Here is a 57,671-nt window from a genome sequence, read left to right as displayed (position 1 = left end):
GGCGGCCTGGATCGCCGCGGCGTCGCCGGGGGCGTCGGAGCAGGCGGCCTCCACCCTGGCGGCCGAGGCGGGCGCGGCCGGCGTCAGCACGGCGACGCCGGCCAGGCCCGCGGCGAGCGCGGCCGAGCCCGCGAGAAGGCGCGTTCGTAACGCAGTCATGAGAGTCCCCTCGTGAAGATGGTCATGACGGGGACACAGCCTCCCCAGGCCGTCGCGTGCCCCCGCGTTGTCGATCATCTTCACAGACCGGAGAACAATCCGTGTGATTTTCGGTCGAACGTGGATCAGTTTGTGGTCATGCCCTCGGCCAGGTCGGCCGCCCGCGCCGCCGGGGAGCGGCGCTCGGCCGGGCCGTAGCCGCCGCCTCCGCCGGACTCGCAGCGCAGCACGTCACCGGCCGACACCGGCAGGGCGTTGACCTTGAGCATCCGGCGCTCGCCCGCCGTGCCCGGGTTGAGCGTGACCCGCGGGGGAGCGCCCGCCGCGCCGCCGGCCAGGCCCCACGCCGGGGTGACCGAGCGCTCGAACCACAACGACAACGAGGTGTCGCCGCAGAACTCGTACTCCCGTACCACGCCGTCGCCGCCGCGCCACCGGCCGGCGCCGCCGGTGTCCGGGCGCACCTCGTACCGGCGCACCCGGACCGGGAACAGCGTCTCCAGCACCTCGATCGGCATGTCCCGCAGCGAGCCGTTGACGTTGTTGATCAGGCAGGACTCGCCGTCGCCGCCCTCCCACGCCCCCCAGCCGCCGACCGTGGCCTCCTGGGAGACGTACAGCTTGCCGGTACGCGGGTCCGTCCCGGTGAACTGCACGATCATCGAGTCCCCGTACGAGGCCGCCGCCGCCTTGCCCGGCAGCGCCGGGGCCAGCGCCTTGACCACCAGGTCGATGAGCAGCCCGAGGTGGGAGTAGTAGTACTGGCAGGCGGCCGGCGACCGCGCGGCCAGCATCGAGCCCGGCCGGGTCTCGACGCTCAGCGGGCGGAAGGAGCCGCCGTTGAGCGGCACGTCCCCCGACACCAGCAGCTTGTACCCCACCCGCACCGCCGCCACGGCCTGCGCGGCGCCGCAGTTGACCGGCCCGCGGGCCTGGTCGGCGCAGTCGGTCAGGTCCACGTGCATCGACTCGCCCGACACCGTGACGCGCACGTTCACCGGCAGCGGCGTGGCCAGGTCGATGCCGTCGTTGTCGAGGAACCCGGACGCCTCGTAAACGCCGTCGGGGATCGCGGCGATGGCCTGGCGTTCCAGGCGCTCGGTCTGGGCGAAGATCTCGTCCCGGGCGGCCATGACCGTCTCCAGGCCCCAGCGCGAGACGATCTCCTGCAGCCGCCGCTGGCCGGTCATCGCGCAGCTCACCTGGGCCCGCATGTCGCCGAGCGTGGCGTGCGGGAAGCGCACGTTGCGGGCGATCACCTCGTGCAGGTCGCGGCACGGCCGCCCGCCGGCGTACACCTTCACCGGGCCGAGGCGCAGGCCCTCCTGGAAGATCGAGGTGGAGTCCATCGAGCCGCCCGGGTCCTTGGAGCCGACGTCCAGCCAGTGGGCGCGCGAGGCGGCGAACCCGGCCAGCTCGCCGCCGGCGAAGATCGGGCCGTAGACGGTGACGTCGTTGAGGTGGGTGCCGCCGACGTAGGAGTCGTTCAGCACCCACACGTCGCCCTCCTGCCACACCTCGCGGCCGTACATGCGCTCGGTCTCGCGGGTGCACACCTCCAGGTTGCCCAGGAAGATCGGCAGGCCGGACGACTGCCCCAGCACGTTGTGGTCGCGGTCGAGCAGCGCCACCGCGCAGTCCTTGGCCTCGTAGATCACCGGCGTGTACGAGCTGCGGACCAGCGTCGTGTTCATGTCCTCGGCCGCCTGGAGGAGCGCGCACCGGATGATCTCGGTCGTCACGGGGTCGATCACTGGACGTCCACCTTCACGATGAGGAAGCCGTTGTCGTCTATGGTCGCCAGGCAGCCCGGCGGGATGACCGTGGTCGCGGTCTCCTCGACCACGATCGCGGGCCCGGCGAACGAGCCGGTCAGGCCCGCCCGCCGCAACACGGGCGTGCGGTGCACCGCCCCGTCGAAGATCACGTCCCGGACGTCCCCGGACGTCTCCTCGCGCGGCTCGGCGGCCCCGGCGGCGGCGCGCGGGAACGAGCCGAACCCGGTGCTGCGCAGCATGACGAACTCCACCGGCGCCTCGGGGGTGGCGTGGCCGTACCGGCTGGTGTGGGCCTCGGCGTAGCGGGCCGCGACCGCGGCGAGGAAGCCCGGCTCACCCGGCTCGGCGGCGTCGCGCAGCGGGACGGTGAGCGTGTAGTCCTGGCCCTCGTAGCGCATGTCCACGGCGTGCTCGACCCGGCGCCGCTCCTCCGGGACGCCCTGCCCGGCCAGCGCCGCCAGCGCCTCCCGCTCCAATGTCGTCAGATGCCGGGACATGTCGTGGCCGTCGAGGGTGTCCTGCGGCCGGAAGTACGGGTGCGTCAGGTCCCGCCGCACGTCCGCCTCCAGCATGCCCCAGGCAGAGAACGCCCCCGGGAAGCGCGGCACGACCACCTCGGAGATGCCCAGCTCGCGGGCGATGAAGACGGCGTGCATCGCGCCCGCGCCGCCGAAGGCGACCAGCGCGAACTCCCGCGGCTCCACCCCGTGCTCGACCGTCAGCGTGCGGATCGCCTGGGCCATCTTGGCGTTGGCCACGTCGCACACGCCCTCGGCCAGCCGCAGCGGGTCCAGGTCCAGCTCCCGCGCCAGCGTGACCACGGCCGCGCCCGCCGCCTCCTCGTCCAGCGTCATCAGCCCGCCCGCGAACCAGGCCGGGTCCACCCGGCCGAGCACCACGTTCGCGTCGGTCACGGTGGGCCGGGTGCCGCCCCGGCCGTAGCAGGCCGGGCCCGGCACGGCCCCGGCCGACTCCGGGCCGACGCGCAGCGCGCCCGCCTCGGCGTAGGCGATCGAGCCGCCGCCCGCGCCGATGGTGTGCAGGTTCACGATGGGCATGAGCACCGGGTAGCCCTCGATGCGGGCCTCGGCGCTGACGTCGGGCCGCCCGTTCACCACGAGCGAGACGTCGAAGGAGGTGCCGCCCATGTCCACGCAGATCGCGTTCTCCCGGCCCAGCATGCGGGCCGCGGCCACGCCGCCCATCGTGCCGCCGACCGGCCCCGACAGCAGGGTCTGCAACGGCCGCCGCATCGCGTACGAGGCGTTGACCAGCCCGCCCGAGGACTGCATCACGTGCACCGGCACCGGCAGGCCGCGCTCGGCGAAGCGCCGCTCGATCCTGGCCAGGTACCTGCGCACGACCGGCCCGGTGTAGGCCTCCAGCACCGCCGAGGAGGTGCGCTCGTACTCGCGCCACTCCCGCGCGACCTCGTGCGAGAGCACCACGAGCACGTCCTCGCCCAGCTCGGCCCGCAGGATCTCGCCCGCGCGCAGCTCGTGCGCGGGGTCGGCGAAGGAGAACAGCAGGCACACGGCGACGGCGTCGAAGCCCTCCTCGCGGGCGCGCCGCGCGGCCCGCCGCACCGCCTCCTCGTCGAGGGGTTCCAGCTCGCGGCCCCGGTGGTCGAGGCGGCCGCCGGCCTCCATGACGTCCTGGCGCGGCACGAGCGGCGACGGCTTGCGGTAGCGCAGGTCGAACATGCGGTCGCGGTTGCCGCGGGCGATCCGGTAGACGTCCCCGGCGCCCCGGCTCGCCAGCAGCAGCACCCGCGCGCCCTTGCGCTCCAGCAGCGCGTTCAGGCCCTGCGTGGTGCCGTGCACGAAGAAGGAGATGGCCGCGGGGTCGTCCACGACCCGGCCGAGCGCGGCGAACACGCCCTCGGCCAGGTCCCCCGGAGTGGTGGGCGCCTTCGAGGCGGTGACGGCCCCCGTGCGCTCGTCGTAGCAGACGACGTCGGTGAAGGTGCCGCCGATGTCCATGGCGACGCGATAGGTCATGCGCCGCACCGTACGCGCGGGACGGCGGCGCGATCATGGGCGTCCTGCACAGGGAGGGGCGGCCTGCCGTGCATCGCGCTCAACCCGGTCCACCCGCCCGGAAATCTACAACGTAAAGGCGGTAGCCTGGCGGACGTGTCCCAGTCGTACCTCACCCTCGCGACCGGCGTCGAGCACGAGACCGAGGTGCGCCGCTCCCGGTTCGTCTGCGCGCTGGCCCCCGCCCGTACCGTCGAGGAGGCCGCCGCCTTCATCGCCGCCCGCCGCCGCGAGCACGCCGGCGCCACCCACAACTGCACCGCGTACGTGATCGGCGGGCGCCTGCAGAAGGGCGACGACGACGGCGAGCCCGGCGGCACGGCGGGCACGCCGATGGTCCAGGCGCTGGTCGGCCGGGGGTTCAACGACGTGGTCGCGGTGGTCACGCGCTACTTCGGCGGCGTCCTGCTGGGCGCGGGCGGGCTGGTGCGCGCCTACGGGGGAGCGGTGACCGAGACGCTCGACCTGGTGGAGCCGGTGCGGATGGTCCCGGCCAGGCTGGTGAGCGTCTCGGTGGCCCACGACCAGGCCGGCCGCGTGGAGAACGACCTGCGCGCCTCCCGCTACGCGCTGCGCGAGGTGACCTACGCGGCCGGGGTGACGTTCTCGGTGGCGGTGGGGGAGGACGAGGTGGCGGCGTTCGGCGAGTGGGTGGCCGCGCTGACGGCCGGCCGGGCCCGCGTCGAGGTGGGCGAGGGCGTGCACGTGCCCGGCTGAGGCCGCTCAGCCCTCCAGGGCGTACTGCATGACGCGGAACTTGGCCTGGGCCTCGGCCAGCTCGGCGGCCGGGTCGGAGTTGCCCATGATGCCGCCGCCGGCGAACAGCCGGGCGCGGTTGCCCTCGATCAGCCCGGAACGCAGGGCGATGCCCCATTCGCCGTCGCCGTGGGCGTCGATCCAGCCGACCGGGCCCGCGTAGCCGGCGCGGTCCATGCCCTCCAGCTCGCGGATGACCTTGATGGCGGTGTCGGTGGGGGTGCCGCCGACGGCGGCGGTGGGGTGCATGGCGGCCACCACGTCGAGCACGGACGCGCCGTCGGCCAGCCGCCCGGTGACGTGGCTGGCCAGGTGCTGGACGTTGGGCAGCACGAGGAGTTCGGGCTCGTCGGGGGTGTGCAGCGAGGAGCAAAGGGGGGCGAGGGTCTGGCGCACGGAGGCGATGGCGCACTCGTGCTCGTGGCGGTCCTTCTGGGAGGCGAACAGCGCGGCGCCGCGGGCGACGTCGTCGGCCGCGCCGGTGCCGCGGGCGGTGGTGCCGGCCAGGACGAGGGATTCGATCTCCTGCCCGGTGCGGCGGATGAGCAGCTCGGGGGTGGCGCCGACGAGGCCGGCCACGGAGAAGGTGTAGCACTCGGGGTAGCGCCGGGCCAGCCGGGTCAGCAGCAGGCGCACGTCGATGGGGTGTTCGGCGGTGGCGAGCAGGTCGCGGGCGAGCACGACCTTCTCCAGTTCGCCGTCGCGGATGCGGCGGGCGGCGCGGGCGACGACGTGCTCCCATTCGGGGGCGGTGAGGCTGCCGTCGCCGTAGCTGATGCGGCCGGGCTCGCGGATGGGGCTGAACGTCTCCAGCGGGGCCTCGCCGACGGTGGTGAGCCAGGCGCGGCCGCCGCGGCGGGCGAGCACGGCCCGGGGGACGACGAGCACGGACCCGGGGGCGTCCTCGTCGAAGGTGAAGCTGCCGAAGGCGACGGGGCCGGAGCCGGAGCCGGGGGCGCGCCCGGCGTCGTCGGCGGGCGCGTCGCCGAGGACGGTGCGCAGCCACTCGCGGGCCCAGGCGAAGCGGCCGGGGCCCGGCGGCACGGCGACGCGGGCGGCCTGGCCCCATCCCACCAGGCCCTCGCCGTTCCTGATCCAGGCGTAGGGCGCCGTCTTCGGGAGGGATGCCAGCAGGTCACCGGGGTCGCCGACAGAAGTGGTGCGAACCGGTAGCGGGCGGGTTGTTCCGAGCGCGACACTCACTCAAGACACTCTATGCGGGAACTGAACACGTTCGACTCGGACCCCCGTTAATGCGGTGTTACTGCCCACGAGCCAGGAAATAACCGGATCTTGACGTTTATTGAGGGCGCCCAGCTCGCGGAGGCACTGTCAAGCGGTGATAGGAAGACGGTCCTGAAATGGCAGACCTCGCCTGAAGGTCATGGTGCGACCTTGATCCACTCCCTACCTTTGGGGCCATGCTCGGTCGTCTGTCCCCTGTCGTCACCGCCGTCCTCGTCCTGGCCGCTTCGGGCCCTGCGCAGGCCGTCGCCGCAGCTCAGCCCGTCCCTGAGACGATGGCGGCGCTGGGCGACTCGATCTCCACCGGCTTCAACTCCTGCGGCTGGTACGTCTCCTGCGCGGCCCGTTCGTGGGCGGCCGGCGACAACGCGCAGGTGGACAGCCACTACCTGCGGCTGCGGGGGCTGGCTGGAACGCTCCACCGGGAGAACTTCGCGGTGCCCGGCTCGACGAGCGCCGACCTGCTCGGCCAGGTCAACCAGGCGATCGCGGCGAAGGCCGATTATGTGACGATCCTCATAGGCGCCCAGGACGCGTGCAAGCGCACCGAGCGGGAGATGACGCCGGTCGCGCTCTACCGCCGGCGCATGGACGCCGCGCTGTCGGCCCTGCGCGCCGGCGTGCCGCAGGCCAGGGTGTTCATCGCCAGCGTCCCCGATCTGCGGCGGTTGTGGCAGGTCGGCAAGGGCAACCCGCTGGCCCGTACGTTCTGGACCGTCGGGAGGATCTGCCAGACCATGCTGGCCGACCCGGCCTCGGTGAAGAAGGCCGACGTCGAGCGGCGGGCCCGGGTGCGGGCGCGGGTGATGGCCTACAACCGGGAGGCGGCGCTGGCGTGCGCGGCGATGGGGCCCTCCTGCGACACCGACGAGGGCGCGATCTTCTCGTTCCCGTTCACCCTCGACCACGTCAGCAAGTGGGACTTCTTCCACCCCAACCTCGCCGGGCAGAAGGCGCTGGCCGAGCAGACGTTCGAGCACGGCTTCGTCTGGGAGGACCCGCGCTAGCCCGGCCCCGGTGAGTGGCCGCCTTCCGGCGCGCGGGAAGAAAAGCCGCGTGCGCCGCGAAGGATGGGTGAAAGTAATGATCACCCACCGGAAGGCACACTCATGACGGAGACGGGCACATGACCGCCGACGTGGGCGAGCAGGTGACCGACGCCGACCTCGTCGCCGGGTACCGGCGGAACCCCGAGCTGTTCACCGCCGTGTATGACCGGTATTTCCATGACGTCTACCGGTACGTGGCGGGACGCCTGGGCGCCCAAGTGGCCGAGGACATCGCGGCCGAGACGTTTCTGCTGGCGTTCGACCGGCGTGACCGTTTCGCGCTGGAAAAAGGTGCTCTGCGGCCCTGGCTGCTCGGCATCGCCACGAACCTGGTGGCCCGGCACCGCCACAAGGAGGCCCGCCGGTACCGGACGCTGGCCCGGCTCGATCCCGTGCCGGTCGTGGAGGGGCACGAGAACCGGGTCGTCACCGCCGCGACCGCGCAGCCGTACCTGGCCATGGCGCTCGCCGCGCTGAACGGCGGCGAGCGTGACGTGCTGCTGCTCCTGGCGCTGGGCCAGCTCAGCTACCTCGAGATCGCCCAGGCGCTCGGCATCTCCCTCGGCACGGTGGGCTCTCACGGCTCAGCCGGGCCCGCGCCAAGATCCACGCCCTCACCGGCAAGGAGACCCCTCATGCATGACGTGGAAGAGATCGCCGCCTTGCTGGACGAGCCTGAGCCGTCCGCCGGGGCGGTCGCGCGCGGCAGGGAGCGCCTGGAGCGCAGGGTGATGGCGGGCCGGGCGCGCCGGCGCGTCGGCTGGTTCGTCCCGGGAGTGGCCCTGGCCGCCGCCGGTGCCGTCGCCGCGGTCGTGTTCGCCACGGGGGCGCCCACGAACGACGGCGCCCCGGTCACGGGCAAGGAGGTCCTGCTCATGGCCGCCGTCCGCGCGGAACGTACGCCCCAGGGCTCCGGGACGTACTGGCACGTCACGCGCCGGTGGCTCTCGTCGGACGCCCCGCCGATAGAGAGCTGGACCAGGCGCGACGGCAAGCGCTGGACCAGGGCCGTGCCGGGGGATCCCGCCGGCGCCGTCATCCCGGCGCCGGCGGGGAAGACGCTCAGGCTCAAGGGCGCCAAGGTGAGCTTCGAGGAGCTTGAAGGGCTGCCGACGGACCCCGAGGCGCTGAAGGCGTCGCTCGTCGCGCGCAAGGGCCAGGAGAGGGACATGTCCGGGTCCGAGATGCGCGGCGATCCCACCCTCACCCTGCTGGCGCTGATCACGGACCTGCCGGCGCCTGGGGAGGTCCGCTCGGCGGCGTTCCGCGCGCTCGCCGCGACACCGGGGGTGGAGAACGCGGGCGCGGTCGAGGGCGGTCAGCATCTGCGCATTCCCGACCCTGATGGTGACACGGACATCGAACTGGTCATCGATCCCGAGGAGGCCCGGGTGGTCCGCGCCAACCTCGTCCTCGTCGACGACGGCGACCTGGCGTTCAGCGCCCAGTTCATCTCCGTGACCACCGAGTGGACGGACCAGCTTCCCCGGTGAAGAGCTGAGGCGGGATGCCGTGAGCCCCGCGGGTGATCCCGACCGCTGACGGTCCTCCTCTCCCGCACGCGTCCGCCCCCCGGGCCTTCCAGCCCGGGGGCGGACGCGTCGTGATTCAGCCTTCCGGCCGTACGGGTCAGCCCACGGCGTAGGCGCGGGTCACGGTCTGGGTGACGCCGTTGCCCGCCTTGTCGATGACGGTCGCGCGCAGCGAGACGTACCCCGCGGTGGCGGGGTTGTCCAGCCGCGCCGTCCAGCCCGCTCGGCTCGCCCGGACGTGCACCGGCCGCCACGTCCTGCCGTCGTCGGCGGACGCCTCCAGCTTGATCGAGGAGACCGCCGCCCTGGCGGCGCCGGGAGCGCGTTCGACCTGGATCGGGACGGTGGTCCGTGATCCCGGCCTGGCGCGGTTGGCGTCATCGAGGCCCTGGGGCGCGTAGCGCACGGCCATCAGCGGCAGAGGCTCGGGCTTGGCCGTACGGGCCGAGCGGAAGGTCCAGACGGCGTCGACGCCCGTGGACAGCTCGGCCTGCGATCGCCGGGTGGAGGCGGTCAGGGTGTAGGCGGTGTCGGCCTGCGGCAACGTGGCGGTGAGCGTGCACTCCTGGCCGGGGTAGGGCAGGCAGCCGGTGATGCCGGTCGTGGCGATCTGCTTGCCGTTCCCGGTCAGGGTGAGGGTGCCGGTCGCGGTCGCGTCCATGCCGGTGCGTCCGGCGGCTCCGCTGCTGTACAGCCCGTGGGCGGGGAAGGCCAGGGTGTCGCCGGCCCGGCTGCCGCCCGAGGCGGCGAACGAGGGGCCGGTCACCGCGGCGTTCCAGACCTGGGTGAAGTTCCTGTCGCGCACCGGGCCGGTGCCGAGCTCGGTCAGGCCGCCCGTGATGAACTCGTCGTTCCACGCGAATCCCGGGGTGAGGTACCTTGTCACGCTGCTCGGCAGCGGGATGCCGTTCCAGACGCCCATTCCTGGCGAGAGGGCGTCGCCGGGCGGCACCGGCGCCGTGATCAGGGTGCCGGTGGCGCCCGGGACGGTCGAGCGGTAGGTCTCGGTCGCCTTGACCAGGTCCCGGGTCCGCGCGGCGTACCCGGGGGCGTCGGGGAAGCCGTCCGTCCTGTGGTCGACGAGGTCGTAGCGGTACGGGCTGGGCGTCGTGTCCTTCTTGGTCCACGTGGTCTGGGCCAGGTAGGTGAGCCCCGGCTGCCGCACCGGGACGAGGTAGAAGCCGCCGGAGTAGCCGAACGCGCTCATCGCGGTCCGCCAGGGCCCGTTGGCCACGGAGAGGGCGAATCCGGAAGCGGGGACGGCGGTGGGGTCGTCCACCGTGAACGTGATCCGCTTCGCCTGGCGGCCGTCGACCGTCAGCGACACGTCGGCGTCGCCGACCTCGAACGGCCGGTGCGCGAGCGTCAAGCTGTGCTCCGCCCTCCCGAGGATCTCGGTGTAGAGGTTCCAGCGTCCCTTCGGCAGCCTGATCCTGGCCGTGCCGCCGTGGAAGACGAGGTTGCGCGGCGCGCCGGTCGCCTGGTCGTAGACGACGCCCTGCGCATACTCGGTGGCGGCCCCGTCCCTGTCCTGGACGGTCACCGTGACGTCATGGGACTCCGGCTCCACATAGGCCCCGGCCGGGGTGCGGACCACCGTGTCACCGGCCGTGGCGGTGACGATGCCCGGATGGTCGCCGGGGGCCTTGCCCTCGGCGTTGATCGTCACCGTGACCGACGCCTGCCCGCCCGCGGGCACCTCCAGCCGTCGCGGCGACAGCGTGAGCACGTCGGAGCCGGCGGCGAGGTCCAGGGTGACGGGCGTGGCCCCGGTGTTGCTGTAGGTGATCTTCCCGGTCGCCCGCCGCTCGCCCGGCTGGTCCCAGGGGAAGGCGGCCCACACGCCGGTGGGAGTGGCGATCACCTCCTGGGCCAGCGAGCGGAGCACGTCCACCCGCCCGGTGCCCTGCTGGTACGGCGTGGCGCCGTCGGTCGGCCGGGCACTGCCGACGAGCGCCGCCTTGAGCTGCTGCCCGCTCCAGCCGGGATGGCGCTGGGCGAGGATGGCCGCCGCTCCCGCCACGTGCGGACTGGCCATCGACGTGCCGCTCATCGCCACGTGGGTTCCGTCTGCGGTGCCCGCCGCGGCGGCGGCCATGATGTCCACGCCGGGGGCGGTGATGTCCGGCTTGACGGCATGGTCGCCGATACGCGGGCCCGTGCTGGAGAAGTCGGCCACCTGGTCGGAGCGGTCCACCGCGCCGACGGTCAGCGCGGCGTCCGCGCTGCCGGGGCTGTTCACGCTGCCCACGCTCTGCTCGCCCTCGTTGCCCGCGGCCGCCACGAACAGGGTGCCCGTGGCCTGCGACAGGGTGTTCACCGCCTGCTCGATCGGGTCGAGGCCGGCTTCGTCGGGGCCGCCGAAGCTCATATTGACGATCTTGGCCTTGACCTCCGTGGCGGCCCACTCCATCCCGGCCAGGATCGCGGAGTCGCTGATCTGCGTGCCCAGCTTGCCGAAGGCGATGCGGGCTCCCGGCGCCACGCCGCGGTACTTCTCGCCGGCGCCGGCGATGATCGAGGTGACGTGCGTGCCGTGCCCGAGTCGATCAGTCATGTCAGGCTCGTCGGAGAAGTTCCGCGACTGGGTGACCACGTCCTTCAGGTCGGGATGCGTGGGATCGTACCCGCTGTCGAGCACGGCGACCGTGACGCCCTGTCCGGTGAGACCACGCTGCCACGCCTCGGTCGCGCCGATCTGCCTGGTGCTGCGGTCCAGGGTGTACGAACGCCGGCCGTCGAGCCAGATCCTGCCCTTGCCCGCGGCCAGCGTGGACGCCCCGCCGAGCAGGCTCCGCCACGTCTCGCCCGCGCTCTTCTTGGCCACCCGCTGGGCCGTCATGTCGAGGGCGGCCAGCCGCCGGGTGGTGGCCGCGCCGCGCAGCGCGGGGGCGCTTGCCTGCGGCGACTGGGTGATCAGCGGGATGTCGGGCGTGTCCGCGTCGCCGTAGCGCCAGGCGAGCAACTGGGTGACGTCGAACAGCCGCTCGTCCAGCACCCCCTGGGCGACCAGGGGCGCGGCGTCGGACGGGACGACGTACAGGTGCCCGTCGCGGTAGCCGGAGGAGAAGTGCACCTCCCGGGCCGCGCCCGGCTCCACCCGGAAGCTCCTGCCCGTGACCACGACACGGTCGCCGGTGAGCAGCGTCACGCTGCCCGCCGGGCCGGAGCGCGGCTGTCCGGGACGCGCCTGGCCCGCGTCGGCCGTGCCGGTTCCCGTTGTCGCGCCCATACCCAGCGTGCCTGCCAGGACCGCTGCCAGCAGTCCCTTGCCTAACGTCATTGATCCTCGCAAGAAGAGAAAACGATCGCTTTCCTCTCCTCTTCCGCGTAAGGCGGATTCTTCTTCCCTGGGCCCCTGAGGCGGGGGACGAGCTAGCGGCACTGCGCGAGCATGGCGTTCTTGTCGGCCCTGGTCACGGGCAGGTCGTACTTGAGCGCGACCTGGGCGAAGCGGGTGACGTACGCGCAGCGGACGCGGCGCTGGGGAGGCAGCCATCCGGCCGGGCCGGAGGCGTCCTTCTCCTCGTTGGCGCGGCCGTCGACGGGTAACAGGTTGAGCGGGTCGTTGGCGAAGTCGAGGCGTTTGGACATCGGCCAGCGCGGCGCGCCCATGCGCCAGCCGTAGTTGAGCGGCACGACGTGGTCCACCTGCACCTCGTCGGCCTGGGCCTTGTGCCAGGAGATGAGCCGGCCGGTGTAGGGGTCGGTCAGCTCCATGGCGACGACCTCGCAGCTCGACCCGGGCCGGTACTCGACGCCGGTGCCGTCGCGGGCGAGCAGGTCGTCGCGGGTGCGGCAGCCGTTGCGGGCGTAGGGGACGCCGGTGGCGGTGTCGGCCCAGTTCTCGCCGTACCGGCTGCGGGCGTAGCCGGTGTTGGGGCCGCGGCCCTTGACGCGTAAGCGGCCGATGAGGGCGCGCGCCCTGGCCTTGTCGCCGTCGGACAGGACGGGGGCCAGGCCGGGCAGCGTCCCGCTGGCGTTGCTGAGGGGGCTGGCGGCGGTGGCGGCGGGACTCTTGGCGCTGCCGACGAAGGAAGCGACGATGACGGCTGCGGCCAGGATCGCGATGGCGTCCTTCGTGCTCAAGCGGCTCTCCGTGGTTCCCGCGGGCGAAGTTGTCTAGAGAATTCCCGCCATCGCCGGATTTGACACGGGAAGGCTTCCGTCACTGATCACTCCACGCCGCCCTCACCGCTCGCTTCTTCGCACCCTTCGCCGAGCCGGCGGACGTCCGGCTCGGCGGGTGCCGGGGCCCGTCCCGCTAGGCCCGGGGGCCGGCGGGCTCGGTGGCCTCGGCCGGCGCGGGGGTCGCGTCGGGTTCGGGGGTCGCGTCGGGTTCGGGGCGGGGCGGGCGGACGTACGTGCCGTTGCGGCGGGCCACCAGTTCGGCCAGCAGCTCGTCCCACTTCTGGCCCACCGCGTCCACGTCGTACGTGCGCGCCGTCTCCAGCGCCGCCGCCGCCAGCGACCGGCGCAGCGGCTCGTCCTCGATGACCCGCATGATGGCGGCCGCCAGGTTGGCGTTGGTGCGCGGCTTGACCAGCAGCCCGTCCACCTCGTCGGTGATCATCTCCTTGGGCCCGTGCGGGCTGTTGAAGCTGACGATGGCCAGCCCCTTGGCCATGGCCTCCAGGATCGTCATCGGGAAGCCCTCGTGCCGCGAGCTGAGCACGAAGATCGACGCCTTCTCCAGCTCGGCCCCCACGTCGCTGGTCGGCCCCGGCAGCTCCACCTTGCCCTCAAGCCCGGCCTCGACGATCTGCGCCGCCAGGTTGTCCTCCTGCGGCCCGGCGCCGAAGATGCGCAGCTTCCAGTCGGGATGCGCGGCGGCGACGGTCTCCCACGCGGTGATCAGCCGGTGGAAGCCCTTGAGCCGGGTCATCCGGCCCACGGCGACGACGACCTTGGAGTCCAGCCTGGACACCTCGCCGCTCATCGGCGGGACGGCGTTGGGGATGCGCGCCAGCTTCTTCGGCTTCTTCGGCAGCGTGCTGCGGTAGTCGCGCAGGTCGGCCTTGGTGAGGGTGACCAGGGCGTCCATCCGCCGGTACCGCCACTTGATCAGCTTCTGCATCGGCTCGGCCTGGGTGCGCAGGGCCACGTGCTCCTGCCCGATGGTGATCACGCCCGGCTGCGCTAACTGCGCCATGGCCAGGTTGAGCCCGGGACGGGTGGCCATGAGCACGCCGCTGTCGAGCGAGCGGATGTAGCGGGCCAGCTTGTAGTCGGTCCACAGGGTGAAGCGGTGGTAGGCGGTCTCCTCCGGCGGGATCAGCTTGCTGGGGAACTTCGACAGCATCGCCCGCAGCGGATCGGGGCTGGGCTTGAGCCGGTCGTCGAGGAAGCGGAAGCGCACCCGCGGGTCGATCGGGAAGAACGGCTCCTCGGCCTCCTTCAGGATGCTGACGATCTCGACGTCGTGCTTCTCGGCCAGGTAGCCGGCCAGGTTGAACACCGTCCTGATCGTGCCGCCCATGCCGTTGGCGTGCAGGAGCAGGATTCTGATGCGGTCGGTCGACGGCGGCGGCGCGTTGCGTGCCTTGCGGCGGTTGTACCCCCGGTACAACCGGACCATCGCCGACTTCCCCCTGCGTGCCAGTGCGCGCACCTGGACGATCCCCCTTGTGCTCGGTTGCCTTCGCAATGCGCGCGGAGCCGATAGTCAGGCCGCGCGCGAGCGGAGTGCACATGTCATCCCCTGTGCGCTTTCCCCGCCTATGATCTTTAGACGCCCAAGAGGTTCCTAAGGTTGCATACCTGGCCGATGCGACGGATCCGGCGTATGCGGCGAATGCTCGGCAAGCAGGCCGAGGGCGACGTCGATGGCCCGCTCCAGCTGCGTGTCCACGCCTTTGGCGTAGTCCTGCGGGGTGATGTCCACCTCGATGTCGGGATCCGTGCCGTAGTTCTCCACCTGCCAGCCGACGTCGTCGAAGGCGAAGGAGAACTCCGGCTGCGTGGTCACGGTCCCGTCGGCGAGCCGGTGGCGCGGCCAGATGCCGACCACCCCGCCCCAGGTGCGCTTGCCGACCAGCGGGCCCAGCTTGAGCAGCTTGAAGGTGTGGCTGAAGATGTCGCCGTCCGAGCCCGCCCACTCGTTGGTGATGGCCACCAGCGGCCCGCGCGGCGACTCCGGCGGGTACGGCTCCGGGTCCCCCCACCGCGGGTAGTCGTAGCCGAGCCGCCGCCTGGCCAGCTTCTCCAGCAGCAGCGCCGAGACGTGCCCGCCGCCGTTGAAGCGCACGTCCACGATGAGGGCGTGCCGGTCGTACTCGGCCAGGAAGCCCCGGTGGAACTCGCCGAACCCCTCGGTGCCCATGTCGGGGACGTGCAGGTAGCCGATGCGCCCGCCGGAACGCTCGTGGCACTCGGCGCGGTTGAGGTTCACCCAGTCGCGGTAGCGGGCCGGCTGCTCGTCGGCCAGCGCGCGCACGGTCACCGTGAACACCCGCTCCTCGCGCCGCAGGGTCAGCTCCACCTCCTCGCCGGCCTGGTTGACCAGCCGCTCGTTCGGCGTGGCCGCGCGGCCGATGGGCGCGCCGTTGATGGCCAGCACCGCGTCGCCCGGCCGCACGTCGAGCCCCAGCCGGTTCAGCGGCGAGGTGGCCTCGGGGTCCCACGGGTCGCCGGTGACGATCGCGCGCACGTGGTAGACGCCGTCGCGGTAGTCCCAGTCGACGCCCAGCTTGCCCTGGCTGTAGTCCGGCCCTGGACGGTACTCCCCGCCGCTCTCGTAGGCGTGGCTGGTGCCCAGCTCGCCGTGCAGCTCCCACAGCAGGTCGGAGAACTCGCCCCGGGTGGTGACCCGGTCCACCAGCGGCTCGTAGCGCCGGTACACGCCGGGCCAGTCGACGCCGGCCATGTCCTCGGTCCAGAAGTTCTCCCGCTGCAACCGCCACGCCTCGCGGAACATCTGCCGCCACTCCGACTCCGGCGCCACCGACACCTTGATGCGCGACAGGTCGATCCAGCCGCTCTCGCGTCCCGGCGGGTCGTCGTCGTGCTCGGGCACCTCGCCCGCCTTGACCACGCGCAGCCGGCTCCCGGCCCGGTACAGCAACGTCTTGTGGTCGCGGCCCAGCTCGAACGCGGTGACCCCGTCGGCGAACGTCTCGTTCCTGCCCTTGGCGAAGTCGTACAGGTGCAGGGTGTTCTCGCCCTCCAGCGGGCTGGTCAGCAGCAGCGCCCTGCCCTTGAGCCCGGCCACCCCCTCGTAGCGGCCCTCCGGCAGCGGGAAGGCGGTGACGCGGGCGGCCAGCCCGTCCAGGTCCACCCGGACGGGCTCGGCCGGCTCGTCGTCCTCCTCGTCCTTGCCGTTGAGCGGACGCCGTCCGGGCACGAACGGGTCGGGCGCGTCGGCCCGCAGCGCGATCGCGTACGGCCGGGTGCCCAGCGGGAAGCCCAGGTCGAACTGCAACTGGTCGTAGACGGGCGAGAAGACCCGCTGGCCGATGAAGTACAGGTAGCGGCCCTGAGGGTCGAAGGCCGGCATCGAGTCCTTGAGCACCGGCTCGGAGGCGGCCACCGTCCGGCCCGTCTCCGGGTGATGCAGCTTGATCGCGGTCGTCTGGGCGTTGAGCGGCCCGGCGTAGGCCAGCCACTGGCCGTCGTGCGACCAGGCCGGGTCCTCGGGGGGCCCGTGCGGGTTGCGTTCCACCAGCGTGGCCGCGCCCGTGGCCAGGTCCAGCAGGTACAGCTCGTGGCGGTGGTTGACCACGGCCACGCGGTCGTGCGCGGGGTCGGGGACCAGCTCGTTGATCCTGCCCAGCCGGGCCACCTCGACGCCGCAGCCGCCCTCGTGGCCCTCCAGGATGACCAGCGTCTCCTCGTCGGACTCGCCGCTGGCCGCGGCGATCAGCCGCACGCCGTCGTTCAGCCAGGTCAGGAAGCGGTAGCGGACGCCGTCCGGCTCGCCGTGCTGGCTCACCGGGCCCTCCCAGTCGGCCATCGCGTACGCCTTGCCGCGCGAGGTGATCGCCAGCGCGCTGCCGTCCGGGCTGAGGGTCGCGCTGTCGAGGAAGTCCTCGGCGTCGACGAACCGGCGGTTGCGCTGCGTCCTGGAGCTGGCCAGCCGCACCTCCAGCCGCCTGGGCTGCTCCTCCGGCTGCTCGTCCGGCTCCAGCAGGTACAGGTCGGCGCCGGCGTGGTAGACCAGCCGGTGGCCGTCGCCGGACAGGTTGCGCGCGTAGTAGTCCTCGTGGTGGGTGTGCTTGCGCAGGTCACTTCCGTCCGGAAGGCAGGAGTAGACGTTCCCGACGCCCTCGTGGTCGGACAGGAAGCAGACCCGCCGGCCGCTCCAGCACGGCGAGGCCAGGTTCCCCGGCAGCCGGATCAGCCGCCTGAACTCGCCGTCGGCGTCGGTGTCGATCCACAGGTCGCCGACCGTGCCGCCCCGGTAGCGCTTCCAGCGCGCGGGGTCGGCGGTGTTGCGGCCGAGCACGATCATGCCGTCGGGGCCGTGGGCGATCGAGTTCGCCGGTCCGTACGGCAGCCGCTGCGGCACCCCGCCCGGCGCCACGCGGTGCAGCCATTTGCGCCCGGCGAACGGCTGGGACTGGTCGCTGGCGTACAGGATGCGGCCCTCGTGGTCCCACCCGGTGACGGTGCAGCGGGCGCCGTGGAAGGTGACCCGGCGCGCGGCGCCGCCGACGGCCGGCATCACGTAGACCTCCTCCGGGCCCTCCTCCCGGCCGACGAAGGCGATCTGGTCGCCGCGCGGGGAGATGCGCGGGTAGCCGGCCTCGGCCGCGCCGGCGGTCAGGCGGAACGCGCGGCCGCCCTGGGCCGAGACCATCCACAGGTCGTCCTCGGCGGCGAAGACCACCACGTCCTGAAAGACAGTGGGAAAGCGGAGATAGGCCGACATGTGCGCAGCTCCTCTTCCACCGGACAGCCGGGGGCCGCCGGCCCCCGGCTGCGCGATTCACCTCACGGGGTCATCCCTCGTCGGTCCTTCGGGTTTCCTTCTTGGTCTCCTTGGCCTGCCGGTTCGTCTTGATGGCCTGCTTCTTGGCCTTGCCCGACTTGGTGGCCGGTTTCTTCTTCGTGTCAGCCATCGTTTTCCCCCTGAAACGGTTGCGCCCGATTGGCACACTATGGCGGATTAATACCCATCTATCCCTGATATCCGACATACCGCCTATCGCGTACGAATCGGGCGATCTCCGGACGGACGTGACCACCACACGCCCTCGCCGCGCGACAGGCCCGGCAGCCGCCGCTCGGCCTCGTGCACGGCCGCCGCCGGGATCTCCCCTTCGAGCACCCACGTCTCGGCCCGCCTGCTCGTGCCGTCCAGGACCGCGCCCAGCCCGGCCAGCCGGGACGACACGGCGGCGAAGGCGTCGGCGGGCACCTCCGCCTCGAACCGGTGACACGGCTCGTACACCCTGGTCCCGGCCCTGCGCAGCGCCTCGGCCAGCACCACCCGCGCCTGCCCGCGGAAGTCGCCGGCGGTCGTGACCGGGGAGGCGTAACCCGTCGCCGTCAGCGTGACCAGCACGTCGGTGACCGGCCACCCGCGCGGCCCCGCCCCCAGGCTCTGCCGCACGCTCTCCTCGATCGCCCGGTGGAAGGCCAGCGGCAGCGAGCCCAGATCGACCTCCAGCCGGTAGAGCACGCCCGAGCCCGGCGCGGCCGGCTCGACCCGCAGGCCCACGGTCGCCATGAACGCGTCCCCGGCGTGGCGCATCTCCCGCCTGGCCGCGCCGGTGCCCGCCGGGCGCTCGAAGTGCACCGGACGGCTCGGCTCGAACTCCGCCTCCACGCCGAAGTCCCTGGCCAGGGTCTCGCCGATGACCTCCTTCTGGACCTCGCCGTACAGCAGGACCGACGTCCGGCCGCCGGGCAGCGTACGGGTGCCGATCAGGGGGTCCTGCTCGGCCAGCGCGACCAGCGCGGCGTGCAGGCGCGACTCCTGGCCGGGGACCCGGGGTCGTACGACGGTCTCCAGGCTGGGCGGCGTGAAGTGGGCCTGCTCCGCCGGGCCTGGCTCGCCCAGCCGGTCGCCGACCCGGATCTCGGGCACGCCCCGGACCGTGGCGATGTCACCCGCCACCGCCACCCGCGCCCCCGACCCGACGACGGCCACCCCGCTCGGCCGCCCCTCGTACGCGTGCACACCCCCACCCGCCTCCCGCCGCAGGAACGTCACCCGCTCCCGCCCCCGCAACTCCCCGCCATACATCCGCAGGTACGCCACCTTCTCCCCACCCCGCCCCCGCTCCACCCCGAACACCACACCCACCGCCCCCGCTCTCGTCGCTGTCGCCGTCGCGGGTGTCGCCCTTCCGGGCGTGGTCGTCGCCGGCTCAATGGGCCCGCCTTCGGCTGTCGCCGTCGTGCGATCGGCGCTTGCATCCGCGCCGACCGGCGGCTGGGGAACAGCGGGCAACAGCCGGACAGCCCCGAGCAACTCGGCCACCCCCTGGCCCGTGATCGCCGACCCGAACACCACCGGATGCGCATCGCCCGCCGCGCACTGCGCCGCAAGCGCCTCCCGCACCCGCCCCGCCCCCGGAACCACGTCATCGACGAGCAACTCCAACAGCCCGTCATCCCCCTCGGCCAACACCTCAGCCGCCACCATCCCCGCGGCCTCCAGCCCGCCCTCCACGTCTGCCTCGGCATCGACCCCCAAGCTGAGCCCAGTGCCAGCCCCTGCATCGGCTGCGAGATCAGCCCTCGCGTCGGCCCCTGCGTTGGGCCTCGCGCCGTCCTTCACCTGGGGCACCGCGCCGGGCCTTGCATCGGCCTTCGCGTCGGCCTCCGTCCTGGCGGGCTCGACCTCGACGGGCCCAGTGGCCCGCACCACCTCCTCCGGGCCGCCGCCCGCCACCCCAGCGCGGGGAGCACCCCCAGAGGCCGGGGGAGCCAAGACGGGGGAGCGGGTGGCGACGGCCGGGTCGTCGGCAGCCGCACCGGAAGTCGAGCGAGTGAAGGTGCGGGGTCCGGAGGCGGGGGACGTGGAGGGGAGGGGGTGTGAAGGTGGGGGGCTTGGGGTGGTGTGGAAGCGGGGTGGGGCGAAGGTGAAGGGGTGGGTGGTGGCGGACGGGCCGCCGATGTCGCTCACCGTGTTGAGCGGGACGACCCGCGGCGACAACCACCGCCGGATCTCGGCGAGCACCCCCGCCTCCCGTGCCCCCATCCGGTCGATCTTGTTCACGAAGATCAGCGTGGGCAGCCGCAACCGCCGCAGCGTCTTCATCAGGACCCGCGTGTGCGGCTGGACGCCCTCCACGGCCGACAATACGAGGACGGCGCCGTCGAGCACGCCGAGCGCGCGTTCGACCTCGGCCACGAAGTCGGCGTGGCCCGGCGTGTCCACGAGGTTGACCCGCAGGTCGCCCATGGTGAACGAGGCCACCGCCGAGCGGATGGTGATGCCGCGGCGGCGTTCGATCTCGCCGCTGTCGGTCTGCGTGCTGCCGTCGTCGACGCTGCCGAGGCGCGCGATGACCCCGGTCTCGAACAGCAGCCGCTCAGTGAGGCTGGTCTTGCCCGCGTCCACGTGCGCGAGGATGCCGATGTTCAGGATGTGCATGAGTGGTGGAGCCCTCGAGAACTCTCGTGCCAATGGGGCGCTGGAAGATCTCTGGGCGGCGCCGCATCTCGTGCTCCTGAACGTCGTCCGGCTGGTGCCCGGTCATCCTGTCACCGGGCCGGGCCGTCGGGCCACCGATTTAAACCGGGTCACAACACCCGAACCGGGTCACAACAGGCGGAGCTGCTCCGGCTCGGCGACGGCCGCGGCGGGCGTCCGGCGGGGCGGCACGCGGCGGGCCATGGCAGGCGTGGCTCTGCCGACCCCGTGGCGCCGGGCCAGCTCCTTGACCTGGGCGACGACGCGGTCCTGGTAGGAGGCGGGGGCGTAGGCGCCGCGGCCGTACAGCTCCAGATAGCGCGGCACCAGGCGCGGGTGCTCGCGCCCGAGCCAGCTCAGCCACCACTCGCGCGCCCCCGGCCGCAGGTGCAGGACGATCGGGGCGATGTGGGTGGCGCCGGCCTCGGCGATCTCCTTGACCGTGCGTTCGAGCTGGGCGGGGGAGTCGGTCAGGTACGGCAGGATCGGCGCCATCAGCACCCCGCACGCCACGCCGTTGTCGTTGAGCGTGGCGCACGCCTCCAGCCGCCGGCGCGGGTTGGGCGTGCCGGGCTCGACCTCGCGCCACACCGCCTCGTCGACGAAGCCGACCGACACGCTCGTGCTGACGTCGGTGACCTCGGCCGCCTCGGTGAGCAGATCGAGGTCGCGCAGGATCAGCGTGCCCTTGGTGAGCACCGAGAACGGGTTCGCGGCGTCGCGCAGCGCGGCCAGGATGCCCCGCATGAGCCGGTAGCGGCCCTCGGCCCGCTGGTAGCAGTCGACGTTGGTGCCCATGGCCACGTGGTGGCCGCCCCAGCGGGCCGCGGCCAGCTCCTTGCGGGCCAGCTCGGCCGCGTTGACCTTGACGACGATCTTCGAGTCGAAGTCGGCCCCGGCGTCGAGGTCGAGGTATTCGTGCGTCTTGCGGGCGAAGCAGTAGACGCAGCGATGCCCGCACCCGCGGTAGGGGTTGATCGTGTACTCGAACGGCACCCGGCTGGCCCCCGGCACCCGGTTGATGACGGACCGGGCCTGGACCTCGTAGAAGGTCATCCCCCTGAACTCGGGCGTGTCGAAGGTACGGGTGACCGCGCCGCGGGCGAACAACGGCACGGCAGGATCGGCCTGACCGGGCCCGGCCAGGCGCAGGTTGTCCCAGCGCATCCCATGATTAGAACAAAAGTTCGATCGTGATCGCAAACCGAAAAGAGGCGGTAATTAGGGGGTCACGGCAAGGCTAATGATCTTCATGGTTGGGGAGGAACACGCCACAGTGCTTGCGTTCCGGAGGTGCGTCTATGGCCTGGTCGCAGGACGAGGAGCGAATGCTGGCCCAGATCGAGCAGCACCTCGTCGACGACGATCCGCGGCTCGTCGCCCGGCTTGAGTCGTTCAACGAGCGGGCCCGTCGCAGCGAGGCGAGGGCGAAGGGGCAGCCGGGCCACAGGCGGCCACGCCGGTCGACGGTCATCATCGTGATCAGCTGGGTGCTCATCGCGACGCTGGTGGCCACCCTGCTGATCATGGTGCTCCAGCACGAGGCCGCCACCGCCGTGGCCCTGGCCGCCTCGCGCTGACCGCTCCTCGACCGCCCCCGGGCCGCTTCCCGGCCGTTCGCGCCTTCCGGCCTGCCTTCAGGCTGTGCGGACGGTCGGCTCGTGGCGTACCGGGAAGTTGACCGAGGCGGCGATGAAGCACGCCTTGTGGGCGTCCTCGTGCAGGCGGGCGGCGGTCTCGGCCATCTCCGGCGAGGCCACGGTCACCTCGGGGCGGAGCACGACCTCGGTGAAGTGGCCGCCGGCGCCGCTCTCGGCCATGGTGCCCGACGCGTGGTCGGCGTACGCGGTGACCACGACGCCCGCCTCGGCGCACAGGTGCAGATACCACAACATGTGGCACTGGGAGAGTGAGCCGACCAGCAGCTGCTCGGGGTTCCAGCGGGCGGGGTCGCCGCGGAAGGCGGGGTCGGAGCTGCCCGCGATGACCTGCCGGCCCTCGGCGGACAAGTCGTGGTCGCGGTCGTAGTCGCGGTAGCCGGTGGTGCCGGCGCCCCGGTTGCCGGTCCAGGTCACGGTGGTGGTGTACGTGTGGTGGCGGGTCATGCGGGTTCGTCCTTGCTGTGAGTGACGGCGCGGGTGTCGAGGACGTGCGCGCGGGCGATGGCCGCGGCGTCCTGCGGCCGGGCCTCGATGATCGCGGCGAGAAGCTGTTCGTGCTGGCCGGAGACGTGCGCGGGACGGGACGGCGGCGCCAGCGAGCGCAACGTGGACACCTGGATCTGGTCCCACACCCGCTCCAGGGTGTGCAGCGCGATGGCGTTGGCCGCCAGCTCGGCGATCCGCCGGTGGAAGCGCCGGTTGAGCCCGACGGCCTCGCCGAGCCGGCCCTGCGCGGTGGCGGCCGCCGTGGCGTCGGCGACCTGCCGCAGCGAGGCCAGGTCGGCGGGGGCGATGCGGCCCTCGCCCTGACGGGTGGCCGCCAGCTCGGCCGTGAGCGCCTCCAGGGCCGCCCGCACCTGGTAGGCGTCCTCCAGCGCGGACGCCTCCAGGGCCACGACGACCACCCCGCGCCCGGCCGGGCGCACCAGGCCGTCGGCGGTCAGCGCCCGCAGCGCCTCGCGCACCGGGGTGCGGCTCATCTCCAGGCTCGCCGCGACCTCCGTCTCGGTCAGCCGCGCCCCCGGCGGGTACGTCCCGTCGAGGATCAGCTCCCGCAACCGGCCCCAGGCCACATCGCTCTGCACGGACGGGACTCTAGCGCTTTGCATACACTGCATGCAACGGTGCGTGGCCTGAGAGCCCGCACCCGCAGGCAAGAGGACTCAGAGGCCCTTGAGGAAGGTCGCCGCCACCGGGGCCGCGACCTTGCCGCCCGTGCCGCCCCCCTCCACGACCACCGCGAAGGCCACGTCGCCCTTGAACCCCATGAACCAGGCGTGGGTGTCGAGCTTGTCGCCGGTGCCGAACTCGGCCGTGCCGGTCTTGCCGTGGGTGCCGGCGGGCAGGCCGCTGCCCCTGGCGGTGCCCTTGGAGACGACGGCCGCCATCATGCTGTGCAGCTGCTCCTTGACCCCCTTGGGCAGCGCCTGCTCGCCGGCCTTCTGCTTGATCGACGGCACCAGCGTGGGCGGCCGCCACGTGCCGTCGGCGATGGCGGCGGCGACCGAGGCCATCGACAGCGGGCTCGCGGTGATCCTGGCCTGGCCGAAGGACTCGGCGGCCAGCTCGGCGTCGGACTGGGCCCGCGGGAAGCTGGCCTTCGTGGCCGGCACGCCGATGTTGAGCGGCTGGTTGAAGCCGACGCCTTCCGCCGTCTTGAGCAGCTTGTCGGCGCCGAGCCGCTGTTCGGCCAGCGGCGCGAAGGTGGTGTTGCACGAGTGGGCGAAGGAGTCGAGGAACGACAGCGAGCCGAACTCCTCCTTCTCCGAGTTGCGGATCTTCAGCCCGCCGACGGTGGCGTACATCGGGCAGGTGACCTTGTCGGCGGGCGACAGGCCGGCCGACAGCAGGCCGATCGCGGTGACCGCCTTGAACGTGGAGCCGGGCGGGTAGCGGCCGTCGAGGGCCCGGTTGAAACCGCCCTGGTTGTTGACCACGGCCAGGATCTCGCCCGTGGAGGGCCGGATGGCGACCATGGAGGTGGGCTTGGGGACGTCTTTGACCGCGGTCACGGCCGCCGCCTGGGCCCGCGGGTCGAGCGAGGTCTCGACGGGCTTGCCGTCGGTGCCCTCGATGATGCCGAGGGTCTTGCCGCCGAGCTGGATCTGCGTGGTGGGGGTGCCGGCCAGCCGCTTCTGGAACGTCTCCTGCAGGCCGCCGCGCCCGATCGCCTGCCCCACCTTGTAGGAGGCGCCGAGCTTGGCGACGTCCTTCTTGGTGGCCTTGTCGAGGTAGCCGACGAGCTGCTGCACCGAGCCGCCGGACGTGCCGGTGTCGATGCGGCCGCCGTCGGCGTCGGTGATCTTCGCGCGCTGCGGCCAGCTCGTCTTGACGGCGAAGGCCGCGCCCGGGGTCAGCTGCGGGTGCAGCGTGGCGGGCCGCCAGTCGATCTTCCACATGCGGTCGGCCACCACGAGGTCGAGCTGCCCGTCGTAGGACCAGGAGCCGATGTTCTTCAGCGCCAGGGTCGCGGTGTAGGGGACCTTGGCCCGGCCGTCGCCCTCGACGACCCGCCCCAGCTTGACCGTGGCCGACTCGACGCCGAGGGCGGCGCGCTGCTGGTCGTAGGCGGTGAGCTGCTGCTGGGTGGCCAGCTCGGCGGTCATGGCGGCCTTGTCGCCGGCCTGCCAGGCGGCGGCGAAGCGCTGCGCCGTCTCGCCCGGCGTGCCCTTGGTGCGCAGCAGGTAGTAGGCGCCCCCGCCCGCGGCGCCCGCCACGAGCACGGCGGACACCGAAACGATCGCGATGGTACGGCCCCGCGCCACTGGTCAGCCCCCCGGTCCTCGACGTCAGGTGTCAGAGCCTAGCGGTCACGTCGTTCCGTTGGCGGACTTGAAGCTGGAGGCGTAAGCGGGCACGTACTCCTGCCCGGACAGCTTCTGGACGGCCTCCATGACCTCGTCGGTGACCCGGCGCCGGTCGCGCGCCTTGGTGTGGTCGCCCTCGAAACGCATGGGCCGGCCGATGGAGATGCCGATCTTGGCGGGCCTGGGCACCTTGGCCCCGACCGGCAGCACCTTCTCGGTGCCCTTGAGCGCCACCGGCAGCACGGGCGCGCCCGTCTTGAGCGCCAGCCAGGCCACGCCGACCTTGCCGCGGTAGAGGCGGCCGTCGGGGGAGCGGGTGCCCTCGGGGTGGATGCCGAACAGCTCGCCGCGCTCCAGCAGCTCGGCGGCGGCGTCGAGCATGGCCTGGGCGGCGTGGGCGCTCTCGCGGTCGATCGGCAGGCTGCCGCCCAGGCGCATGAAGAAGCCGGAGACGGGGTTGCCGTCGAAGTATTCGTTCTTGGCGGTGAACGTGACGTGCCGGGGGAGCAGCGCCGGCAGCAGGAAGGAGTCGAGCACGGAGAGGTGGTTGGCCGCCAGGATGGCCGGGCCGACCCTCGGCACGTTCGCGGCGCCGGTGATGTGCGGCCGGCACATCGCGTGGGCGAGCGGCGCGGCGGCGAACTTGACCACTTCGTACAGCAACGGGCTCTCCTGGATCATGGGCAGTCAACCTTGCCACCCTAAGGCAGCCGGGCGCCCGGAAAGCTTAAAGGCCGATGTGGTGGTCGCCTCCTCGGCGAGGTGCACAACACGGTTCCAGCCGAACGGTATTCCGTGAAGGCGGTAATTTGCGGCCCGGGGGACACAGCCACATCGGCATTTCCGAGTTAAGCACAGCCTCTGGCGTTGGAGGTAATCGTGCCCGCCGCATGGTCCGCGCGTGACCTGCGCGCCGGAGCTCAGGGGCCGGTGGCGCCGTCCATGAGCAGGGCGTAGGCGTGTCCGGCGGCGCGCACCGCGTCGGCCTCGGTCTCGGCCAGGGGGCGGCCCGCGGCGAGCTGCGCCCAGGCACGGCGGGCCAGCACCTGCTGCACGGCCAGCGCCTGGGCCGCCAGCAGCGCGGCGGTCAGCTCGTCCATGCTCTCGGCCAGCGCCTCGGCCAGCTCGGCCTCGTCCTGGGCCATGTGGTGGAACAGGCGGACGGCCAGGCTCGGCGTGTCGAACACCATGCGGTGGAAGGCCAGCACCTCGGGGTGGTCGTTGAGCCCGGTGACCGGGTCGTGGGCGGCCAGGCGGGCGAGGTGGTGGCGGCGCAGCGCCGCGACCGGGTGCTCGCCGGGCGCCCGCCCGCGCACCACGCGGGCGGCCTCGCCCTTGTGGTCGGCGAACCGGTGCAGGACGAGGTCCTCCTTGGTCGGGAAGTACTTGAACAGTGTCGGCTTGGACACCCCGGCCGCCGCCGCGATCTCGGTCACCGGCACCTCGTCGAAGCCGCGTTCCAGGAAGAGCGCGATCGCCGCCGTCGAGATGGCCTCGTGCACCCGCTGCCGCTGCAGCTCCCGCAGTCCCGTCATGGCCCCACTCTAGCAAAGTGTTAACCTGGTCAATGTCTTAACCGAGTTAACGCTTTGGGGGTGGGCATGGGAACGCTCGACGACGAACGGCGTCACGTCGAACGATGCAGGGCGGGGCTGCGCAGGATGCTGGAGGGCGCGCGGGAGAACGTGATCGTCGGCGAGACCGTCGCCGGCGACCGCTACAGCGCCGAGCGGCTCGGCCGCCATCTCAAGAGCCTGGCCAAGGAGCTCAGCGAGGAGCCCGACGGGCCGCCGTTCTTCGGCCGGCTCGACTTCGGCCAGGACTCGGCCGAGCACCGCGGCCGGGCGTACCACATCGGCCGGCGGCACATCACCGGCGAGCACGGCGGGCCGCCGGTGGTGATCGACTGGCGCGCGCCCGTGGCGCGCGCCTTCTACCGCGCCGGCGCCCGCGACCCCCAGGGCGTCGAGGTACGCCGCCGTTTCGGCTGGTCGGGCAGCACGCTGACGGGCTACGAGGACGAGCGTCTCGGCGCGGGGGAGGAGGGCGGCGGCGCGCTCCTGGCCGCCGAGATCGAACGCCCCCGCGTCGGCCCGATGCGCGACATCGTCGCCACGATCCAGCCCGAGCAGGACGACCTCGTCCGCGCCGACCTGGACACCACCATCTGCGTCCAGGGCGCCCCCGGCACCGGCAAGACCGCCGTCGGCCTGCACCGGGCCGCCTACCTGCTGTACGCGCACCGCCGGCGCCTCGAACGCTCCGGCGTCCTGGTACTCGGGCCGAACCGGACCTTCCTCGGCTACATCTCGGCCGTGCTGCCCGCGCTCGGCGAGGTGGACGTCGAGCAGACCACCCTGGAAGGGCTGCTCGGCGCCTACCCGGTGCGGGCCGTCGACTCCCCGGCGGCCGCGGCGGTCAAGCACGACGTCCGGATGGCCGAGGTGCTGCGCCGCGCGCTGTACGGCCGCATCCGCAGGCCCGCCGAGCCCGCCGTGGTGGCCGACGGCTCCTACCGCTGGCGCGTCGGCGAGGACGAGCTGCGCCGCATCGTCGAGGACGCCAGGCGGGCCGCGCTCCCGTACGGCGTCGGCCGCGAACGCGTCAGGGCCAGGACGGTGGCGGCGATGCGGCGGCAGGCCGAGGCCCGCGGCCAGACCTGCAACGCCGCCTGGGAACGCCGGATCGGCCGGGCGCTCACTCCGGCGCTCGACGCGACCTGGCCCGCCGCCCGCCCCGAGGACGTGCTGCACGAGGTCCTCAGCGCCCCGCCCGAGGGCCTGCTGACCGACGCCGAACGCGCCGCGCTCGCCCGGCCCGGCCCGCCGCGCGGCGTCAAGAGCGCCCGATGGACCGAGGCCGACCTGGTGCTGCTGGACGAGCTGGCCTGCCTGCTCGAACGCCCCCGCGGCTACGGCCACGTCATCGTGGACGAGGCCCAGGACCTGTCGCCCATGCAGTGCCGGGCCGTGGCCAGGCGCAGCGAGCACGGCTCGCTCACCGTGCTCGGCGACCTGGCCCAGGGCACCACGCCGTGGGCGGCCAGGTCGTGGCCGGAGCACCTGGAGCTGCTCGGCAGCCCCGGCGGCCGGATCGTCGAGCTGACCACCGGCTTCCGCGTGCCCGGCGTGGTCGTGGAGCTGGCCAACACGCTGCTGGCCGCGCTCGACGCCGACGTGCCCCCCACCCGCTCCTACCGCTCCGACGGCAGGCTGCGCGTCATCGCGACGGCCGAGCTGGAGAAGGGGGTCGTGGCGGCCGTGCGGGAGGCGGCCGGGTTCGAGGGGTCGATCGGGGTGATCGCGGCCGACGCCCAGGTCGAGGCGATCACCTGCGCGCTCTGGAACGAGGGGCTGGACCTCGGCGAGCGGCTGAGCGTCGTGCCCGCCTCGATGTCCAAGGGGCTGGAGTACGACCACGTGGTGCTCGCCGAGCCGGCCGCCGTCGTCGCGGCCGAACCGCGCGGGCTCAACCGCCTGTACGTCGCCCTCACCCGCGCGGTCTCCCGGCTCGACGTCGTCCACGCCGAACCCCTTCCCCCTCAGTTTTCCCGCCCGTCAAAAGCCTTCTGAAATGGGCAGATGTCTGGACTCGGCGGCTCGACAGGTCTCCGGCTCTGGTGTGTGATGTGATTCACTTCACGAGGGAGCCGGAGAATGACCGCTTCGCAAGACCCGCCCCCGGGCGACGACGAGCACACGCGTGAAGGGCGCCGGCCGCAGCCGCCGCCCTACACCCGGCCGCCGCAGCGGCAGGGCGCCCAGGTCCTGTCGATCATCGGGTTCGTCAGCGCCGCGGTGGCCATCCTGTTCATACCGATCCTGTTCGGCCTGGCCGGCATCGTGCTGGGCATCGTCGGCCACACCCGCGGCGAGTCCCTGGGCAAGTGGGCCGCCATCGCCGCCGCGGCCTGCATGGTCGTCGGCATGGTCCTCGGCGCGCTGGCCACGCGCGCGCTGGGCTCCTGACCCGCTGTGCCCGCGTGAGCTCCGCCGTCGCGCGGGCACAGGGCCGCGTCCCGGAATGAAGCGCGCCTGCCGGGTGCTGTCAGGGACGCAGTCGCTCATGGAAGAAGGCGTTGATCATGTCCCCGCAGGCGGACGCGGCCCATCTGATCGTGCGAGCCCTGGAGGCGGAAGGCGTCGAGTACGTCTTCGGCATCCCCGGCGAGGAGAACATCCACTTCGTCGACGCGCTCAACGACTCCTCCATCCGCTACATCCTCGTCCGGCACGAGCAGGGCGCGGCGTTCATGGCCGAGATCTACGGCAGGCTCACCGGCAAGGCGGGGGTGGCGTCGGCCACGCTCGGCCCCGGCGCCATCAACCTGCAGCTCGGCGTGGCCGACGCCACCACCAACAGCACCCCCGTCGTGGCGATCACCGCCCAGGTCGGCCTCGACCGCATCTACAAGGAGTCGCACCAGGTGGTCGACCTGGTGTCGCTGTTCCGGCCGATCACCAAATGGGCCGACCTCGCCCCCACGGCCCTGGCGCTGCCCGAGATGATCCGCAAGGCGTTCAAGACCGCCCAGACCGAGCGGCCCGGCGCCGTCTACCTGGCCATCCCCGAAGACGTCGAGTCGGCCCCCGTGCCGGCCGGCCTCGGCCCGCTGCCGGTCAACGTCGTACGCCCCCAAGACCCCTCGGCCGCCCAGATCGCCCGCGCGGCCGAGGTGCTGGCCCGCGCGCGCAGGCCGATCGTGCTGGCCGGGCACGGCGCCGTCCGGGCCGGGGCGGCCGCCGCGCTGGTGCGCTTCTCCGAGCGGCTCGGGCTGCCGGTGGCCACCACGTTCAACGGCAAGGGCGTCTTCCCCGACGACCACCCGCACGCGCTGGGCGCGGTCGGCTTCATGCGGCACGACTACGTCAACTTCGGCTTCGACGAGGCGGACGTGCTGATCAGCGTCGGCTACGAGCTGCAGGAGTTCGACCCCGTCAAGATCAACCCCAACCGCGACAAGGAGATCGTCCACCTCCACCGGTTCCCCGCCGAGGTCGACGACCACTACCCGGTGGCCGTCGGCGTGCACGGCGACATCTCCCGGTCCCTGGACGCGCTCGCCGACGCCGTCCCGCGCCGCTTCGAGCTCAACGGCACCGGCGAGAAGATCCGCCGCCTGATGCGCGAGGAGCTGGAGCAGGGGCGCTCGGAGGACGGCTTCCCGCTGTCGCCGCGGCGCGTGGTCGCCGACATCCGGGAGGCCATGGGGCGCGAGGACATCGTGCTGGCCGACACCGGCGCGGTGAAGATGTGGATGGCCCGCATGTACCCGACGTACGAGCCCAACACGATGCTGGTCTCCAACGGGCTGTCCTCGATGGGGTTCGCGGTGCCCGGGGCGCTGGCCGCCAAGCTGGCCTACCCCGAGCGCAAGGTGCTGGCCGCCACCGGCGACGGGGCGTTCCTGATGAACTCCCAGGAGCTGGAGACGGCCGTCCGCGAGCGCGTCCCGATCACGGTCGTGGTGTGGGTCGACGACGCGTACGGGCTGATCGAGTGGAAGATGGACCTGGAGCTCGGCCGCCACTCGGGCATCCGCTTCGGCAACCCCGACTTCGTCGCCTACGCCGAGAGCTTCGGCGCCCGCGGCTACTGGGTCACCAGCGCCGGGGAACTGCTGCCCACGCTGCGCAAGGCGCTGGCCGAGGAGACGGTGTCGGTGATCGCGGTGCCCGTCGACTACGCGGCCAACCTGGAGCTGACCGGCAAGCTCGGCGAACTCACCGGCCCCTTCTGACCGGCCGGCCCCGGGGCGGGCGGGTCAGGTTCTCGTCCAGTGGGGCTGCGCGACGTCGAACACCCGCTGTTCGCGCCCGCGCAGCGCCACCTCGGCGAACTGCCACAGGATCGCCCCGGTCGGCGCGTGGATCACGATGTCCGGCCCGAGCGGCATCTGCAGCAGCTCGCCCTGCCAGCGCGGCACGCCGGGCGCGAGGAAGCGCTCCAGCGGCACCGCGTGCACCGAGGCCACCTCATGGGCGTCGCCCACCGGCTCCTGACGGCCGCCGAACGCCACCACCGGGGTGATCACGAACCCGGAGTCGGCGACGAAGTCGTCGAGCAGCCCGGCCACCGCCACGCCGGTCACCCCGACCTCCTCGGCCAGCTCGCGCAGCGCCGCCTCCACCGGCAGCTCGCCGTCGTCGAGCCGCCCGCCCGGCAGCGCCCACTGCCCCGGGTTGCGCCCCCGCGCCGCCCTGCGGATCAGCACCGTGTACGGGACGCGCTCGGCGTCCTCCAGCACGCACACCGTCACGGCCGCCCGGCGCACCCCCGGGACGGGCGGCGCCTCCCGGCGGTCGAAGGCGGCGAGATGCGCGGTGACCTGCTCGCGCAGCACGTCGATCGGGGGCAGCATCCCCTCAGGATCTCACGCCCCGCCCGTACGGGCCGAGGGCCCGTCAGGAGAGCCCGGCCACCCCCTCCAGGAGGCGGTCGACGTCCGAGCGGTCGTTGTAGTGGACCAGGCCCGCGCGGACGGCGCCGCCCGAGTCGCGCACGCCGAGCGCACCGGTCAGCTCCCAGGCGTAGTTGTGGCCGTTCCAGACGTTCACCCCCAGCCCGGCCAGATGCTCGGCGACCTGGCGCGGGGTGTGCCCGGCGACGGTGAAGTACGCGGTCGCGGTGCGCCTGGCGGGCTTGCCGAGCAGGGTGACGTGCGGCATCGTCTCCAGGCCGGAGAGCAGTCCGGCGAACAGCTCCAGCTCGTGCTCCTCGGCGGCGGCCATCGAGGCGAGGAGGCGTTCGCGGCGGGTGCCGGCGCCGGGGACCATGGCGGCCAGGTGGTCGACGGCCGCGGTGACCCCGGCCAGGTCGGCGAACGCGGACGTGCCCGTCTCGAACCTCTCCGGCACGGTGTCGGGGGAGGGCCGCAACTTGGCCGGGCGGACCGTCTCCAGCAGCGCCGGGTCGGCGACGACGGCCCCCACGTGCGGCCCCGACCACTTGTAGGCGCTGGTGGCGTAGAAGTCGGCGCCCAGCGCCCGCATGTCCACCGGGCCGTGCGGGGTGGCGTGCACGCCGTCCACGTACAGCAGGGCGCCCGCGCGATGGGCCAGCTCGGCGATGGCGGCCACGTCGGGACGGGTGCCGAGGATGTTGCTGGCCGCCGTCACCGCGACGACCTTGGTCCGCTCGCCGATCAGGTCGGCGTACTGGTCGACCGGGAGCTCGCCGGTCACCGCGTCCACCTCGGCCCAGCGGACGGCGGCGCCCGTCTGGGTCCAGGGACGCACGTTCGCGTCGTGGTCCAGCCTGGAGACCACCACCTCGTCGCCGGGCCCGGTCAGCGCCCTGGCCAGCCGGTACGTCAGCGTCGTCATGTTCGGGCCGAGGATCACGCCGTCGGGCTGCCCGCCGACCAGGTCCGCGACGGCGGCACGGCAGGCGGCGACGATCTCGTCCGCCCGGCGGCTGGCGGGGAACGCCCCGCCCACGTTGCCGAGCCCGGCGCGGTAGGCGGCGGAGATGGCGTCGATCACCGGCTGCGGTGTCTGGGTGCCGGCCGCGCCGTCGAGGTAGGCGTAACCATCGGAAAGCGCGGGATAGGAGGAACGTACGGACTCCAGGGGGAAAGGCATGATAAGTAGATGCTCACCCTCAGAGACCTCAACCGCGCCACCTTGGCCAGGCAGCACCTCCTCGCCCGGCACGAGGGCCGCCCGGCCGACGTCGTGCACCGGCTGGCCGGGCTCCAGGCCCAGGAGCCGCGGCCGCCCTACCTGGGGGTGTGGACGCGGCTGGCCGGGTTCCGGCGCGACGACCTGCACGCCTCGCTGCACGCCGGCGACCTGGTGCGGGCGACGATGATGCGGGCCACGCTGCACCTGGTGACGGCGGAGGACTTCGCGTCCCTCCGTCCGCTGCTGCGTCCCATGCTGGCCGCCGCGGCGCGCCGGTTCGAGGGCGTCGACTTCGAGGTCGTCGCCGCGGTAGCCGACCGGCTGCTCGCCGACGGGCCGCTCACCTTCAACGAGCTGCGTCCCCTGCTGCTGAAGGAGTTCCCCGGCGCCGACGAGCGGGTGCTCGGTTACGCCGTGCGCATGATGACGCCGCTGGTCATGGTGCCGACGCAGGACCGGTGGAGCTTCCCGCGCGAGTCCGCCTTCGGGCTGCCCGGCGTCGACCTGGACCCGGCGTCCAGCATGGAACGCCTGGTCGAGCGGTACCTCGCCGCGTTCGGCCCGGCCACGCCCGCCGACGTCCAGACCTGGTCGGGGCTGGGCGGGATGCGGGCCGTCATGAAGGGGATGGAGCTGGACCGGCTCGCCGACGAGACGGGACGCGAGCTGTTCGACCTGCCCGGCGCGCCGCGGCCGGGCGGCGACGTGCCCGCCCCGGTGCGCTTCCTGCCCGACTTCGACAACCTCGTCCTGGGGCACGCCGACCGTACGCGGGTGCTGGCGGACGAGTTCAGGCCGCTGGTCGCGACCAAGAACCTGCGGATCAAGGCCACGTACCTGGTGGACGGGTTCGCGGCGGGCACGTGGCAGATCAAGCGGTCCGGCAAGAAGGCCAAGCTCCTCATCAGCCCCTTCGCCGCACCGACGCCACTGGACGTCCTGGAGGAGGAGGGGCTCGCCCTCCTCACCTTCGCCGAACCCGACGCGACCACCCACACCCTCGAACACACCGCACCCAACTGACGTCATGGCCGAGCTCTCGCGCCACCTGAGCGACATCGGCCCGACCGAACGCACTCAACGGCACCGACCACGTCGCCGAAGAGCGAAGCCAGACAATGATCGATATGCCACCTGAGAGCAAGCGAACAGTTCAAGAGCTTCATCGCTACCTCCTGAACCAGCTGAACGCCGTCTTACGCCGGCCGGGGATGTTCGGCGGCGAGATGGCGCTGAGGCTCTACCTGGATGCGATGGCCTTCGCCGACGACCGTGAAGCCCTCTGGCGAGAAGAAATGGAGCAACTCCGGATACGAGAGTGCTTCCTGTCCACGGGGGTGCGCGGAGCGTTCCGGCTGCTCTGGGAAGACGATCACGAGGGTGCGGTGTCGTCGGTCTATGCCGAGATCGCCCACCGGCGGGGCTGGCTGGAACTGGATCGGACGCTTTCCTCAGCCGAGTACGACGAGATACTTCGCACCAGCACGTCGTGGTGCGGGCAAGATCGGTTCCTCAGCGAGGTCCACACGACGTTCGGGCCTCCGTCGGTCCTGTTCGGAGGCGCCAACCCCAACTTTCCCAAGACGCTGGCCTACTGCACGAACCGTCCCGAAGACCCGCTGATCTGCTTCCATCTCTGGAACGGCTTCGCGTCCCCGCTCGACGGCAGATCACCTCCCGTCCACGCCGAACCTGCGCTCCTGGCGATACGCAGCGGTGGCGCACGGTTCATCGACGGCTTCACTTTCACCCCGGAGGGAACCTCCCGCCGTCGGTCGGTCGGGCGCGCACGTAGTAAGGGGTCTTCGTAGCTGGGTGTCCCAGTTGCGTGGGTGGCGGCGGGGTGAAATTGGGGTGCCGGAGCCGGGGGTGCGTCCCTACTCTCGGCGCATGGGCCACGAATTCGCTCTGTTGAACGTCATCGACGTGGAAGCCACCTGCTGGGACGGACAGCCGCCGCCCGGGGCCGTCAACGAGATCATCGAGATCGGCCTGACCGTCGTGGACGTGCCGGCGCGGCGCCGGGTGTCCCGTCACCGCATCCTGGTCCGTCCCACCCGATCGGCCGTGAGTGACTTCTGTACCGAACTGACCGGCCTGACGCAGGCCGAGGTGGAACAGGGTGTCACCTTCGCCGAGGCGTGCCGGATCCTTGCCGAGGAGTACGACGCCGGGGAGCGTCCCTGGGCGAGCTGGGGCGAGTACGACCGCCGGCAGTTCGCTCGGCAGAGTCAGGCCGACGGGGTGGCCTACCCGTTCGGCCATCCGACGGAACGCACCCACACCAACGCCAAGGCCGTGTTCGCAACGGCGTACGGGCTGCGCAGGAAGCCCGGCATGGATCACGCTCTGCAGATCGCCGGACTGCCGCTGGAGGGACGCCATCACCGCGGCGAGGACGACGCCTGGAACATCGCGGCACTCGTCCTCGACCTGGTGGGCCGCGGGGCATGGCCGCCCGACCACGGTGTCTGTGGGCCGGCGCGTCAGTGATCATGTTGGGGTCGGGAGGGGGCAGGGTGACGGGGGCGGTTTCGAGGTCGGCGACGCCGGACGAGGTCCGGCGGGCGCGGGCCGAGACGGCGATGAGCCTTCCGGCTCCGCTGCCGGCGCTGTGGAGCGCGCGGGACGGCCTGCACACCGAGTCCGGTGTCGTGGTGTACCCGGCGGGGGACATCGGTGAACGCAACGCCACCTACGAGGTCGCGCGGTATGCGCCAGGATTCCTCCTCGTCGGCGACGACAGCGGTGGCCGCGGATTCCTCGTGCGTGCCGACGACCAGGCCTCGGCCGTGTACTCCTCCGACCTGGGCGATCTGGACCCTGCGTACTTCGACGTCGTGGCCGCGGACTTCGCGTCCTGGATCGAAGCACTCGGGTGAGGGGCACGACGCGTCAGCGAGCCGCTTCGGCCGGGGTGAAAAGGCTTCGCGATGTGGGTGCGCCGGATGGCAGGGTGCAGCGCATGGCACCCCAGTACCAGGTTCGCGCCGACTACGACGCCGACACGATCGTCGTCTACCAGGCATACGCACCCGCCATAGCCGAGCCGGCGCTGCGCGCGGGCCGTTTCGTTGCGCCGTTCTCGTTCCACCGGATGACCTGGATCAAGCCCTCGTTCCTGTGGCTCATGCACCGCAGCAACTGGGCCCGCAAACCCGGTCAGGAGCGCGTTCTCGCAGTGCGGATGACCCGGCAGGGCTGGGAGGAGGCACTGTCCCAGGCCGTGCTCACGACGGCGGATCCGGCAGCGGTGGCCCAGGCGGCCGTACACGTCCAGTGGGACCCGGAACGGTCGTCGCGCGGAGCGGCGCTGAACCACTACAGCATCCAGGTCGGCATCGGCCGCGACCTGATCCGCACCCTCACCGACGACTGGATCGTCAGCCTCACCGACCTCACCCCGCAGGTCCGCAAGGCCACGGTATTGATACAAACCGGGCACGCCGCCAAGGCTCAGCGGCTGTTCCCCGCCGAGCGGGTGTATCCACTGCCGCGAACGCTGGAACGCCTCCTCTCCTCGGGGAGATGACAGGGCGGGAGGACGAGCACACCCTGTTCACCGGGATCGTCACCCTCCTGCGCGAGGAGAGCGGCCGCGTCAAGGTCCCGCGCGGGTGCTCGACGTGGAGCCGTTGTCCGCGGGGTGATGCCGTCGGGCAGGTCGGACAACGTCCACCACCGACTGCCCCAACGGCGGCCCGGTCAGGCGAGGCCGAGGTCGCGGCGCACGCGGGCGTAGTGGCGGCCCGGCAGCAGGCTGCCGACCGCCCACGGCTGGTTCTCCGGCATGCGCCTGCCCGCGCCCTCCAGCAGGCGCTGCGCGCTGGTGAGGTGGCCGCCGTGGTAGAGCGCCGCGCCGAACAGGTGTGCGGCGTCCAGCGCGCGCGGATGCGGCGGGCCGCCCTCGCGCCACTTGCCGGCCGCCGCCACCAGCGGGCCGGCCACCTCGGGGTCGCCGAAGTAGCCTTCGAGGACCTGCCGGGCCGTACGCTCCGACTCGCCGATCCGTCCCCACGCGACTTCGAAGTGGGCCAGCGCCAGCGCGGCCGTCACCGGGTCGCCCGCCGGCGCCGCGTCCGCCGCGTGGCGGGCGAAGGCCAGCACCTCGCCGTCGGAGCCGTACCACTTGCCGCACAGCACCTGGACGCGGGTGTAGTGGCCCAGATACAGGTGCGGGGCGCGGGCGGTCAGCTCCGCCCAGAGGCGGTCGAGCTCCTGCCGGTCGGCCTGCGTGCCGAGCGCGTGCCACTGCAGCCGCTCCCACGGAACGGGATCGTCCGGACGGGCCTCGGCGGCCTGCCGCAGCGGGACGGCGGCGTCCGCCAGCACCTCGTGGAAACGGGCCAGGCGCTGATCGCCCACGTACGCGGCGTAGGAGCCGCCGCGGATCGCCCAGGCCCGCTGGATCCGGGCGGCGCCGAGCCAGAGCAACGCGTCGGGGTCGTCGCCGGCCAGCCGGAGCAGCGCCTCGGTGTGCGCGCGGGCGGCTATCCCCAGTTGCTCGACGCGCAGCGCCCGCACCTCGTGGTCGTCGCGCGCCTGGCGGACCAGCTCCAGGCCGGGCTCCAGCCGTCCGGCCCGCACCTGGCGCAGCGCCTGCTCCAGCGCGGGATCCTCCCACGACCGGCCCGGACGCATCCGCGAGGTCTTGTCGAGCAGCTCGGCCGCGGTCGTGATCACCCGTATCAGGGACATCCGTGATCAATACCGCACGTGATCATGGTGTCGCAACAGCGGGACTCACATGGGGGGCACGTGCGTGGCCGGGCATCGCGCCTGGAGGACGGCCGTCATCCGTGCGACCTCCAGCGGCACGTTCTGGATCACGGCCAGCTCGTGGGCGCGGCGCAGGCAGGCGGACGCTTCGGCCGGGCGCCGCAGCGCGATGAGGCTGTCGGCGCGCAGGCACAGCGCCGCGCGCGAGAGCGGACTGCGCGCACTTCGACGCCTTGGTGCCGTCCCCGTAGCAGTACGAGACCCAGACGTGGTCATAGGTGCCCGACCTTGCCGTTGTCGAAGAAGGACCGGACGTTCTTGTACGGGCTCTGGTGAGGGGGCGCCGAAAGGAGCGGGCGTCTTCTGGAGTGCCGTCGATCGGAGGGGGCGGGGGCGAGGTGGCGGGGTCGGGGGGCTGGTCAGGGGGCGGATGTCGGCGGCGGATCAGCGGGAATCGGGTTTTCGTCGAAGCCACGTTCGAGGAAGTGTTGGGTAGCCTGGTCAGAGACGGCCCTGCCAGGCCCCGCTTCTTCCGTTCCCTCATGCCCTGAAGGTTCCGACGCCTATCGGCCCGCTACGTTTCCCCGCCGGCCCTGCCCGCAGGCCGGCTCAGTCACTGAGCGTCCACCCAACGCGAGCGAGGAGAGAATTTTGTCCCAAGCAGCAGAGGTTCTCGAACTGGACGACACCATCGCCGACGGTGGCACGGCCGTCGGCGCCGACTCGGTCAAGACCTATCTGAAGGAGATCGGGCGCGTCCCGCTGCTCACCGCCGAGCAGGAGATCGAGCTGGCCAAGCGCATCGAGGCCGGCCTGTTCGCCAGGGAACGGCTCGACAGCGAGCCGGGACTGCCCTCCGACCTGCGTGCCGACCTGGAGTGGATCGCCGACGACGGCCTTCGTGCCAAGCGCCGCATGCTGGAGGCCAACCTCCGGCTCGTCGTCTCCATCGCCAAGCGTTACACCGGCCGCGGCATGCTCTTCCTCGACCTGATCCAGGAGGGGAACCTCGGCCTGATCCGGACGATCGAGAAGTTCGACTACCGGCTCGGCTACAAGTTCTCCACCTACGCCACCTGGTGGATCAAGCAGGCCATCACCCGTGCCATGGCCGACCAGGCCCGGACGATCCGCATCCCCGTGCACATGGTCGAGCTGATCAACAAGGTGGCCCGCGTGCAGCGCCGCCTGCAGTCCGACCTGGGCCGCGAGCCCACCCCCGAGGAGATCGCCGCCGAGACCGATCTCGACGTCGAGCGGGTGTCGGAGGTGCAGGGCTACGGCCGGGAGCCGATCTCCCTGAGCACGCCGCTCGGCGAGGAGGGCGACAGCGAGTTCGGCGACCTGATCGAGGACACCGAAGCCGTCTCCCCGGCCGACGCGGTCTCGTTCACGCTGCTGCAGCAGCAGTTGCACAGCCTGCTCGACCAGCTCTCCGAGCGCGAGGCGGGGGTGATCACGATGCGCTACGGCCTGGCCGACGGCAAGCCGCGCACCCTCGACGAGATCGGCCGCGTCTACGGCGTCACCCGTGAGCGCATCCGCCAGATCGAGGCCAAGACCATGTCCAAGCTGCGTCACCCCTCCCGGGCCATGGCGCTGCGCGACTACCTGAGCTGACCGCCCGATCCCCGGGAGGGCAGCACGCGACACGCCGAGCAGGGCTCGCCGTGTGGACGTGGAGCGTCACCGCCTTGTCGACCGAAACAGCCGCCGCGACGCCGGCGCGACCAGCGACAGGCACGACCTCCGTCCACCCCGGCGACCGCGTGCCGCGCCCCCGCCGCCCGATGACGAGGCCGCCGACGAGACGTCCAGGGGTGGGAAAGGGCAGGTAAAAGGGGGCTCTGGAGTGTGTGGAGCCCGGAGCGGGCCGGGTGGGCCGGACCTACTCTGCCCAACGTGAAACGCTCCCGTACGAGCCTCGTCCACCAGGCCGCCTACGCGTTCCGGCACCCCCACAGGATCGCTCCCCACCTGCGCCGGCTGGCCCGCGACACCTGGTTCAGGCTCCGCACCCACGACCACGTCACCTACTACCGCGCCGTCATGAGGTCCGACACGGCCCGCGACCCCGAGGGCGCCGTGGGGTCGCACCGGCACCGGCGCTGGCTCGCCCTGGGCCGCATGCAGTTCGACTACCTGGTGGAGCACGGGCTCAAGCCCGACTGCCGGATGCTGGAGATCGGCTGCGGGAACCTGCGCGCCGGCCGGCTGTTCATCGGCTACCTGTTCACCGGCAACTACTACGGCGTCGACATCTCGCCCGACATCCTGCTGGCCGCCCAGGACACGATCGAGAAGCACGCGTTGCAGGACAAGCTGCCGTACCTGGCGCCGGTGCGCGACCTGCGGCTGGCGTTCCTGCCGGACGAGTACTTCGACGTCGTCCACGCCCACAGCGTCTTCTCGCACTCGCCGATCGAGGTCATCGAGGAGTGCTTCGCCAACGTGGGCCGGGTCATGAAGCCGGACGGCTGGTTCGACTTCACCTTCGACCGGACCGAGGGCAAGGAGCACCACGTCCTGCGCGAGGACTTCTACTACCGCACCGAGACGCTGGTCGAACTGGCCCGCCGGCACGGGCTGAAAGCCACTTTCATGGACGACTGGGAGCAAGGCCCACATAAGCAGTCGAAAATCCGCATCACCCGGCGATAACCTCCCGGAGAGTGAGAGACCTCCGCCTGCTTCCCAAGGCCCACCTGCACGTTCACCTGGAGAGCACCGTACGGCCCGCGACCGTGCGCGAGCTGGGCGGCCCGCCCGAGCCCGAGGGCACGTTCGCCAGCTTCCGCGAGTTCGCCGACCAGCGGGCCAAGGTGCGCGACCTGCTGCGCACCCCCGAGCACTTCCGGCGCGTCGCCCTGGAGTTCTGCGAGGACGAGGCCGCCCAGGGCACCCGCTACGTCGAGGTCACCTTCACCGCCGCCGCCCACGGGGAACGGCTGGGCGCACCGGAGATGCCGCTGGAGGCGGTGCTCGACGGCCTGGCCGAGGGCAGGCGGTACGGCATCGAGGCCCGGGTGCTGCTCGACCACTCCAGGCGGCGGCCCCTGGAGCGGCTGTGGCGGACGTACGAGCTGGCCACCCGCTACGACGAGGTGATCGGCCTCGGGCTCGCGGGCGACGAGGCCCATCCGCTGGCCCCCTTCGCCGAGGTGTTCGCCGCGGCCGGGGACGCGGGCCTGCACCTGGTGCACCACGCGGGCGAGGCGGCCGGGCCGGCGAGCATCCGCGAGGCGCTGGACCTCGGCCGCACCGAGCGGCTCGGCCACGGCATCCGGGTGCTGGACGACCCGGCGCTGGTGGCCGAGGTGCGCGAGCGCGGCGTCCCGCTGGAGGTCTGCCCCACGTCGAACGTCCTGCTCGGGCTGGTGCCGTCGCTGGCCGAGCACCCGCTGCCGCGCCTGCGCGAGGCGGGGCTCGCGGTCACGGTCAACACCGACGGCGAGACCGCGCTGGCCGAGGAGTACCGGCGGCTGCGCGAGATCTTCGGGTTCGGCGACGACGTCCTGGCCGAGCTGGCCCGCGCCTCGATCAGGGCCTCCTTCGCCCCGGACGCCCTCAAGGCGGACCTGCTGGCCGCCGTCGACGCCTGGCTCCGCTGACCCGACCGGCCCCCGCCGGGCACGGCGATCTCCGTCACATCGTGGAATAGTTGGCGAATCGGCGACCGTTGCGAACGGAGGTGGCGCGAACGCCACGACAGTGGCAGCCCGCGGCCTTGACGGGCCGGGGCCGACCGCCCGACCGAAGGAGCAGCGTTTGCGCACCGACTCGGCAGACTTACGACTCAGGACCGCGTCGGCGGTCTACCCGGCGGGCATGCTGGCCGCGCCGCCCCGCACCCTGATCGACATCCTCGACGAGACCGCCCGCCGCCACCCCGGCGCGCCCGCGCTGGACGACGGCGACGTGTGCCTGGACTACCGGTCGCTGCGCGCCGAGGTCGACCGGGTCGCCGCCGAGCTGGCCGCGGCCGGCGTCGGGCGCGGTTCCCGGGTGGGCGTGCGCATCGCCTCCGGCACCGCCGAGCTGTACGTCTCCATCCTCGCCGTGCTCGCGGCCGGCGCCGCCTACGTCCCCGTGGACGCCGACGACCCGGACGAACGCGCCGAACTCGTCTTCGCCGAGGCCGCCGTGGACGCCGTGCTCGACGGCGGCCCTGTCACGCCGGTCACACCTGTCATGCCGGTCACACGGGTCCGCCGGGAGGCCACGCCCGAGCGGCCTGCCCCGGACGACGACGCCTGGATCATCTTCACCTCCGGCTCCACCGGCCGGCCCAAGGGCGTGGCGGTGACGCACCGGTCGGCCGCCGCGTTCGCCGACGCCGAGGCCGGGCTCTTCCTGCAGGACCGGCCGCTCGGCCCCGGTGACCGGGTGCTGGCCGGGCTGTCGGTGGCCTTCGACGCCTCCTGCGAGGAGATGTGGCTGGCCTGGCGGCACGGCGCCTGCCTGGTGCCCGCGCCCAGAGCCCTCGTGCGCACCGGCATGGACCTGGCCCCCTGGCTGGCCGGGCAGGGCGTCACCGCCGTCTCGACCGTGCCGACGCTGGCCGCGCTCTGGCCCGCCGCGCACCTCGACGGCATCCGGCTGCTCATCTTCGGCGGCGAGGCCTGCCCGCCCGAGCTCGCCGAGCGGTTGGCCGTGCCCGGCCGCGAGGTGTGGAACACCTACGGGCCCACCGAGGCGACCGTGGTGGCCTCGGCCGCCCGCCTGACGGGGGAGGGGCCCGTACGCATCGGCCTGCCCCTGGACGGTTGGGACCTGGCGGTCGTGGACGGCGCGGGCGAGCCGGTCGCCATGGGCGAGACCGGCGAGCTGATCATCGGCGGCGTGGGCCTGGCCCGCTACCTCGACCCGGTCAAGGACGCCGAGAAGTACGCGCCGCTGCCGTCCCTGGGCTGGGAGCGCGCCTACCGCAGCGGCGACCTCGTCCGCGCCGAGCCCGAGGGCCTGATCTTCGCCGGCCGCGCCGACGACCAGGTGAAACTGGGCGGACGCCGGATCGAGCTCGGCGAGGTGGACGCCGCGCTGAACGCGCTGCCCGGCGTCACCGGCGCGGCGGCGGCCGTCCGCACCGCGGGCGGCGGCCACCAGGTGCTCGTCGGCTACGTCGTCACCGGGCCCGGCTTCGACGCCGGACGGGCCCGCGAGCTGCTGGCCGGCTCGCTGCCCGCCGCGCTCGTGCCCCGCCTGGCCCCCGTGGACGCCCTGCCCACCAGGACCTCCGGCAAGATCGACCGGGACGCGCTCCCGTGGCCGCTGGCCGGTCCGGCCGCCGCGGACACCGGCCTGACCCCGGCACAGGCGCTGCTGGCCGCGCAGTGGACCGAGATCCTCGGCGTGCGCCCGGAAGGGCCGGGATCGGACTTCTTCGCCGACGGCGGCACCAGCCTGGCCGCCGCCCGTCTGGTCTCCGTGCTCCGGGCCACCCACCCCGACGTGGCCGTCGGCGACGTCTACGCCCACCCGACCCTCGCCGGGCTGGCCGAGCTGCTGGCCGCCAGGGGCGGGACGCACGCCCCCGCGCACGCGGCGGCCGCCCCCATGCCCAGGCGCGCCGCGCTGGCGCAGACCGCGCTCATGATCCCGCTGCTGACCGTGGGCGCGCTGCGCTGGGCCGTGCCGCTGGCCGCCCTCGGCAACGTGCTCGCCCCGCCGTGGGCGCCCCGGCTGTCGTGGTGGTGGGTGACGCTCGGCGCGCTGGCGTTCGTCACCCCCATGGGACGCATGGGCCTGTCGGCGGCTGTCGCCCGGCTGCTGCTGCGCGGCGTGCGCCCCGGCGCCCATCCGCGCGGCGGCGGCGTGCACCTGCGGTTGTGGTTCGCCGAGCGGTTCGCCGACCGGCTCGGCGTGCCCGACCTGGCCGGCGCGCCGTGGATGGCCTGGTACGCCCGGCTGCTCGGCGCCACCGTCGGCCCGGACGCCGACCTGCACTCGCCCCCGCCGATCACCGGCCTGCTCAAGCTGGGCAGGGGAGCCTCCGTCGAGCAGGAGGTCGATCTCGCCGGCCACTGGTACGACGGCGACCTGGTGCACGTCGGCGAGCTCCGCATCGGCGCGGGCGCCACCGTCGGCTCCCGCTCGACCCTGCTGCCCGGCGCGCGGATCGGCAAGAACGCGCAGGTCGCGCCCGGTTCCGCGGTGGCCGGGACGGTCCCGTCGGGCGAGCGCTGGGCCGGCGTCCCGGCCTTCCGCCAGGGCAAGCCGCGCCGTTCCCGGCCGGCCGGGCGCGCCGCCCGCTCCCGCCCGTGGGTCGCGCTGTACGGGGTGAGCGCGATCGTGCTCAGCCTGCTCCCGGTGGCCGCGGCCGGCGTCGTGCTCGCCGTCCTGGCCGCCTTCGCCGGGGACGAGCCCACGCTCGGCGGCGCGCTGGCCGCCGCCCTGCCCGCCGTGCCCCTGGCCACGGTCGCCGGCATGGCCGCCTTCGCCCTGGTCACGCTGGCCGGGGTGCGGCTGCTCGGCCTGGGGCTGCACCCCGGGCACCATCCGGTGCACAGCCGTCCGGCCTGGCAGGCGTGGGTGACCGGCCGGCTGATGGCCTCGGCCCGGGTGTGGCTGTTCCCGCTGTACGCCAGCGTCCTGACGCCCGTCTGGCTGCGGGCGCTCGGCATGAAGGTGGGCCGCGGCGCCGAGCTGTCCACGGTGCTCGCGCTGCCCACGATGACCTCCGTCGGCGACGGCGCCTTCCTGGCCGACGACACCATGGTGGCCCCGTACGAGCTGGACGGCGGCTGGATGCGCCTGGCCTCGGCGCGGATCGGCAAGCGCGCCTTCCTCGGCAACTCCGGGATGACCGCCCCCGGCCGCAAGGTGCCCAAGGACGGCCTGGTCGGCGTGCTGTCGGCGACGCCCAAGAAGGCCAAGTCGGGCTCCTCGTACGTCGGCATGCCGCCCATGGAGCTGCGCCGCACGGCCGAGGAGGCCGACCGCAGCAGGACCTACGACCCGCCCGCGCGCTACCGGGCGGCGCGGGCGCTGGTCGAGGTGTGCCGGGTGGTGCCCGCGATGGGCGTGGTCGCGCTGGCCGTGCTGGCGGTGGCCGCGTTCGAGTGGCTGGCCGCCGGTCACGGCTTCGCCGTGGCCGCCGCGCTGGGCGGGCTGGTCGTGCTGGCCGCCGGGGTGCTCGCGGCGGCGGTCGCGACGGCCGCCAAATGGGCGCTGGTCGGCCGGATCAAGGCCGGGAACAGGCCGCTGTGGAGCTCGTTCGTGTGGCGCAACGAGCTGGCGGACAACTTCGTCGAGGTGCTGGCCGCGCCCTGGTTCGCCCAGCCGTGGCTGGGGACCGCCCCGCTGAACGTGTGGCTGCGCTCCCTCGGGGCACGCATCGGGCGTGGGGTCACCTGCGAGACGTACTGGCTGCCGGAGGCGGATCTGGTGACGCTCGGCGACGGCGCGTGCGTCAACCGGGGATGCGTGCTGCAGACGCACCTGTTCCACGACCGGGTCATGAGCATCGACACGGTGACGCTGGAGGAAGGCGCGACGCTCGGCCCGCACGGCGTCGTCCTGCCCGCCGCGCGGGTGGGCGCGGGCACGACGGTCGGGCCGGCGTCCCTGGTCATGCGCGGCGAGGCGCTGCCCGGCGGCAGCCGGTGGTTCGGCAACCCCGTCTCGGCGTGGCGATGACGGCGTACTTCCCGGGGCACGGCGACCACCGGTACGCGGTCGAGCACTACGACCTGGCGCTGCACTACCGGGTCGCGGCCAACCGGCTCGACGGCACGGCCCGCCTGACCGTCTCGGCCGTCGAGCCGCTCGCCGAGCTCGCCCTCGACCTCGGCCACTTCCGCGTCCAGGGCGTCACGGTGGACGGCCGGGCCGTCCGCCACACGCACGGCCAGGGCAAGCTGCGCCTCACCCTGCCCCGCCCGCCGGCCGCCGGGGAGCGGGCCGTCGTCGAGGTCCGGTACGCGGGCACGCCCGTCCCCATTCGCAGCCCGTGGGGCGGGCTCGGCTGGGAGGAGCTGACCGACGGCGCGCTCGTGGCCGGTCAGCCGATCGGCGCACCCTCGTGGTTCCCGTGCAACGACCGGCCGGACGACAAGGCGTCCTACCGGATCTCGGTGACGACGGCGCCGGCGTACCAGGTGATCGCCAACGGCGTGCTCACCGCCAGGCGGCGGGCGTCCGGGACCACGACGTGGGTCTACGAGCAGGCCGAGCCGATGGCGACGTACCTGGCCAGCGTGCAGATCGGGCGCTACCAGCTCTCGGAGGCGGGCGGCACGCGCCTGGCCCATCCCGCCCGGCTGGCCGCCCGCGCCCGGCACGACTTCGGCCGCCAGGGCGAGATGATGGCGCTGTTCGGCGAGCTGTTCGGGCCCTACCCGTTCAGCGGCTACACCGTCGTCGTGGCCGACGACGACCTCGACATCCCGGTCGAGGCGCAGGGCATGTCGATCTTCGGCAGGAACCACGTCGACGGCGCGCGCGGCTGCGAGCGGCTGGTCGCGCACGAGCTGGCCCACCAGTGGTTCGGCAACAGCCTCACCGTGGCGGGGTGGGCCGACATCTGGCTGCAGGAGGGGTTCGCCACCTACGCGGAGTGGCTGTGGTCGGAGCGCTCTGGCGGCCCGCCCGCCGACGAGCACGCGCTGCGCTGGCACCGCAGGCTCGCCGCGCTGCCGCAGGACTTCGTGCTGGCCGACCCCGGCCCGGCCGTGCTGTTCGACGACCGCGTCTACAAGCGCGGCGCGCTGACCCTGCACGCCCTGCGCCGGGCGGCCGGCGACCAGGCGTTCTTCACGATGCTGCGCTCCTGGGCCGACAGCCGCCGGTACGGCAGCGTCACCACGCGGGAGTTCGCCGCGCACGCCGGACGGCACGTCCCGGCCGGCGCGCTGCTGGCCGCGTGGCTGCACGAGCGGCCCCTGCCGCCGATGGCGGGCGGCGCGCTGGCCCGCGACCGCGGCGCCTGACCGGCCCCGCGCCGCACACGCGCCGACCTGGTCGGACGGTCGCCGGGGTGGCGGCTCGGGGACGGGCGCGTCCACTCATAGCCTGGTCACATGGCGACCCGGCTGGCGACCTGCAACCTGTGCGAGGCCATGTGCGGCCTGCGCGTCGACCTGGACGGCGACCGGATCACCGGCATCCGCGGCGACGAGGACGACCCGCTGTCGGCCGGGCACCTGTGCCCCAAGGCGGTGGCCCTGCAGGACGTGCGCGAGGACCCCGACCGGCTGCGCCGTCCCGTGGTCCGCACCCGGGACGGCTGGCGCGAGGTCTCCTGGGCGGACGCGTTCGACCTGGTCGCCGCCCGGCTGGCCGGGACGCGCATCGTGCACGGTCCCGACGCCGTGGCCGTCTACCTCGGCAACCCGGTGGTCCACAGCCTGGGCGCGCTGACGCACGCGCCGCCGTTCGCCCGCCTGCTGGGCACCCGCAACCGCTACTCCGCCGCCTCCCTCGACCAGCTCCCGCACCAGTACGTCGCCCGCCACCTGTACGGCAGCCAGTGGCTGCTCCCCGTGCCCGACATCGACCGCACGGCCTACTTCCTGGCCTTCGGCGCCAACCCGGCGGTCTCCAACGGCAGCGTGATGAGCGCGCCCGGCGTCGTCCGGCGCATCCGCGACCTGCGCGCCCGCGGCGGCCGGATGGTGCTGTTCGACCCGCGCCGCACGGAGACCGCCCGCCTCGCCGACGAGCACCACTTCGTCCGCCCCGGCACCGACGCCGCGCTCATCCTGGCCATGGTCGGCCTGATCATCGGCGGCGGCGCCGCCCGTCCCGCGCCCTACGTGGACGGGCTCGACCGGCTGGCCCCGGCGCTGGAGGCGTTCACGCCGGAGCGGGCCGCGGCCGTCACCGGCGTGCCGGCCGAGGTGATCACCCGGATCGCGGCCGAGTTCGCCGCCGCGCCGAGCGCCGCCGCCTACGGCCGGATCGGCGTGTCCACCCAGCGGTTCGGCACCCTGTGCCAGTGGGGGATCCAGCTGCTGAACCTGGTCACCGGCAACCTCGACCGGCCCGGCGGCACGCTGATGAGCAGGCCGGCCGTCGACCCGGTGCGCAACCGCCTGATCGACCCCGGCCACGAGGGCAGGTGGCGCAGCCGGGTGCGCGGCCTGCCGGAGTTCGGCGGCGAGCTGCCCGCCGCGGCGCTCGCCGAGGAGATCCGCACGCCCGGCGCGGGGCAGGTGCGGGCGCTGGTGACCATCGCCGGCAACCCGGTGCGCTCGGCCCCCGGCGGGCACGAGCTGTCGCGGGCCCTTTCCGGGCTCGACTTCATGGTCAGCCTCGACTTCTACGTCAACGAGACCACCCGGCACGCCGACGTCATCCTGCCGCCCACCGACCTGCTCGAACGCGACCACTACGACCTCGTCTTCAACCTGGTCGCGGTCCGCGACCACGCCCGCTACACCCCGGCCGTGCTGCCCAGGACGCCCGGCGCCCGGCACGACTGGGAGATCCTGCGCGAGCTGGCCCGGCGGTACCGGCGCCTGGTCCGGGCCGGGTCGCTGCCCGACCGGCTCATGCTGCGGCTCTCGCCGGAGCGGATCGTGGACCTCGGGCTGCGGGCGGGGCCGTACCGGCTGAGCGTGGCGCGGCTGCGCCGCCACCCGCACGGGCTGGACCTGGGCCCGCTCAAGCCGAGCCTGCCGGGCCGGCTGCGCACGCCGGGCCGCCGCGCCCGGGCCGCGCCGCCCGTCCTGCTCGACGGGCTCGCCCGCGCCCGCGCCGAGCTGCTGGCCCCCGCCCCCGCCGGGCTGCTGCTGATCGGCAGGTCGGCGGGGTGCATGAGCAGGTGCGCGCCCGCGGTCTCGCCGACGGCGCGCCGGTCCGGGTGCGCTCCCGCAGCGGCGAGGTGACGGTGGAGGTGAGCGCGAGCGAGGACGTCATGCCCGGCGTGGTCAGCCTGCCCCACGGCTACGGCCACGACCGGCCGGGCGTGCTGCTGTCGGTCGCGGCCACGCTGGGGGGCGCCAGCGCCAACGACCTCACCGACCCCTGCCTGCTGGACGAGCTCACCGGCACGGCGGCGCTCAACGGCGTGCCGGTCACCGTCGAGCCGCTCACCGTCGAGCCGCTCAGGTGACGGGCACGATCTCCGCGCGGGTCAGGACGCCGTCCCGGACGGTCAGCAGCCCGATCGTGCCGTGCGGCTGGCGGCGGCGGTCGGTGGGGGAGCCCGGGTTGAAGATGCGCAGCCCCTCGCCCGACTCGTCGAGCGGGATGTGCGAGTGGCCGAAGACCACCAGGGCGGCCTCGGGGAAGCGGCGGCGCAGCCGGGCCAGGCGGCCCTTGGCCGGCCCGCTGTCGTGGATCATCCCGATCCGCAGGCCGTCCAGGGTCAGCTCCAGCGTCTCCGGGGCCACCACGTCGGGGCCGTCGTTGTTGCCCTTCACCACGTGCACCGGGGCGTAGGCGGCCAGCTCGTCGAGCACCGCGCGCACGCAGACGTCGCCGGCGTGCAGGATGACGTCGGCGCCGCGCAGGTGCTCGGCCACCCGGGGCGGGCAGGCGCGCCACCGCCGGGGCGCGTGGGTGTCGGACAGCGCCACCACGTTCATCCGGAAGTCATGCCCGATCCGCGGCCAGATCCTCCAGCCAGGCGCGCCAGGCCGCAGCCTGCCCCGCGGGGTCGCCGAACAGCAGGTGCATGGCGAGCAGGCCGCCGCCCATGCCCTGGACGAACCGGTAGAGGGCGTCGGGGGCGCGGACGCCGACGGTCTGGGCGTTGCGGAAGTAGACCACGCCCTGGACCGGTGGCAGGCCGGGCGGCGCGAGCCGGACGGTGTCGCCGGGCTCGGGGCGTCCGCCGAGAGCGGCGTACAGGGCCCGCCAGGCGCGCGGCCAGTCGCTCACCGGCGGGCCGGACTCGGTGAGCGGGGCGGCGGCCCGGCCGGCGAAGTGGCCGAGGTACTCCGTCAGGGTCGCGAAGAACAGGGCCAGGCCCGTGGACATCGCCTCGTACTCCTGCTCCCAGTCGTCGCCGGGCAGGAAGCCGCTGGTGACCATGCGGAGCAGGGTGCTGCCCTGGCCGCGGCCCTCCAGCAGGAACTCGTAGGCCACGAAACGGCCGTCGGGGCCCGGGACGCCGGAGTGGGCGAAACGCTTGAGCGGGTCTTCGGCGGTCACTCTGGACTCGGGCAGGTCGGCCCCGGCGAAGGCGGTGCGGATCGCGCCGCCCTCGACCTCGTTGCGGCCCATGAACCACGAGTCGATGCCCGGCCCGGTGGTGATGGCCTCCCACACCTGCTCGGGCGTCGCCTCGACCATGGACTCCAGCGGGATCTCGAACTCGCGCCCCACCTCAGGCGTCCTTCTTCACGGACGGGTGCACGGCGACGATCAGACGATGATCCCGCCCGCCTTCCGCGGACTCGTCATGATATTTGCTGACCAGCGAGGTCACGCACTGCGCCAGCTCCTCGGCGAACGCGGCCCGGTCGGCGGCCGAGGCGAAGCGCACCTCGCCGTCGATGGCGAACGTGGCCACCTTCTTCTGCGCCTGGGCCGCGCCGGTGATCAGCGTGCCGACGTCGCGGACGAGCTGCGCCGCCAGGGCCAGCAGCCAGCGCGCCGACAGCCGGTCGGGGGAGCGGGCGGGGTCGGGCTGCACGGCGGCCAGAGCCGTGGGGGAGATCACGAAGGAGGCGGCCGTGGCCTGCATGACGCGCTCGGTGACGTTGCCCTTCCTGCGCTCCTCGACCAGCTCGACCAGCCCGTGGCGTTCGAGGGTGCGCAGGTGGTAGTTGACCTTCTGCCGGGCCAGGCCCACCTTGGCGGCCAGGGACGTGGCAGAGCCCGGCTCGACCAGCTCGGCCAGCAACTTCGACCGCATCGGGTCGAGCGACGCCTCGGCGGCCGCCGCGTCTTCGATCACTGCCACTTCGTACATGTCTGCACGATCGCACCGAAAAAAATCGTTGTCAAGCCAGCCGGGCGGCCTTGCCCTCCAGGTAGCGCTGCTCAGGCAGACTGAGCGTACGCCGGGCCGCCTCGCGGAAGGCCAGCGCCGCCCCCTCCGCGTCGCCCTCCATCTCCAGCAGGTGGGCGCGGACCGCCGCCAGCCGGTGGTGCCCGGCGAGCCGGTCGTCGGCGGCCAGGCCGTCGAGCAGGTCGAGCCCGGCCCGCGGGCCGTGCACCATGGCGGCGGCCACGGCCTGGTTGAGCCGGACCACCGGGTTGTCCTCCAGCCCGGCCAGCACGCCGTAGAGGGCCAGGATCTGCGGCCAGTCGGTCTCGGCGGCGGTGGGCGCCTCGTCGTGCACGGCCGCGATCGCCGCCTGCAACTGGTACGGGCCCAGCGCGCTGGTGGCCAGCGCCTTGCTGACCAGCTCGACGCCCTCCTCGATCAGCCGCCGGTCCCACGACGAGCGGTCCTGCTCGGCCAGCGGCACCAGCGAGCCGCCCGGCCCGGTGCGCGCCGCCCGCCGCGCCTCGGTCAGCAGCATGAGCGCCAGCAGCCCGGCGACCTCGCCGTCGCCGGGCAGCAGCCGGTGGACGAGCCGGGCCAGCCGGATCGCCTCGCCGGTCAGCTCGGGCCGTTGCAGGTCGGGCCCGGAGGTGGCGGTGTAACCCTCGTTGAAGATCAGGTAGAGGACGTGCAGCACCACGCGCAGCCGCTCGGCCCGCTCCTGCTCCGGCGGCGGGCCGAACGGCACCCCCGTGGACCTGATGCGCTGCTTGGCCCGGCTGATGCGCTGGGCCATCGTCGCCTCCGGCACCAGGAACGCCGCCGCGATCTGCGCCGTGGTCAGGCCGCCCACGGCCCGCAGCGTGAGCGCGAGCTGCGAGGGCTCCGAGAGCGACGGGTGGCAGCACAGGAACAGCAACGTCAGCGTGTCGTCGCCGGACGGCGTGCGCTCCTCGCCCGGCGCCGGCTCGACGAACTCGTCGGCCGGGACGGCGACCGCCGCGCTCTCCTCCCGCCGCCGGCGCGCGCTCTCGCTGCGGAAGTGGTCGATGACCCGGCGGGAGGCGACCGTGATCAGCCAGGCCCGCGGGTTGTCCGGCACGCCCTGGACGGGCCACTGCACGGCGGCGTCGAGCAGCGCCTCCTGGACGGCGTCCTCGCAGGCGTCGAACTGCTCGTAACGGCGGACGAGCACGCCGAGCACCTGCGGCGCTAGCTCGCGCAGCAGCCCTTCGATCACTCCGCCACCTCGTCGATGACGGGCCGCACCTCCATGGCGCACAGACGCGCGTCCGGCCAGCGCGCGGCGATCTCGGTGGCCCGCTCGACGCTCGCGCAGTCGACGATCAGATAGCCCGCCAGGTACTCCTTGGCCTCCAGGAAGGGGCCGTCGGTGACGGCGGGCACGCCGTCGCGCACCATCACGGTCTTGGAGGAGGCGGGGTCGCCCAGCGCCTGGCCCCCGGCCAGCTCGCCGTTGGCCTCCAGCTCGGCCATGAGCGCGTCGACCTCGGCCATGACCTGGTCGAACCCGTCGGCGACGGCCTGCTGGGCGGCGGGGTTGCTGTAGATGAGCAGCATGTATTTCACCTGCCTCATCCTAGGGTTCCGGGAAATCCTGCCGGGCCCGGCAGCCCCGGATCGGACGACGGCAGGACCGGATCGGCCGCCGGCAGCGCGGGCTCGGCCGATGTCAGGGCGGGCTCGGCCAGTCGTGGGAGGCGTTCAGGGGGCTGGCCGGGGGCGGGCCGCACGTTCATGTGCAGGAGTAACCGGGAGCCCTGCGGGCTCTGGTCGAGCTCGACGCGGTCGCACAGGTGCTGGATCAGCCACAGCCCGAAGCCGAACCCCGCCGAGTGGGCGCGGCCGTGTTCGGCCGCGGCCAGGTGGGCGGCGCTGAGCCGGCCGGACTCGTCCGCGATCTCCACCGTGACGCCGCCGGAGTCGGTGCGGGCCAGCACGGTGCCGGTGCCGCCGCCGTGGTCGAGGACGTTGGTGACCGCCTCGTTGACCGCCAGCACGAAGTTGTCCAGGCGCTCACCGGACAGCCCGCCGCGGCCGGCGTGCTCACGCACGAGGCGGCGGATGGCGTCGAGATCGGTGCTGATGGGACAGCGTAGCTCCGGTTCCATGCCCATGGTCTGATCAGTCCTGCCTGGGTGTGGCGTGGCGGGGGACCCGGCCTTGGTTGCTTACCAGACGGACGCCCGGCAAACTCCCGGGCCGCCCGGCCACGGCGCGGACGGCTACTGGAGGCGGGCGCCGATGATGCACGTGTCGTCGTCGGTGTCGGAGTTGCTGTGCGTCAGGAGGTGGTCGAGGCGCTGCTCCAGGGTGGCCGCGGGGTGCCGGGCGGTGTCCAGGAGCCGCTGCTGGGACTCGTGCAGGTTGACGTCCCGCCGCTCGATCAGGCCGTCGGTGTACATGAGCAGGATGTCGTCGGAGGCGAGCTGCACGTGCGTCTCCTCGTACTCGGCCTCGGCGACCGCCCCGAGCAGCAGGCCCTTGGTCAGGTCGAGCTCCCTGGCCTGGCCGTCGCGGACCAGGATGGGCGGCAGGTGCCCGGCCCTGGCGTAGCGCAGCACGCGGGTGCGGGGGTCGAACAGCCCGCAGATCGCGGTGGCCGTGACGTTCGCGGTCAGGTGGTGGGCGACCAGATTGAGCCAGGTCAGCAGCTGGGCCGGCCCGGCGCCGGTGGCCGCCAGGCCGCGCAGCGCGTTGCGCAGCACGACCATGCCGGTGGCCGCCTCGATGCCGTGGCCGGCGACGTCGCCGACCGACAGCATGATCTGCTTGGTGGGCAGCACGACCGCGTCGTACCAGTCGCCGCCGACCAGGTGTTCCTTCTCGGCCGGCCGGTAGCGCACGGCGATCTGCAGGTCGAACGCCTCCAGCGGCTCCCGGCTCGGCGGCATGATCGCCTGCTGGAGCTGCAGGGCCAGCCGGTTGCGCTCGGCGGCCTGCTGCTCGGTGTGGGCGAGCTGGTCACGGGTGGCGGCCAGCGCCACCTCTGTCCAGTGCTGGGAGGAGATGTCCTGGTAGGCGCCGCGGATGGACAGCAGCAGGCCGCTGTCGTCGAAGACGGGCTCGGCGACCACCCTGATGTGCCGCACGGTGCCGTCGGACCGCTGGAGCCGGTAGGCGGTGGAGGCCGGACGGCGGTGGTGCAGCACGGCCCGGACGAACCGGCCGATGGCCACGGCGTCGTCGGGATGGGCGTGCGTGGCCAGGTGTTCCAGCGGGATGGGCGGCTCGTCGGGGGACATGCCGTACAGGTCGTGGAGCTGGGCGCTCCAGACGATCTCGCCGGTGAGCAGGTTCTCCTCGAAGCCGCCGATGCGGCCGAGCCGCTGGGCGTGCTGGAGCAGGTTGGCGAGCTGGGCGTCCTGGTCCTGCAACCGCCAGATGAGCAGCACGCCGTCGCCGAGCCGGATGATCGCGATGCCCGCCACGGTGTGCAGGGGGATCTGGTCCACCAGGGCCGTGATCGTCATCTTCTCGGCCCTGAAGGTCTCGCCCGTGGCGTGCACGTGCTCGATCCTGGCCAGCAGCGCGCCCTCCTCGGCGGCCAGCGGGTACGCCTCCAGGAACAGGCTCCCGACGACCTCGCCGCGCGGCCGCCCGGCCGGGTCGAGGAAGCGCGGGTTGGCGTGCACGATGCGGAAGTCGGTCAGCCGGCCCTCGGTGCCGAGCTGCGGGCGCAGCACCAGCGCCGCGTCCGGCAGCGCGTCGGCCAGGTCGATCAGCTCGGGCAGGACCTGCGACTCGTGGGCTGCCTGGTCGGTGCTCTCGAAGGTGTGGGCGCACAGGTCGGCCAGCACCTCGATCTGCTTGACGACCCGCGCGTCGGGCTGCGGCATCGCGTGCGGCCAGCCGATCTCCAGCACGCCCAGGATCCGGCCGCCCGTCCCGGCCGGCGCGGTCGCCCGCGCGCCGGGGGTCTGACGCTGCCCGATCGAGGGCAGGCCGACGGCGGCCAGGTCGTCCAGCCACACCGTGCCGCGGGCCAGCAGCGCGCGGCGGGCCGGCGTGGCCACGCCCGGCGGCACGTAGCGCCAGCGCCTGGCCTCCTCGTCGGCCAGCCCCGCGTACCCGGCCAGGGTGAGCGAGGCGTCCGGCCCGGCCTCCCAGATGGCGACCGTCGTCGCGCCGAGCGCGGACAGGGCCTGATCCAGCAGCGACTGCGCCACGGCCTGCGCGTCGGTGGCGGTCAGCGCGCCGTTCTCGGCGGTGCGCAGCCGCACCGCCACCTCCGCCGACTCCTCGGCGCGGGCCGAGCTCAGGAAGTCGCGGGCGGCCTCGCTGATGCGGTCGTGGGCGGCCTGGTTGATGATGTCGGCGGCCAGTTCGAGCTGCGTCACCCCCGCCTGGTCGGCCAGGGTGGCGAGCTGCCTGGCGGCGGCGGCCAGGCTGCACTGCAGGCGCTCGACCAGGACGCCCTTGGCCACCTCGACCAGGGCGCGGCCCTCGGCGGCCCGCTGGGCCTCCAGGATCTGGCTGTGCAGGCGGTCGACCGTCGCGGCCAGGCGGCCGAGATTGGGCGGCTCGGTACGCTCCGGCGGCACTGCGGCCGCCGGATCGTGCGGGTGGTGCACTGCGTTGCTCCTTGGGGGGACGGGTCAGGCGCCGAGCCAGTGACGGATGCGTTCGACCAGATGGTCGGCCTCGACCGGCTTGGTCACGTAGTCGCTCGCGCCGGCCGCCAGCGCCTTCTCCTGGTCGCCCGGCATCGCCTTGGCGGTGACCGCGATGATGGGCAGGTCGGCGTACTGCGCCATCGCGCGGATGCGGGCGGTGGCGGTGTAGCCGTCCATCTCGGGCATCATCACGTCCATCAGCACCAGGTCGATCTGCGGGTGGGCGACGAGCGTGTCGATGCCCTTGCGGCCGTCCTCGGCGTGCAGCACGTCGATGCCGTGCACCTCCAGCATGCTGGTCAGCGCGAACAGGTTGCGGGCGTCGTCGTCGACGATCAGCACGGTCCGGCCCGTCAGCGAGGTGTCGATCTCGGCCCCGGCGAGCTGGTTGATGTTCCCGGCCCGGATCAGCGGCAGCACGTCGCCGGGCTGGTCGGCGGTCAGGTGCAGGGCGATGCGCTCGCGCAGCTCGTCGAGGCTGGACAGCAGCTCCAGCGGCTGGCCGCCCTCGCGCGTCTGCAACGGCACCGCCTGCTGGGAGCTGGCCCGCCAGTTGTTGTAGGCCAGCACCGGCACCGAGTTCAGGGCCTGGTCGCCGTCCATGGCCTCCAGCAGGCGGTAGGCGCTCTGGTCGGGCAGGTCGAGGTCGAGCACGATGCAGTGGCAGGGGTCGGCGGCGAGCGTGGCCGCGGCCTCCTGCGCGCCGGCGGCCGTGACGATCTCGATCGTCTCGTCCTTGCTCAGCGCCAGCTCCGTCACCACGCTCTCGGCCACGTGCGAGAGCAGGCCCTGCGGCCGTTCCTCGATCACGAGCAGGCGGCGCGGCTGCGGCTGGTGGGGCCTGGCCGGCGCGGCCGTCTCCTGGCCGGGCGTGGCGACGCGGGCGGTCTCGACGACCACCGAGGGGTCGGCCAGGGCCTTCTTCGGGGAGAGCCCGATGAAGTCGGGACGGGCGATCGGCAGGTAGAGGGTGAACACGCTGCCCTGGCCCGGCGTGCTCTGCGCCCCGATCGCGCCGCCGAGCAGGTGGGCGATCTCGCGGCTGATGGACAGGCCGAGGCCGGTGCCGCCGTACTTGCGGCTGGTGGTGCCGTCGGCCTGCTGGAAGGCCCCGAAGATGGCTTCGAGCTGCTGGGCGGCGATGCCGATGCCGGTGTCGACCACCCGCACGGCGATGGCCGCGCCGTGCTGGCGCACCGAGGCGGGCAGCTCGTCCTGGGCCGCCGGCTCGATGCGCAGCTCGACGCTGCCGGTCTCGGTGAACTTGACCGCGTTCGACAGCAGGTTGCGCAGCACCTGCCGCAGCCGCGAGTCGTCGGTCACGACCTCCACCGGGATGCCGGGGGCGTTCGTGATCGTGAAGTCGAGGCTCTTCTGCGACGTCATCGGCCGGAACGTGGCCTCGACGTAGTCGAGGAGCTGGCGCAACGGCACGCGTTCGGGGTTGATGTCCATCTTGCCCGCCTCGACCTTGGACAGGTCGAGGATGTCGTTGATCAGCTGGAGCAGGTCGGAGCCGGCCGAGTGGATGATCTCGGCGTACTCGACCTGCTTGGGCGTCAGGTTGCGCGTGTGGTTCTGGGCCAGGAGCTGGGCCAGGATGAGCAGCGAGTTGAGCGGGGTGCGCAGCTCGTGGCTCATGTTCGCCAGGAACTCGCTCTTGTACGTGGAGGCCAGCGTGAGCTGGTGGGCGCGGTCCTCCAGCTCCTGCCTGGCCTGCTCGATCTCCAGGTTCTTGGTCTCGATGTCCTGGTTCTGGCGGGCCAGCAGCGTGGCCTTCTCCTCCAGCTCGGCGTTGGAGCGCTGCAGCTCCTCCTGCTGCTGCTGCAGCTCCTCCGACCGGGCCTGCAGCTCGGTCGCCAGCCGCTGCGACTCGGCCAGCAGCTCGTCGGTGCGGGCGTTGGCCACGATCGTGTTGAGGTTGACGCCGATCGTCTCCATGAGCTGGTCGAGGAAGGCCCGGTGGACCGGCGTGAACGCCTGCACCGAGGCCAGCTCGATCACGCCGAGCACCTGCTCCTCGACCACGATCGGCAGCACCACCACCGAGGCGGGCTCGATCGTGCCGAGGCCGGTGGAGATCCGGACGGAGCCGGAGGGCACGTCGTCGACGGCGATGACCCGGCGGCTGCGGGCGGCCTGGCCGACCAGGGCCTCGCCGAGCCGGAACCGGGTGGGCCTGCCGGGGTCGGCCGGGTAGCCGTAGGCGCTGATGAGCTGGAGCTCGTTCTCCTCGGCCAGGAAGAACGCGCCGTACTGGGCGCTGACCAGCGGGGCCAGCTCGTTCATCACCAGCTCGGCGACGGCCGCCAGGTCGCGGTGGCCCTGCATGAGGCCGGACATGCGGGCGAGGTTGGACTTGAGCCAGTCCTGCTGCTCGTTGGCGGTCGTGGTCTCGCGCAGCGACTTGACCATCGAGTTGATGTTGTCCTTCAGGTCGGCCAGCTCGCCCTCGGCGTCGACCGTGATCGAGCGGGTCAGGTCGCCGGAGGTGACCGCGCTGGTGACCTCGGCGATGGCGCGCACCTGCCGGGTCAGGTTGGCGGCCAGCTCGTTGACGTTCTCCGTCAGCCGCTTCCAGGTGCCGGAGACGCCCTCGACCTCGGCCTGGCCGCCGAGCCGTCCCTCGCTGCCGACCTCGCGGGCCACGCGGGTGACCTCGGCGGCGAAGGAGGAGAGCTGGTCGACCATCGTGTTGATGGTGGTCTTGAGCTCCAGGATCTCGCCGCGGGCGTCGACGTCGATCTTCCTGGTCAGGTCGCCGCGGGCGACGGCCGTGGTGACCTGGGCGATGCTGCGCACCTGGTTGGTCAGGTTGTCGGCCATCGAGTTGACGTTGTCGGTGAGGTCCTTCCAGGTGCCGGCCACGTTCGGGACGCGGGCCTGGCCGCCGAGCTGGCCTTCGGTGCCGACCTCGCGGGCCACGCGGGTGACCTCGTCGGCGAACGCGCTCAGTGTGTCGACCATGGTGTTGATCGTCTGGGCGAGCGCCGCGACCTCGCCCTTGGCCTCGACGGTGATCTTCTGCGACAGGTCGCCGCGGGCGACGGCGGTGGCCACCTGGGCGATGCTGCGCACCTGGCTCGTCAGGTTCGACGCCATGACGTTGACGTTGTCGGTGAGGTCCTTCCACGTGCCCGACACGCCCCGGACGGTGGCCTGACCGCCCAGGTTGCCCTCGGTGCCCACCTCACGCGCCA

At 73.1% G+C, this 57,671-nt stretch carries 44 protein-coding genes and 1 pseudogene (1 of these 45 running past the window's edge); 19 read left to right on the top strand and 26 right to left on the bottom strand.

What is annotated here, in order from left to right; translation table 11 throughout:
- The 3 genes from ACIBQ8_RS40320 to ACIBQ8_RS40310 all read right to left on the bottom strand — a co-directional run.
- Window positions 1–159, bottom strand: partial view of a right-handed parallel beta-helix repeat-containing protein gene (locus ACIBQ8_RS40320; protein WP_397194673.1) — the start only. It extends 1,062 nt beyond the left edge of the window; the window shows 159 of its 1,221 coding nt (coding positions 1–159); its start codon is at window positions 157–159; the stop codon falls past the left edge of the window.
- A 125-nt stretch (window positions 160–284) separates the two neighbouring features.
- Window positions 285–1,913 (bottom strand): hydantoinase B/oxoprolinase family protein, encoded by a 1,629-nt coding sequence (locus ACIBQ8_RS40315; RefSeq protein WP_397194672.1) that lies wholly within the window; start codon window positions 1,911–1,913, stop codon window positions 285–287.
- The gene (locus ACIBQ8_RS40310; RefSeq protein WP_397194671.1) at window positions 1,910–3,937 is read right to left on the bottom strand and encodes a hydantoinase/oxoprolinase family protein; all 2,028 of its coding nucleotides are present in this window, start codon (window positions 3,935–3,937) and stop codon (window positions 1,910–1,912) included. Before ACIBQ8_RS40310 ends, ACIBQ8_RS40315 begins: the two co-directional genes overlap by 4 nt.
- Before the next feature lie 135 nt (window positions 3,938–4,072).
- On the opposite strand from ACIBQ8_RS40310, the gene ACIBQ8_RS40305 reads away from it, so the two are divergent.
- Complete coding sequence (locus tag ACIBQ8_RS40305; protein WP_352364154.1) at window positions 4,073–4,693, top strand: YigZ family protein; 621 nt, start codon at window positions 4,073–4,075, stop codon at window positions 4,691–4,693.
- 6 nt (window positions 4,694–4,699) lie between these two features.
- Here ACIBQ8_RS40305 and ACIBQ8_RS40300 read toward each other — a convergent pair whose 3' ends face one another.
- Window positions 4,700–5,935 carry an isochorismate synthase MenF gene (locus ACIBQ8_RS40300; RefSeq protein ID WP_397177496.1) on the bottom strand — a complete coding sequence of 412 codons (1,236 nt, stop codon included), beginning with the start codon at window positions 5,933–5,935 and terminating at the stop codon, window positions 4,700–4,702.
- Window positions 5,936–6,153: 218 nt separating this feature from the next.
- Here ACIBQ8_RS40300 and ACIBQ8_RS40295 point away from each other — a divergent pair, with 218 nt between their 5' ends.
- Window positions 6,154–6,984, top strand: a complete 831-nt coding sequence (locus tag ACIBQ8_RS40295; RefSeq protein ID WP_397194670.1) for a GDSL-type esterase/lipase family protein — start codon at window positions 6,154–6,156, stop codon at window positions 6,982–6,984.
- Between the two features lie 119 nt (window positions 6,985–7,103).
- Window positions 7,104–8,519 carry a CU044_5270 family protein gene (locus ACIBQ8_RS40290; protein WP_397194669.1) on the top strand — a complete coding sequence of 472 codons (1,416 nt, stop codon included), beginning with the start codon at window positions 7,104–7,106 and terminating at the stop codon, window positions 8,517–8,519.
- Between the two features lie 136 nt (window positions 8,520–8,655).
- On the opposite strand, the gene ACIBQ8_RS40285 is transcribed toward ACIBQ8_RS40290, so the two are convergent.
- The 6 genes from ACIBQ8_RS40285 to ACIBQ8_RS40260 form a co-directional block, all read right to left on the bottom strand.
- Window positions 8,656–11,841, bottom strand: a complete 3,186-nt coding sequence (locus tag ACIBQ8_RS40285) for a S8 family serine peptidase (RefSeq protein WP_397194668.1) — start codon at window positions 11,839–11,841, stop codon at window positions 8,656–8,658.
- A 92-nt stretch (window positions 11,842–11,933) separates the two neighbouring features.
- Window positions 11,934–12,647, bottom strand: coding sequence for an HNH endonuclease family protein (locus tag ACIBQ8_RS40280; RefSeq protein WP_397194667.1), 714 nt, complete (start codon window positions 12,645–12,647; stop codon window positions 11,934–11,936).
- Between the two features lie 175 nt (window positions 12,648–12,822).
- Window positions 12,823–14,169 carry a glycosyltransferase family 4 protein gene (locus ACIBQ8_RS40275; RefSeq protein ID WP_397194666.1) on the bottom strand — a complete coding sequence of 449 codons (1,347 nt, stop codon included), beginning with the start codon at window positions 14,167–14,169 and terminating at the stop codon, window positions 12,823–12,825.
- A gap of 135 nt (window positions 14,170–14,304) precedes the next feature.
- Window positions 14,305–17,427: a PDZ domain-containing protein gene (locus tag ACIBQ8_RS40270; protein WP_397194665.1), complete on the bottom strand. Its 3,123-nt coding sequence runs from the start codon at window positions 17,425–17,427 to the stop codon at window positions 14,305–14,307.
- A 273-nt stretch (window positions 17,428–17,700) separates the two neighbouring features.
- A complete protein-coding gene (locus ACIBQ8_RS40265; RefSeq protein ID WP_397194664.1) occupies window positions 17,701–20,103 on the bottom strand; it encodes a GTP-binding protein in 2,403 nt (800 codons plus the stop codon).
- A 168-nt stretch (window positions 20,104–20,271) separates the two neighbouring features.
- Window positions 20,272–21,309, bottom strand: coding sequence for an Rv2578c family radical SAM protein (locus ACIBQ8_RS40260; RefSeq protein WP_397177512.1), 1,038 nt, complete (start codon window positions 21,307–21,309; stop codon window positions 20,272–20,274).
- Between the two features lie 134 nt (window positions 21,310–21,443).
- Here ACIBQ8_RS40260 and ACIBQ8_RS40255 point away from each other — a divergent pair, with 134 nt between their 5' ends.
- Entirely contained in the window at window positions 21,444–21,722 is a 279-nt protein-coding gene (locus ACIBQ8_RS40255; protein WP_352328164.1) for a DUF3040 domain-containing protein, read from the top strand.
- A gap of 57 nt (window positions 21,723–21,779) precedes the next feature.
- On the opposite strand, the gene ACIBQ8_RS40250 is transcribed toward ACIBQ8_RS40255, so the two are convergent.
- The 5 genes from ACIBQ8_RS40250 to ACIBQ8_RS40230 all read right to left on the bottom strand — a co-directional run bounded on the left by ACIBQ8_RS40250 (window position 21,780) and on the right by ACIBQ8_RS40230 (window position 26,145).
- The gene (locus ACIBQ8_RS40250) at window positions 21,780–22,247 is read right to left on the bottom strand and encodes an OsmC family protein (RefSeq protein ID WP_397177513.1); all 468 of its coding nucleotides are present in this window, start codon (window positions 22,245–22,247) and stop codon (window positions 21,780–21,782) included.
- Window positions 22,244–22,888 carry a GntR family transcriptional regulator gene (locus tag ACIBQ8_RS40245; protein WP_397194663.1) on the bottom strand — a complete coding sequence of 215 codons (645 nt, stop codon included), beginning with the start codon at window positions 22,886–22,888 and terminating at the stop codon, window positions 22,244–22,246. Before ACIBQ8_RS40245 ends, ACIBQ8_RS40250 begins: the two co-directional genes overlap by 4 nt.
- A 78-nt stretch (window positions 22,889–22,966) precedes the next feature.
- Entirely contained in the window at window positions 22,967–24,535 is a 1,569-nt protein-coding gene (locus ACIBQ8_RS40240; protein WP_397194662.1) for a penicillin-binding transpeptidase domain-containing protein, read from the bottom strand.
- A gap of 78 nt (window positions 24,536–24,613) precedes the next feature.
- Complete coding sequence (locus ACIBQ8_RS40235; protein ID WP_397194661.1) at window positions 24,614–25,291, bottom strand: lysophospholipid acyltransferase family protein; 678 nt, start codon at window positions 25,289–25,291, stop codon at window positions 24,614–24,616.
- A gap of 239 nt (window positions 25,292–25,530) precedes the next feature.
- Window positions 25,531–26,145, bottom strand: a complete 615-nt coding sequence (locus ACIBQ8_RS40230) for a TetR family transcriptional regulator (RefSeq protein WP_397194660.1) — start codon at window positions 26,143–26,145, stop codon at window positions 25,531–25,533.
- A 66-nt stretch (window positions 26,146–26,211) separates the two neighbouring features.
- On the opposite strand from ACIBQ8_RS40230, the gene ACIBQ8_RS40225 reads away from it, so the two are divergent.
- The 3 genes from ACIBQ8_RS40225 (at window position 26,212) to ACIBQ8_RS40215 (ending at window position 30,350) form a co-directional block, all read left to right on the top strand.
- A complete protein-coding gene (locus ACIBQ8_RS40225; protein WP_397177521.1) occupies window positions 26,212–28,182 on the top strand; it encodes a HelD family protein in 1,971 nt (656 codons plus the stop codon).
- Window positions 28,183–28,266: 84 nt separating this feature from the next.
- Window positions 28,267–28,578: a hypothetical protein gene (locus ACIBQ8_RS40220; protein ID WP_397177522.1), complete on the top strand. Its 312-nt coding sequence runs from the start codon at window positions 28,267–28,269 to the stop codon at window positions 28,576–28,578.
- Between the two features lie 116 nt (window positions 28,579–28,694).
- Window positions 28,695–30,350, top strand: coding sequence for an acetolactate synthase large subunit (locus ACIBQ8_RS40215; RefSeq protein ID WP_397194659.1), 1,656 nt, complete (start codon window positions 28,695–28,697; stop codon window positions 30,348–30,350).
- Window positions 30,351–30,374: 24 nt separating this feature from the next.
- Here ACIBQ8_RS40215 and ACIBQ8_RS40210 read toward each other — a convergent pair whose 3' ends face one another.
- Both ACIBQ8_RS40210 and ACIBQ8_RS40205 read right to left on the bottom strand, forming a co-directional pair.
- Entirely contained in the window at window positions 30,375–30,971 is a 597-nt protein-coding gene (locus ACIBQ8_RS40210; protein ID WP_397177526.1) for an NUDIX hydrolase, read from the bottom strand.
- 43 nt (window positions 30,972–31,014) lie between these two features.
- On the bottom strand, window positions 31,015–32,193 hold the full coding sequence (locus tag ACIBQ8_RS40205; protein ID WP_397177528.1) for a cysteine desulfurase-like protein: 1,179 nt from the start codon (window positions 32,191–32,193) through the stop codon (window positions 31,015–31,017).
- Window positions 32,194–32,202: 9 nt separating this feature from the next.
- Between ACIBQ8_RS40205 and ACIBQ8_RS40200 the strand changes: the two genes are divergently transcribed.
- From ACIBQ8_RS40200 to ACIBQ8_RS40180, 5 genes are all read left to right on the top strand, one after another.
- Window positions 32,203–33,258, top strand: a complete 1,056-nt coding sequence (locus ACIBQ8_RS40200; RefSeq protein ID WP_397194658.1) for a winged helix DNA-binding domain-containing protein — start codon at window positions 32,203–32,205, stop codon at window positions 33,256–33,258.
- 104 nt (window positions 33,259–33,362) lie between these two features.
- Window positions 33,363–34,046 carry a hypothetical protein gene (locus ACIBQ8_RS40195; RefSeq protein WP_397194657.1) on the top strand — a complete coding sequence of 228 codons (684 nt, stop codon included), beginning with the start codon at window positions 33,363–33,365 and terminating at the stop codon, window positions 34,044–34,046.
- Between the two features lie 79 nt (window positions 34,047–34,125).
- On the top strand, window positions 34,126–34,728 hold the full coding sequence (locus tag ACIBQ8_RS40190) for an exonuclease domain-containing protein (RefSeq protein WP_397194656.1): 603 nt from the start codon (window positions 34,126–34,128) through the stop codon (window positions 34,726–34,728).
- A 26-nt stretch (window positions 34,729–34,754) separates the two neighbouring features.
- Window positions 34,755–35,117 (top strand): hypothetical protein, encoded by a 363-nt coding sequence (locus tag ACIBQ8_RS40185; RefSeq protein ID WP_397194655.1) that lies wholly within the window; start codon window positions 34,755–34,757, stop codon window positions 35,115–35,117.
- 83 nt (window positions 35,118–35,200) lie between these two features.
- Window positions 35,201–35,767, top strand: a complete 567-nt coding sequence (locus ACIBQ8_RS40180; protein ID WP_397194654.1) for a DUF4291 domain-containing protein — start codon at window positions 35,201–35,203, stop codon at window positions 35,765–35,767.
- Between the two features lie 173 nt (window positions 35,768–35,940).
- Here ACIBQ8_RS40180 and ACIBQ8_RS40175 read toward each other — a convergent pair whose 3' ends face one another.
- Window positions 35,941–36,933, bottom strand: a complete 993-nt coding sequence (locus ACIBQ8_RS40175) for a hypothetical protein (RefSeq protein WP_397194653.1) — start codon at window positions 36,931–36,933, stop codon at window positions 35,941–35,943.
- 738 nt (window positions 36,934–37,671) lie between these two features.
- On the opposite strand from ACIBQ8_RS40175, the pseudogene ACIBQ8_RS40170 reads away from it, so the two are divergent.
- The 7 genes and pseudogenes from ACIBQ8_RS40170 to ACIBQ8_RS40140 all read left to right on the top strand — a co-directional run.
- Window positions 37,672–38,574 (top strand): annotated as a pseudogene (locus tag ACIBQ8_RS40170) (RNA polymerase sigma factor); the annotation flags it as partial.
- A 282-nt stretch (window positions 38,575–38,856) separates the two neighbouring features.
- On the top strand, window positions 38,857–39,615 hold the full coding sequence (locus tag ACIBQ8_RS40165) for a class I SAM-dependent methyltransferase (RefSeq protein ID WP_397177541.1): 759 nt from the start codon (window positions 38,857–38,859) through the stop codon (window positions 39,613–39,615).
- 11 nt (window positions 39,616–39,626) lie between these two features.
- Entirely contained in the window at window positions 39,627–40,565 is a 939-nt protein-coding gene (add, locus tag ACIBQ8_RS40160) for an adenosine deaminase (protein ID WP_397194652.1), read from the top strand.
- A 157-nt stretch (window positions 40,566–40,722) separates the two neighbouring features.
- The gene (locus ACIBQ8_RS40155) at window positions 40,723–44,592 is read left to right on the top strand and encodes a Pls/PosA family non-ribosomal peptide synthetase (RefSeq protein WP_397194651.1); all 3,870 of its coding nucleotides are present in this window, start codon (window positions 40,723–40,725) and stop codon (window positions 44,590–44,592) included.
- Window positions 44,589–45,884: a M1 family metallopeptidase gene (locus tag ACIBQ8_RS40150; RefSeq protein WP_397177570.1), complete on the top strand. Its 1,296-nt coding sequence runs from the start codon at window positions 44,589–44,591 to the stop codon at window positions 45,882–45,884. The genes ACIBQ8_RS40155 and ACIBQ8_RS40150 overlap by 4 nt, the downstream gene beginning before the upstream one ends.
- A 90-nt stretch (window positions 45,885–45,974) precedes the next feature.
- Complete coding sequence (locus tag ACIBQ8_RS40145) at window positions 45,975–47,783, top strand: molybdopterin-dependent oxidoreductase (protein WP_397194650.1); 1,809 nt, start codon at window positions 45,975–45,977, stop codon at window positions 47,781–47,783.
- Window positions 47,720–48,010, top strand: coding sequence for a molybdopterin dinucleotide binding domain-containing protein (locus ACIBQ8_RS40140; protein ID WP_397194649.1), 291 nt, complete (start codon window positions 47,720–47,722; stop codon window positions 48,008–48,010). Before ACIBQ8_RS40145 ends, ACIBQ8_RS40140 begins: the two co-directional genes overlap by 64 nt.
- Here the strand turns inward: ACIBQ8_RS40140 and ACIBQ8_RS40135 are convergent.
- The 8 genes from ACIBQ8_RS40135 to ACIBQ8_RS40100 form a co-directional block, all read right to left on the bottom strand.
- On the bottom strand, window positions 48,003–48,485 hold the full coding sequence (locus ACIBQ8_RS40135) for a metallophosphoesterase family protein (RefSeq protein WP_397194648.1): 483 nt from the start codon (window positions 48,483–48,485) through the stop codon (window positions 48,003–48,005). The genes ACIBQ8_RS40140 and ACIBQ8_RS40135 overlap by 8 nt on opposite strands.
- A 7-nt stretch (window positions 48,486–48,492) precedes the next feature.
- Complete coding sequence (locus tag ACIBQ8_RS40130) at window positions 48,493–49,227, bottom strand: SRPBCC domain-containing protein (protein WP_397177549.1); 735 nt, start codon at window positions 49,225–49,227, stop codon at window positions 48,493–48,495.
- A gap of 1 nt (window position 49,228) precedes the next feature.
- Window positions 49,229–49,816 carry an ArsR/SmtB family transcription factor gene (locus tag ACIBQ8_RS40125; RefSeq protein ID WP_397177550.1) on the bottom strand — a complete coding sequence of 196 codons (588 nt, stop codon included), beginning with the start codon at window positions 49,814–49,816 and terminating at the stop codon, window positions 49,229–49,231.
- A gap of 31 nt (window positions 49,817–49,847) precedes the next feature.
- Complete coding sequence (locus tag ACIBQ8_RS40120; RefSeq protein WP_397177551.1) at window positions 49,848–51,074, bottom strand: RNA polymerase sigma factor; 1,227 nt, start codon at window positions 51,072–51,074, stop codon at window positions 49,848–49,850.
- Window positions 51,071–51,415, bottom strand: coding sequence for a YciI family protein (locus ACIBQ8_RS40115; RefSeq protein ID WP_352331477.1), 345 nt, complete (start codon window positions 51,413–51,415; stop codon window positions 51,071–51,073). The genes ACIBQ8_RS40120 and ACIBQ8_RS40115 overlap by 4 nt, the downstream gene beginning before the upstream one ends.
- A gap of 14 nt (window positions 51,416–51,429) precedes the next feature.
- A complete protein-coding gene (locus ACIBQ8_RS40110; protein WP_397177553.1) occupies window positions 51,430–51,966 on the bottom strand; it encodes an ATP-binding protein in 537 nt (178 codons plus the stop codon).
- A gap of 114 nt (window positions 51,967–52,080) precedes the next feature.
- The gene (locus ACIBQ8_RS40105) at window positions 52,081–54,429 is read right to left on the bottom strand and encodes a SpoIIE family protein phosphatase (RefSeq protein WP_397177554.1); all 2,349 of its coding nucleotides are present in this window, start codon (window positions 54,427–54,429) and stop codon (window positions 52,081–52,083) included.
- Window positions 54,430–54,453: 24 nt separating this feature from the next.
- Window positions 54,454–57,671: response regulator (locus ACIBQ8_RS40100; protein WP_397194647.1), on the bottom strand; the 3,218-nt coding region annotated here is incomplete at its 5' end.

The organism is Nonomuraea sp. NPDC049646 (assembly GCF_044465525.1).
Lineage (GTDB): Bacteria > Actinomycetota > Actinomycetes > Streptosporangiales > Streptosporangiaceae > Nonomuraea.
Note: the sequence above shows the minus strand (reverse complement) of the source record. Positions and strands in the feature narration are given on the sequence as shown.

Excerpts from the sequence above, each read along its gene's own strand:
- ACIBQ8_RS40310 (WP_397194671.1), bottom strand. The coding sequence starts at position 3,937 with ATGACCTATCGCGTCGCCATGGACATCGGCGGCACCTTCACCGACGTC.
- ACIBQ8_RS40295 (WP_397194670.1), top strand. The coding sequence starts at position 6,154 with ATGCTCGGTCGTCTGTCCCCTGTCGTCACCGCCGTCCTCGTCCTGGCC.
- ACIBQ8_RS40290 (WP_397194669.1), top strand. The coding sequence starts at position 7,104 with ATGACCGCCGACGTGGGCGAGCAGGTGACCGACGCCGACCTCGTCGCC.
- ACIBQ8_RS40285 (WP_397194668.1), bottom strand. The coding sequence starts at position 11,841 with ATGACGTTAGGCAAGGGACTGCTGGCAGCGGTCCTGGCAGGCACGCTG.
- ACIBQ8_RS40270 (WP_397194665.1), bottom strand. The coding sequence starts at position 17,427 with ATGTCGGCCTATCTCCGCTTTCCCACTGTCTTTCAGGACGTGGTGGTC.
- ACIBQ8_RS40265 (WP_397194664.1), bottom strand. The coding sequence starts at position 20,103 with ATGCACATCCTGAACATCGGCATCCTCGCGCACGTGGACGCGGGCAAG.
- ACIBQ8_RS40260 (WP_397177512.1), bottom strand. The coding sequence starts at position 21,309 with ATGCGCTGGGACAACCTGCGCCTGGCCGGGCCCGGTCAGGCCGATCCT.
- ACIBQ8_RS40255 (WP_352328164.1), top strand. The coding sequence starts at position 21,444 with ATGGCCTGGTCGCAGGACGAGGAGCGAATGCTGGCCCAGATCGAGCAG.
- ACIBQ8_RS40250 (WP_397177513.1), bottom strand. The coding sequence starts at position 22,247 with ATGACCCGCCACCACACGTACACCACCACCGTGACCTGGACCGGCAAC.
- ACIBQ8_RS40235 (WP_397194661.1), bottom strand. The coding sequence starts at position 25,291 with ATGATCCAGGAGAGCCCGTTGCTGTACGAAGTGGTCAAGTTCGCCGCC.
- ACIBQ8_RS40230 (WP_397194660.1), bottom strand. The coding sequence starts at position 26,145 with ATGACGGGACTGCGGGAGCTGCAGCGGCAGCGGGTGCACGAGGCCATC.
- ACIBQ8_RS40225 (WP_397177521.1), top strand. The coding sequence starts at position 26,212 with ATGGGAACGCTCGACGACGAACGGCGTCACGTCGAACGATGCAGGGCG.
- ACIBQ8_RS40220 (WP_397177522.1), top strand. The coding sequence starts at position 28,267 with ATGACCGCTTCGCAAGACCCGCCCCCGGGCGACGACGAGCACACGCGT.
- ACIBQ8_RS40215 (WP_397194659.1), top strand. The coding sequence starts at position 28,695 with ATGTCCCCGCAGGCGGACGCGGCCCATCTGATCGTGCGAGCCCTGGAG.
- ACIBQ8_RS40210 (WP_397177526.1), bottom strand. The coding sequence starts at position 30,971 with ATGCTGCCCCCGATCGACGTGCTGCGCGAGCAGGTCACCGCGCATCTC.
- ACIBQ8_RS40205 (WP_397177528.1), bottom strand. The coding sequence starts at position 32,193 with ATGCCTTTCCCCCTGGAGTCCGTACGTTCCTCCTATCCCGCGCTTTCC.
- ACIBQ8_RS40200 (WP_397194658.1), top strand. The coding sequence starts at position 32,203 with ATGCTCACCCTCAGAGACCTCAACCGCGCCACCTTGGCCAGGCAGCAC.
- ACIBQ8_RS40195 (WP_397194657.1), top strand. The coding sequence starts at position 33,363 with ATGCCACCTGAGAGCAAGCGAACAGTTCAAGAGCTTCATCGCTACCTC.
- ACIBQ8_RS40190 (WP_397194656.1), top strand. The coding sequence starts at position 34,126 with ATGGGCCACGAATTCGCTCTGTTGAACGTCATCGACGTGGAAGCCACC.
- ACIBQ8_RS40180 (WP_397194654.1), top strand. The coding sequence starts at position 35,201 with ATGGCACCCCAGTACCAGGTTCGCGCCGACTACGACGCCGACACGATC.
- ACIBQ8_RS40175 (WP_397194653.1), bottom strand. The coding sequence starts at position 36,933 with ATGTCCCTGATACGGGTGATCACGACCGCGGCCGAGCTGCTCGACAAG.
- ACIBQ8_RS40150 (WP_397177570.1), top strand. The coding sequence starts at position 44,589 with ATGACGGCGTACTTCCCGGGGCACGGCGACCACCGGTACGCGGTCGAG.
- ACIBQ8_RS40145 (WP_397194650.1), top strand. The coding sequence starts at position 45,975 with ATGGCGACCCGGCTGGCGACCTGCAACCTGTGCGAGGCCATGTGCGGC.
- ACIBQ8_RS40135 (WP_397194648.1), bottom strand. The coding sequence starts at position 48,485 with ATGAACGTGGTGGCGCTGTCCGACACCCACGCGCCCCGGCGGTGGCGC.
- ACIBQ8_RS40125 (WP_397177550.1), bottom strand. The coding sequence starts at position 49,816 with ATGTACGAAGTGGCAGTGATCGAAGACGCGGCGGCCGCCGAGGCGTCG.
- ACIBQ8_RS40115 (WP_352331477.1), bottom strand. The coding sequence starts at position 51,415 with ATGCTGCTCATCTACAGCAACCCCGCCGCCCAGCAGGCCGTCGCCGAC.
- ACIBQ8_RS40110 (WP_397177553.1), bottom strand. The coding sequence starts at position 51,966 with ATGGAACCGGAGCTACGCTGTCCCATCAGCACCGATCTCGACGCCATC.